Raw genomic sequence first — 57,076 nt, 5'->3', positions numbered from 1 at the left:
GCACCTACGACGAGGTCGCCGATGTGCTGCGCGCCTTCGCGAAGAACCACCGCACCGATGAGCTCATGCTCGTCAGTTACATCAACGACGTCGAGGACAAGATCGTCCAGTACCGGGAGCTCGCCGCCCGCCTGACCGGGTGAGCGGGGCGCACGAGATCGACTTTTTCGGCCGAGATCGACAGCGCCACCGTCGACCTCGGCCGAAAAAGTCGATCTCGGAGAAGGAGAATCAGTGCGTTCCCGGTAGCGTCGCGGTCATGACCGCTTCCGCCTCGCCCGCTTCGGCCGCATCCTCCTCACCGCCCGCCGCCTGCGCGCGAACGCCGGCCCCCGCCGCCGCGCCCGATCAGATCGAGTCTCTGCGCGCGGACCTCGAGGCCTCCGGCTGGGGTGTGAACTCCACCCGCCACCTCCTGGGGCCCGTCGCCGACGACGCCCTGCACCACGAGCTTCGCCTGCCGGCCCTCCGGGCGGTGCGCGCAGTGCTCGCCGAGGACCGCGCCGCCGGCGCCTCCCCGAGCCCCACCGCCGTCCTGACCGCTCTGTTCATGCTCGGCGAGCCCGTCTCGGCCGCCGACCTCGACGCCGTGCTGCGACGCACCCGCACCGCGGGCGCCCTCGCCATGGGCCTCGTCGTGGCCGTCGACTGCGACGCCGTGGTGAACCCGCAGACTCAGGGGACCGCCGGTGCGACGGGCGCGGAGACCGCCGGCCCCGGCATCGGCGGCGCCGCGAGCCCACCCGCGACCGGTTCGAGCGCGCCGGCGGCCGTCTCCTCCGACGTCGCCCTCTCCGATCCCGCCGTCGTGCGCGCCGCAGTCGACCTGCGCCCCCACGAGGTCCGCGACGACGCCGGCGACGTGCGCTGGTGGATCGCCTCCGATCTCGGCGAGCTCATCACCGGCCGCGAGCTCACCCCCGACCACGTGCTGGGCATCGGCGGGGCGGGGCTGACCCTGGCCGGACTCACTCCGCGCGACCCGGTCGCCGCAGCCCTGGATCTCGGCTGCGGCTGCGGCATCCAGACCCTCCACCTCCTGCGTCATGCCGCACGCGTCACCGCCACCGACATCTCGGCTCGCGCCCTGGCCTTCACTGCCTTCAACGCCGCACTGGCCGGAACCGACCCCGACCGCCTCGAGCTCCTCCACGGCTCCCTCCTCGAGCCGCTAGCCGACCGCACCTTCGATCTGGTCGTCACCAATCCGCCCTTCGTCATCACGCCCCCGGCCGTTCGCGAAGCCGGCCTGCCCCTCATGGAGTACCGCGACGCCGGAGCCCCCGTGCTGCCCGCTCTCGTGGCCGCTCTCGGCGATCATCTGCGCCCCGGCGGCACCGCCGTCATGCTCGGCAACTGGGAGCATCGCACCGGCCGTGACTGGCGCGACGAGGTGCGCGCCTGGCTGCCGGACGGCCTTGACGCCTGGGTGATCCAGCGCGAAAGGCAGGATCCGGTCGAGTACGCCACCATGTGGCTGCGCGACGGCGGCACCATCCCCGAGCGCGATGAGGCCGTCTTCAACACCCGACTGGGTCCTTGGATCGACGATTTCGCCGCACGCGGCGTCGAAGCCGTCGGCCTCGGATATCTGATCCTGCACCGTCCGGTCACCGGGGAGACCGGGCCCGACGGCGACCCGCGCGTGCCCTGGCGGGTTCTGGAGGAGGTGAGCACCGCCCCCTGCGAACCGCTGGGGGAGCATGTCGCCCGGATCGTCTCGACGCGCAGCCTCCTGGCGTCCCTGAGCGACGATGAGGTCGCCGCACTCCACCCCGTCGTCGCCGACGACGTCACCCGCCAGGACCATCGGCGGCCGGGCGACGGCGACCCGGCGCTCATCCTCATCCATCAGGGCGGGGGCTTCGGCCGGAGCAGGAGGGCCGACACGGCTCTCGCAGCGCTGGTCGACGTCTCCGACGGCGAGCTGAGCGTGGCCCAGATCGCGGCCGCGGTCGCCGCGCTGACGGACGCCGACTCCGGGGCGGTGCGGGACGAGCTCGTAGCGGCCACGCGCGAGCTCGCGGGCGAGGGGTTCCTGACACTCTGACTACGGCCGCTCCTCTGCTCCGGCCCGCTGATTCCAGCCCGCCCGTTGATGGCCGCGGCGCCGCCCGCCTCGGCGGAGCGTCGGCCGTGGCGTTCGTTCCGTGTGGCGCACCTCGTAGCCGGCCGTGCGGTGCGCTGCACCGACGGCGGGGATCGGCCCCTACGATCGTTTCGTGGTATCCGCTCGGTTAAAGCCCCGCCTGCGTGCGGCTGCACTTGCTGCAGCCTGCTTCCTGGGCATACTCGTCGTGTGGGCCGTGCTGGTCGTCTCCCACACGGGACAGCTCATGGAGCAGACCGCCCTCACCGGGTCCCGCATCGGCGCTCGGTTCGCCTCCGGGTACGCTCGCACCCTCCTCCACGTCGTATCGATACCGGCCGTCATCGCGATGGCCGTCATCGTGTTCCTGCTGGCGCTGTGGCGCGGCAGTCGCCGTCGCGCCCTGTGGGCGGCCGGAACGATCGCGGCCACCAACGCCTCCGCCCAGCTTCTCAAGCACACCCTCCTATGGCGTCCCGACTTCGGGCTCTCCCAGCGATGGGACGCCGCTAACACCCTGCCCAGCGGGCACACCGCGGTCGCCGCCTCCACGGCCGTCGCGCTCGTCCTGGTCGTCGGTGCGCGCTGGCGGTCGCTGACGGCGTGGGTCGGGGCGCTGCTAGCCGCCGCCATGGGGTACTCGACCCTGGTGTGCCAGTGGCACCGCCCTGGGGACGTCATGGCAGCGCTGCTGCTCGCCGTCGGCTGGGGCGCCGTCGCGGTCGCCTGCGGCGCCTGGGCCAACGATGAGCCCGCTCCCGGCGGACGGACCGGCCCCGATGACGGCGGCGGGCGCGGCGCTCGCCGCGCGGACGGGGCGCCCGCCGCCGGCCCGGGCGTCGCCGTCATGATCCTGGGAGTTCTCGGCGTGCTCGCCGGCGTGATCTCCGCCGCCCTCGAGGTGATCACCTGGCGCGGATTGCAGGTCGACCCGAGCCGCGTCGACGCCTTCGTCGCCTACGCCGCCGGGTCCGGCGGTACGGTCGCCGTGGCCTTCACCGGCCTCGCCCTTCTGGCCGCCCTGTCCCGGGCGTCGGAGGTGGCGCCGCCGCGTCGTCGGGGACGCCATGTGCGTTCGTAGCGGGGCCCGCGCGTGCGGGACCTGCGTATCTCCGTACAGGCGCCGCGCACAGCGGGAACCGTGGGGTGCGCGGCCCCGCCGCGGTGATGCGGTGACGTTCGGCGCTAATCCGCCGCTGGCGCTGCGGGCAGGGCGACCGTGAAGATTGTTCCGTGCGCCTGCGGATGGACCGGGTCCTCCCCGGCGCAGATGCTGTCCACGGTGAGCGTGCCGCCGTGGGAGACGACGATCGCCAGTGCGATGCTCATCCCCAGACCCGTTGACCCCGTGCGCCGCTCCCGGGAGGCGTCCCCGCGGGCGAAGCGCTCGAACAGTCGCCCGCGCACGGCCGCCTCGATGCCCGGGCCGTCGTCGGAGATCGTGATGACGAGCTCCTCTCCCGGCGGGGCCGCCGCTGCGGCGGCCCCGCCAGAAGAGACATCCCGACCGCCCCGTTCCCGTTCGCCCGAGCCGTTCGGAGCGTCCGAGGCGACCGGGGCCGTGCGACGCGACAGGGTCGTGATCACATGCGAGCCCGCAGGCGTGTGGACGCGGGCGTTGGCCAGGAGGTTGACCAGGACCTGGCGCAGCCGCGCCTCGTCTCCCAGGACCAACGGCGGCTCGGGCTCGAAGTCGTCGCGCTCGTCCTCTCCCAGATCCGCCGGCGCGTCCAGGGCGGCCAGGTCGAGCTCCCACTCGTGGTCGGGGCCCGCGGCGCGCGCATCGGAGACCGTGTCCAGCAGGATACCGACGAGATCGACCTCATCGCGGTTCAGATCGCGTCCGGCGTCCAGGCGCGCCAGGAGCAGCAGATCCTCCACGAGTCGGCTCATCCGCAGCGATTCGGAGTGGACCCGCTCCAGGGCGTGCACGGCCTCATCGGGCAGGGCTGCGTCGGCCCCCTCCCGGGCGATGAGTTCGGTGTACCCGCGGATCGAGGCCAGCGGGGTGCGCAGCTCGTGGGAGGCGTCGGCCACGAACTGGCGCACCTGCGTCTCGCTGTGCTGACGCGCCGTCAGAGCGTCGTCGACGTGCCCCAGCAGAGTGTTGAGCGCCGAACCGACCTGCCCGACCTCTCGGGAGGAGGTCAGATCCTCGCCGGGGACGCGCTCGTCGATGCTGACCTCTCCGCGCGCCAGCGGCTGGGAGGCGACGCGCTCGGCCGTGGAGGCGACCCGCTCCAGGGGGGTGAGCGAGGATCGCACCATGGTCCGTCCGGCCAGGGCCGCGATAAGGGTGCCGATCACGACGATGGCCCCCTCCACGAGAAGCTGGGTGCGCACGAGCGTGTTGTCGGCCTTCATGGACAGGCCCGTGATGACGATGTCGCCCGTGGTCGCGTCCTTAGAGGCCAGCACCCTGTAGTCGCCCAGGGAGTCGATGCCGACGGTGACCGGTTCCCCGGTCGTCTCCAGGGACAGCAGCACCTGGCACTCGGCTGGAGCCAGGCTCTGGTAGCGGCCGTCGTCGTCGATGTAACCGGCCGTCACCGTCGCGGAGGCGGGCGCCGTGCCGCTCGAGTGGTCCGCATCTCCGCCGTCTGCGCCATCTCCGTCGCCGGAATCGTCGGCGCTGCCGGTGTCGGATGCGCCGGAGGCGATGAGGGTCAGTGTGCCGGTCGCCTGCCCGGCGGCGTCGAGCCCGGCGGGGACCGGTTTGGCGCCCGGCACGGCGGCGGGGTCCTGGTCTCCGCAGGTGTGGGTCGCCGGCGCGGAGGGAGCGGGCGACGACGTCGCCGACGGCTCCGCGGGGCTCGCGCTCGGGACGGCCGAGTCGGGGGCCTGCTGGTCGAGGGTGGACCCGTCGTGCTCCTCCCCGTGACGGCGGGCCTCGGCACGGTGGGACGCCGCTGTCAGCTGGTCATCGAGCCGGTTCATGAGCGTGTGATGCAGCGTGATCGTGGAGAAGGCCCCCATGGTGGCGGCCATGACGAGCACGAGGCCGAGCACGCCGACGACGAGGCGGGTGCGCAGGCTGCGCGGGCGGGGCGCGGAGGAGGTGCTCACGATGCGATGCGGACTCGGCTCGGCTCAGCTCTGCGGCTTGTCCTGGTCCGCGGGCTTGAGTACGTAGCCCACCCCGCGCATGGTGTGGATCATCGGCTCGCGCCCCTTGTCGATCTTGCGGCGCAGGTAGGAGATGTACAGCTCGACGATATTGGCCTGCCCGCCGAAGTCATAGTTCCACACCCGGTCCAGGATCTGGGGCTTGGACAGGACTCGACGTGGGTTGCGCATGAGGTAGCGCAGCAGCTCGAACTCGGTGGCCGTCAGACGGATCTCGTCCTCGCCGCGCCAGACTTCGTGGGAGTCCTCGTTCATGCGCAGATCCCCGACCTCCAGCAGATTGTCCGGCTTCTCGGCGTTCGCCCCCGACCGCCGCAGGAGGGCGCGCAGCCGCGCTACGACCTCCTCCAGGGAGAAGGGCTTGGTCACGTAGTCGTCGCCGCCGGCGGTCAGGCCGGCCACCCGGTCCTCCACGGCGTCCTTCGCCGTGAGGAACAGGATGGGCACGCCCGGCTGGTGCCCGTGGACGCGGCGCATGACCTCCAGACCATCGAAGTCGGGCAGCATGATGTCCAGGACGATGACGTCCGGCTCGATCTCCTGGGCCGCCCTCACCGCGGCGACGCCGGTGCCCGCCGTCGTCACCTCCCAGCCCTCGTAACGCAATGCCGAGGCGAGGAGGTCGGCCAGCATCTGCTCGTCGTCGACGACGAGAACGCGCACAGGGGCGCCGTCAGGGCGGGTGAGGGTCTCGGCGGAGGTGCTCATGCCGCCATCAAACAAGACCTTCCTGTGTCGAGGCTGTGTGACGGGCATCCCGCGTCCGCGGGTCGACGAACGACGGCCCCGTGTGAGATGAACCGCTTACTACCCGTGTTACGGCTTTGTGACCGCTGGGTGAGGTGCGCTGTCGGACTGGCTGGTGGCACTCTTGACGGTGCACAGATTTCACTTCTACCGGACCGGGATACTCCGTGGAAACCATCCAGGGCAATGAACGACTCTTCGACGTCGAGGACGTCTTCTTCTCAACGGCGGACCTCAAGGGCGTCATCCGCAACGCGAACCGGACCTTCCTCTTCCTGGCACGCCACTCGCGCGAGGAGATGGTCGGTGCTCCGCACAACATCATTCGCCATGACGACATGCCGGCGGGTGTCTTCAAGCTCATGTGGGACGACCTGGAGGCCGGGCGGCCGGTGTGCACCTACGTGCTCAACCGCGCTGGTGACGGGCTCGACTACTGGGTCTTCGCAACTGTGACCGCCGTCCAGGACGGTTACGTTTCGGTGCGCACCAAGCCTCTCGACGAGAATGCCTTCGCCACGGTCCGCGAGGTCTACGGTCGCGTGCGCGCGCTCGAGCACGAGGCGGCCGAGCAGGGCTCGGGCCGCCGTGAGGTCGCCGAGAAGGGGGCCGGGGCCCTTCTGAGTGAACTCAACGCCCTCGGCTACTCCTCGCTGGCGGCTTTCAGCATGGCGGCCCTGCCCACCGAGGCCGTGTACCTCATCAACAGGGGCGTGCACGTGCCGACCCGTGACGGGATGGAGGGCCCCGCCGCCGCTATTCTCGCTCGCGCGCGCGACATCGAGCGCGACAGCGATACTCTCGTGGGGCAGATGACCGGGTACCGCTCGCTGTTGGACGGGTTGGGCTCCTGGATGCAGGAGGCTCCTTCGATCATCGAGCGGGCGCGGCGCACCGGCGAGCTGGTCGCCACGCTCGACAGTCAGGACCCCGAGTCCTCCGTGCCCAGCGTCGCCTCGCGCGTGGCCGAGCGCACCGGTCATGCCGTCGAGCAGCTCACGGGCCTGACCGCGACGGTCGTCTCCCTGTACCGCGCCGTCCAGCAGCTAAGCTTCCACGCCTCCCTCATGCGGCTGCACACGCTGGTGCTCGGCTCCTACGCCGCCGCCGTGGTCGACGGTGCAGAGGAGGACGTTCCCGCCGCCATGACAGAACTCCACCACGCTCTCACGGTCGATCTGAAGAAGGTCGGTGCCGCCTGCACCGAGCTGGCCGCCCAGCGCGACGCGCTCGACGGCGCGATGCGCCTGGTCGTCTCCGACCTCGATCGCACCCGACGCCCTTTCGATCGGTGGCTGCGCGCGCTCCAGAGCGAGGGCGCCTCGCTGCACGAGGGCGCGCAGGGAGACGTCCGAGCCCTCCTGGAGGAGGCCGCCGGCCTGGCCGGGACCGGGTTCCCGGAGATGTCCTCATTGGCGACGCTCGCCGCTCGCTGCCGCGGCTTGGATCTCTCTTACGACACGGTTGCGATGGACGATGCTGGCACGTCGATAGCTAACGTTATTCTTGATTTGGTATGAACAGTTCGCCTCTGCCTGGCTCGGGGGCGCGTGACGACGTGCAACGAGCACTCAGGAGAGGACGGACGTGGAGTCTCAGGTCGGCTATGAGCGGTTCTTCGGACCGGACGACATCTTCTTCTCGACGACTGACCCCAAGGGCGTTATCCAGCGGTCCAACCGCACCTTCGACACCCTGTCGCGCTACACGCGCGACAGGGTGATCGGGGCCCCGCACAACATCATCCGCCACCTGGACATGCCGGCGGGCGTCTTCAAGCTTATGTGGGACGATCTCCTCGCCGGCCTGCCGGTGTGCGCCTACGTGCTCAACCGCGCGGCCGACGGGCTCGACTACCGCGTTTTCGCCACCATCGTGCCGATCTCGGGCGGGTACTTGTCGGTGCGCACCAAGCCGCTCGACACCGACACCCAGCAGGCCGTCGAGCAGGTCTACCGCGGTGTGCGGGCGCGGGAGCGCGAGATCGCGGCGCGCGGCGCCTCGCGGCACCGGATCGGCGAGTACGGGGGCGATGAACTGGCTCGCGAGCTGGGTGCGCTGGGGTACGAGTCTCTGCACGCGATGACCCTGGCGCAACTGCCCCGCGAGGTCTCCGCCCTGGTCTCCGCGGGCGTGCGCGTGCCCGCCGCGCCCCCTGTCAGCGGTCCCGTGACCCGTATCCTGACGGTGACGGGTCAGATAGAGAGGGACACCAATCTGCTCGTCTTCGAGCTCGAGGAATATCTGCGTCTGCTGACCTCCATGGCCGCCACCGAGGGCGTCCTCCTCGCCGTCGCCGACCGCGCCGAGTCCTACGCCCGGGTCGTGGGCGGGCGCTCCCTCAACGTCATGGACAGGACGGACGCCCTGGCCTCGCAGGTCATTGAGCTCTCCCGGGCGTCGACGCCGGCGCTGCGCGCCCTGCCCGACCGTCTGGACGCCCTGCACCGCCTGGTGCTCGAGCTGCGCTACTCGGTGGCGCTCATGCGTCTGCTCACCCTCATGGTCGGACGCTTCGCCCGGTCCGTCCTGGACGGCAGTGAGGAGGACCCGGCCGGCTCGATCCGCGACCTGTGCGGGGCTCTCGACGAGGGTTTCGCCCGACTCGGGCCGTTGTGCATCGAGGTGGAGCAGGGCGTGGCGGCCCTTGATGCCGAGCTGGGCCGGATCACCCCGAGTTTGGATCGCATGGTACGACGCCTGAGTCGCTGGGTGGACCGTCGCGGCGGCCGGGGGGCGTCCGACGCCGTCGCCGAGGCGGCGGCCCTCGCCGAGCGCGGTACCCCGGAGGTGCGCGGCATGGCGGCCCTGGCCGCCGAGTGCCGGGGCCTGCACCTGCCCTTCGACGAGGCCGTCATCCGCCGTCGCATGGAGGTTCTGCGCTCGTCGCTGGGCGAGATCGACTGACCGGCGGACGAGGGACGCCGGCTGACGGGCGGCTCGTTCGGCGGGTGAAACCGTGTCCTGGGGCGCCGGACGATGCGTTACAGTCGGCCACGGGGGCCGCCCGGCGGTCTCCGGCAGCTCCGGCGGGGCCCGCGGTGACGGGAGGCGCCGCCGGACGAACCGCGAGGAAGGCAGTCGTGTCCACCAAGCTCGTCATCGTCGAGTCCCCCAACAAGGTCCGATCCATTGCCGCCTACCTCGGCGAGGATTTCGACGTCGAGGCCTCCATCGGGCACATCCGCGACCTGGCGCAGCCCTCCGAGCTGCCCGCCGCCGAGAAGAAGGGCCCGTACGGCAAATTCGCCGTCGACGTCTCCGACGGCTTCAAGCCCTACTACGTCATCAACCCCGATAAGAAGAAGACGGTCACCGTCCTGCGCAGGGCTCTTAAGGATGCCGACGAGCTCTACCTCGCCACCGATGACGACCGCGAGGGCGAGGCCATCGCCTGGCACCTCCTCCAGGTTCTCAAGCCCAAGGTGCCTGTCAGACGCATGACGTTCACGGAGATCACTCGCGAGGCCGTCACCCGGGCCCTGGACAATACGCGCGATGTGGACGCGCATCGCGTCGATGCTCAGGAGACCCGCCGCATTCTCGACCGCCTCGTCGGCTACGAGATCAGCCCGGTCCTGTGGCGCAAGATCCGCGCGGGCTTGTCCGCCGGACGCGTCCAGTCGGTGGCCACCCGCCTCGTCGTCGAGCGCGAGCGCGAGCGCATGGCCTTCGTCTCCGCTGGCTACTGGGGCGTGGAGGCCGAGTTGTCGGCGCTGTCGGAGTCATCCGCCGCCGGCGCGACCACGCCCTCCGCCGTCTGCGATGATGCTCGTCGCGCGGCCGCCTTCACCGCGCGCCTGGCGACCCTGGACGGGCGTCGCGTCGCCGCCGGACGCGATTTCACCGACGCCGGGGCGTTGCGCCCGGCCGCCGTCGAGGCGGGCGCCGTCCACCTGCATGAGGACGGCGCCAGGGCCGTAGCCGATGCCGTCGTGCGCAGCACGCCGCGCGTGGCCCAGGTCGAGGAGAAGCCCTACAGGCGTCGTCCGGCCGCCCCCTTCACCACGTCCACCCTCCAGCAGGAGGCCTCCCGCAAGCTGCGCATGAACCCGCGCGAGGCCATGCGTCTGGCGCAGGGCCTGTACGAGAACGGCTTCATCACCTACATGCGGACCGACTCGACGGTCCTGTCCGCTCAGGCCGTGGACGCGGCGCGGGCCCAGGTGGCCGAGCTCTACGGGACCGAGTACGTGCCCGACCGGCCGCGCGTCTACGCCACGAGGGTCAAGGGCGCCCAGGAGGCCCATGAGGCCATCCGTCCCGCCGGAGACCATTTCCGCACCCCGGCCCAGGTCTCCGGTCAGCTCTCCGGCTCCCAGTTCCGCCTTTACGAGCTCATCTGGAAGCGCACCGTCGCCTCCCAGATGGCCGACGCCGTCGGCTCGACCGCCACCGTGAGAGTCGAGGTGCCATTGGAGCCGACGGGCGGGGCCCCGCAGGAGGCGGGCCCGGCCTTCTCCACGGCCGGTTTCACCGCCTCGGGCACCGTCATCACCTTTCGGGGCTTTCTCGCCGCCTACGAGGAGGGACGCGACGCCGAGCGCTACGAGGCGGAGTCGGAGTCCGGGGGCGGAAGGGCCGGTGCGAAGGGCGACAAGGACGTCCGGCTGCCGGCGATGACCGAGGGGCAGGACCTGGCGGCGCTGGGGGCGCAGGCCTCCGGTCACGAGACCACCCCGCCGCCGCGCTACACCGAGGCGTCCCTGGTCAAGGCCCTGGAGGAGCGGGAGATCGGTCGCCCCTCCACCTATGCGGCGATCATGTCGACGATCTCCGACCGGGGCTACGTCGATCACCGCGGGCAGGCCCTTGTCCCCACCTGGCTCGCCTTCGCCGTCACCCGGCTGCTGGAGGAGAACTTCGCCGACCTCGTCGACTACGACTTCACTGCCTCCATGGAGGCGGACCTCGATCGCATCGCCGCCGGGCAGGAGGACCGGGTCGATTGGCTCACCCGCTTCTACTTCGGGCGTGGGGATCCCGGTGCCGAGACGCCGGCCCCCACCGATGACGGAGGCGCCGAGCACGGCCTCAGGGCGCTGGTGGAGAATCTGGGGGATATCGACGCCCGCGCCGTCAACTCCATTGACATCGGCGAGGGCATCACTGTGCGGGTGGGCCGCTACGGCCCCTATCTTGAGGACTCGGAGGGAAAGCGGGCCAATGTGCCCGCTGACGTCGCCCCCGACGAGCTCACCGTCGCCAGGGCGCGCGAACTGTTCGAGAGGGCGGCCGACGACGGCCGCGAGCTCGGCATCGACCCGGCCACCGGGCGCATGATCATCGCCAGGGACGGCCGGTACGGGCCCTACGTCACCGAGGTTCTTCCCGAGCCCGAGGCGGCCCCGGAGGAGAACGCCGAAGACGGGAAGACCGACAAGCCGAAGAAGCGCACCACGAGGAGGGCCAGAACCTCCAGGGGCCCCAAGCCGCGCACCGCCTCCCTGCTGAAGACCATGGACCTGTCGACGGTCACTCTCGAGCAGGCTCTCGACCTGCTGAACCTGCCGCGCGTCGTCGGTCAGGATGCCGAGGGCGTCGACATCACCGTGCACAACGGACGGTACGGGCCCTACTTGAAGAAGGGCGCGGATTCGCGCTCTCTGGAGAGCGAGGATCAGATCTTCACGGTCACCCTGGACCAGGCTCTGGAGCTGTTCGCCCAGCCCAAGCGACGCCGCGGCCGGGCGGCCGCGCGCGCTCCACTGCGCGAGCTCGGCACGGATCCGGACACGGGTCGGCCCGTCGTCATCAAGGACGGCCGGTTCGGCCCCTACGTCACCGACGGGCAGACCAACGTGACTCTGCGCCGCGGGGACGACCCGGCCACGGTCACCCCCGAACGCGCCTACGAGCTGCTCACCGACAAGCGCGCCAAGGGGCCGGCCAAGAAGCGCACGCCCCGCAAGACGACGAGGAAGACGACGAAGAGGACAACCGGCAGGACGGCGTCGTCGTCGACTTCGTCGACCTCTGAGAAGTCCTGAGACCGCCGGAGTCCTGAGGGTCGGCGGATCGGACCGGCCTCCTCACGATCGGCTCCCGCACCGCCGGGCCATCACCCGGCGAGCGCCTTGGCGATGTCCTCCGGCAGCGGGTCGATCGAGCAGGTCGTCTCCTCCTGCGGCACAGTGCCGTTGACCAGGTAGTCGCTGACGCGCGAGAGGGCGCATGAGTTGGTGCCCCAGGAGGCGCCGTGCTGGTAGCCCTCAACGGTCAGCAGGTGACCGGAGTCGAGTTGGGAGGCCAGGGACTGCGACCACGGATAGGGCGTCTGGGAGTCCCCCGTGACGCCCACGACAAGGATGGGTGCCGCGCCGGAGGCGTGGATCTGCGACGGTTCGGTATCCGACGTGACGCCCCAGCCGTGGCAGTAGGCGTCGATTCGCGAGGAGCTGGTTCCGAACCTGCTCAGGAACGGGTACGCCGCGTTGTCCGCCGCCGCCGTCGCCCGCCACTGAGCCGGATCGGGAACGTCCGGTGAGTCGGCGCACGTCACCGCCGCATGGGCGACGACGAAACGCAGGGAATCCTCGGAGCCGTCCGTCTGGATCCGCCCCGTCCCCGGTGCCAGAGCGCCCACGCGTGCGAGCTCCGTGCCGTCATGCCGGGACATCGCTTGGGACAGCGCCCTGGTGAGAGCCGGCCAGTACTCGGGCCGCGCCAGCCACAGATTCTCCATGGTGATCTGGGCCGTGGAGGCGTCCATCCGAGTGCTCTGCCCGTCCTGGGTGACGGTGAGCGGCTCGGCATCCAATCCGGTGACGAAGGAGGAGAGCTGGTCTCGGGCCCCATCGACGTCTCCCGTCAGCGGGCAGTCCTCCTGGCCGAGGCAGTACTCGATGTACTCGCGCATCCGATTCTCCCGACGCTCGGCCTGTCCGGCGACCACCTCCGAGCGGGTCAGGTCCGGATCTTCGGCGCTGTCCAGGGCGGTGCGTCCGACGTTGGCCGGGAAGAGCTCGGCATAGGTCGCCCCGATCAGGGTCCCGTAGGAGTAGCCGATGTAAGACAGTTTCCCGTCTCCGACGGCGGCGCGCAGGACGTCGAGGTCGCGGGCCGTGTCCCGGGTGCTCATGTGGTCGATGAGATCAGGGATCTGCGAGTACTGGCGGCACTTGGCCGCGACGGCCTCCCCCGAGGCCACGATCGAGTCCCAGTCATCGGCGCCGTCGCCGTCGGCTTGGGCCGCCTGCGCGCCGGTCGGCGCATCGTCTTGGTCGATCCCCGGAGTCCCGTCCTCTCCGGCCGGCCGCCCGTTCGGGGAGGCGGCCTGCTCGTCGTCGCGCGCCTGCTCGAGCTCCTCGGGACTCCAGCAGGTCAGACCCGCCGACTCGCCCGTGCCGCGCGGATCGAAACCGATGATGTCGTAGGCGGCGAGCATCTCGGGGGTGTAGACGCTCGCCGCGTCCGCGGCCATGGAGGTGCCGGGCTCGCCGGGGCCGCCCGGATTGAGGAACAGGCTTCCGAGCTCGGCCTCGCCGTCGGAGGCGGGCAGGCGCTTGAGGGCGATCGGGACGGTCCGCCCGGACGGGTCGTTGTAGTCCACGGGTACGGCGGCGGTGGCGCACTGGAGGCCGGCCGGGCCGTCCGGGCAATCGGACCAGCTCAGGTGCTGACCGTAGAAGTCCTCCAGGCCCTCGGGCGCGGCCGCTCCGCCGTCGGCGGCGGGCGCCGCCCCGCTCGTTATCGACGTGCTCGCGTCGGTCGGAGGGCCGCTCGGCGAGGCGTGGCTCTGCGGCTGGTAGATGGTTGAGGCGGCCGACAGCACGACGATGCTCAAGGCGGCGGCCGCGGCTCGCGGTCGTGTTCTCAGGGCGTATCTCATGGTCGGAGCGTATCGAACCGTCCATGCCGAACATATACGGAAGGGAGGAGAGCCGATGCGCTGCGTCTCCTCCCCGAGGAGGAGACGTGCCCGTCTTCGGGGAGGGTGCACGATCCCTTGACCCCGGACAACGCCAACAATCCCTGAGATATCAGCTTTAGCTGCGCGAACGAGTGCACTGCCGGAGACGCCGGAGCGGGTCTTCGGAGTGGCTGCGCACGGCCGCAACCGCTGTTGAACGGGTCGGACCAACTGTCTATAGTGTCTATGCGATGTCCGGCGTACCGTCGAGTGGAAGGGGGAGTGATGCCGTTGTCGGTCGTTTTGTCCAACACGGCGGGCATCCCGATCTACGAGCAGATCAAGCGGCAGATCAAGGAGGCGATCCTCACCGATCGGGTCGCTGTCGACGAGCGGCTCCCCTCGATCCGCGTTCTCGCCCGGGACCTGCGCGTCAGCGTCATCACGACGACGCGTGCCTACTCCGACCTCACCGCCGAGGGGTTCGTCGCCAACGTCCCGGGCAAGGGTTACTTCGTCCTGCCTCGTGACGCGGGGCTCGTCCATGAGCAGGTGCTGCGCGAGGTCGAGGGGCATCTCGGCCGCGCCGTCGAGCGCGCGCACGTCGCCGGACTCACCGCCGAGGAGCTCCACGCCGTGCTCGATTCCGTTATCGCCACCCAGGAGGACCAGTGAATCCCATTGAGGTCTCCCATCTGACCAAGCACTTCTCCAGTATCGTCACCAAGCGGGGCTGCACCCCCGAGTTCGTCCTCGACGACGTCAGTTTCACTGTTGAGCGCGGGTACGTCACCGGCTTCATCGGCGCCAACGGTTCGGGCAAGACCACGACGATCAAAGCCGTCCTGGGCATGATCCACCCGGATTCCGGTACTGCCGCCACTCTGCCGCATGAGCGCATCGGCGTCGTCTTCGACGCCCCTCCCTATAACGGGATGTGGCGGGTGCGAGACGTCGGCCGGGGACTATCCCGTTTCTTCCCCACCTGGTCCGATGAGGCCTTCGACCGCCAGATCGCCGGTGCCGATCTCGACCCGGCCAAGAGGGTCAAGGACCTCAGCCGGGGAATGGGGATGCGTCTGCAGATGGCGGCCGCCCTTGCCCACGCGCCCGAATTGCTTATTCTCGACGAACCGACTGGCGGCCTGGACCCGCTGGCCCGCTCCGAGATGGTTGACGCCCTAGCGGATTACATGACCGACGAGGGGCACACCGTCCTGTTCTCCACCCACATCACCACCGACCTCGATCGCCTCGCCGATCGCCTCGTCATCCTCGACCACGGACGCGTCGTCGGCGCCGGCACCACCGACGAGCTCATCTCCTCCATGCGCATCGTGCGCGGCGGACCCGAAACCCTTACCGTCGATGTGGCGGAGCGGGTCTTCGGCCTGCGGCGCACATCCGTTGGCTGGGAGGGCATGCTTGCCACCGAGCGCGCTGAGGCCCTGAGCGGGGTCGTCCTGGAGGAGCCCACGATCGAGGACCTCGCCATTCATATCGCCAAGGGCGTCCAGCACAGCGAGGAGGAGAACGGGCATGCATGAGGGAACTGTCGGGGCCTCGGTCTCCGGTAGGACCGCCGGCCGGGAGGGCGGTGATCGGGCCGCGGCTGGATTCGGCCGCCGTCGGGCTGTGCTGGCGGTTATCCGTGTGGAGCTGATGCAGCTCAGGATCATTGCGCCGTACCTGCTGATCATGCCCGCCGGGATGATCATCCCGGACCTCGTCATGGGTGAGTCGAAGAATACCGGAGTGTCGATACTGTTCGCGCTATGGTGGCCGCTCCTCATGGGGGCGACGTTCTCGATGGCCGCTAGTTTATCCGGAAGCCGTCTCTACGTCTCCTTACCGGTGCGGCGCGCTGATGTCATCAATGCCTACTGGCTCATGATCGGTGGGCTCCTGATTATATACCTGGCGCCGTGTGCAGCGATATTCCGCAGCTGGCCACGATCAGCGAATATGGCGACGGCATTCCTTATCGCCCCGCCGACCGTCACAATACTAGTAACGTTGATGGCCTCGATCATCATGAGCTGGGTGCGGCGACGTGCTACAGCCGGGGCTGTCGCCAACGGAGCCACTGCGCTCGCGATGCTGGTAATGCTTGTGGCCATGGTCGGTTTTCCGTTCGCTGCTGGATTCTTGGCTGACACGGTTGCCCGGAGGGTCGGACTGATCATTCTCCTGGTTGCGGGGGCATTCACGGGCTGGGTGTCGAACCAGCGGACCTACGCCGGGCTCGAGCTGTGAACGTCGCCCCCTGCTCCGTCGTACGGGATGAGATGGACATGGGTGCGGCTAACGGTCGTATCGAATGTGTCCGTCTCCTCCTCGAGATCGCTCGCCTGGAAGTGCTGCGCCTGCGACGCGCCTGGGAGCTGACGCGGTGCTCCGTACTTCGACGCGCACATTATTCATGGTTTTGTGGAGAGGGAAAATTGCTGCGGATTCTGCTCGATCAGCGCGACGACCGGAGTGGTCCTCCCCGTGATTCCGGGCGTCGCGGCTCAGATATCCGTCGCATCATCTCCCTCGATCTTATTGTTCTGAGACGTCCGATCGTTGCCCTCGTCCTATTGCCCGTGGCCCCCGCGTTCGTTGCGGATCTTGGTTTTGAGAGGATACGAATAACGGCGATGGCGTGTGGTGCGATTACTGTCGTCGTTCAGCTTGTGCAGAGCTCTTTCGATGACGGTTACAAATTGCGTCGTTTTTACGGATCCGTGGGGGCGCCCCGCCGGGACGTGGCGGATGCTCGATGGCTGGAGGCCCTGGTTCTATTCGGTGCCGGTGCGCTTCTCATCGAGCTTCTCGGTTTGTTCGTGAATGACCCGGTGGGGGCGAGCAGGGCTGTTGTCATGCTGTGCTGGTCGGCCGCTGTGGGCGTGCCTGTTTTCCTGTGCCTGGCGCCTGCGTACGCGATGTGGGTGTGGGAGGCGTGCACGGGCGCGGGGATCGGGGCTCTGTACGGGGCCGCGTATCTGGTGCGGCCGTTCTCGACAGCGCCGTCGGCCTCGGTCGGACTTGCCGCGGCTGCGTGTGCTGGGTTCATGATCGCCTCCCGTACGGCGGCTCGCCACTGGTATGGGCGTCAGGATTATTGATCGCCGTACGAAATCGTTGGGCTTCCCTGCTTCTGTGATGGTTGTGAGTGAGATGGAGATTTTTTCATGACTGTATCTGTGTTTTCTGCTCAGACTGGCTCGGATTGCGACGGGCGCCTCGACTCAGGTGCGTCATCACTGCACCGGCACCTCCGCATTATTCTTGCTCTTGTGCGCCTCGATCTCATTCTGACCATGAATCGGACCTACGTGCTGCGTGTTCTGCTTTTTATTGCGGTACTCATGGGGATGGTGATGGCGGGTAACGCGGTCTCAGGAATAATCGGTTCCTTCTGCGCGGATTCTGCTGGGAGCATGGCTGCGGGTGCGGTTGCGGGCGGCGGCTGGGTGATGATGCATATGGTCATTATTCTCCGCTTCACTCGGAAGGTATTCCCTGGAGAAGCGAAACTTCTCGCCTCTTTGCCGCTGCACCGTTCGGAGGTGGTCGCTGCTAGGTACGTCGAAGGGCTCGGCTGTATCGCTGCGGTCGCCGTCATCGGACTCGTGTTCATTCTGACCGATGTGGCGTTCGGCGGTTCCGCAGGTCTCATGGTCGGGATGCGAAAGGCGCTGGTGATGGTCATCTCGGGCCTGTTCCTCGACCTTGTGGTGGGACTACCCCTGTGTATTCGTTTCCAGACCCTTCGGGGGTGGTTGTGCGTAGGGGCGGCAAGTTACGCGGCGAGCGTCGGCGTGACGATTCTGATCGGGATCATAGTGAAGGCAGGGGCGCATATGCGCGGACCGGGGCCGCACGATGAGTCGAGCCTGTTTCTGGCGGCCGTCGGGGTCGCGGCGCTCCTCGGCGTTCTCGCCCTGGTGCCCTCCTACCGCATGAGCGCGCGGTTCTACGCGCGCCAGGATCATTGATCGCCAGGGTAGTCGCCGCCTTCCTGTTTTATCAATGATTTTTAATGAACTCGAAGATTTTATTATGTTTGCGTTTCCGACATCGTTCAATTCCAATTTTGAGTCCGACCGAGAGGATTCCGTTCCTGCCGCGCCGTCGGGGAGGCGTCTGCGTGTCGTTCTAGCTCTTGTGCGCCTCGACCTGGACTGGTATGCGTTGAATCTGCTCATCCTCATGACGGGCTCTTTGATGAGGGTGCTGTTTGACGGTGACATAGTTTTGTTCGGAGTCTTCTGGGTGGTAGCCCTGAATATGGTCCTCCTGCGCTTCGTCCAGGGCTCCAATTCCGAGGATGCGCGGCTTCTGGCGTCCTTGCCGCTGCGCCGCTCGGAGGTGGTTGTCGCCAGGTATGTCGAGGGGGTCGGCTGGATTGCCGCGACTGCCCTTCTCGGAGTGGTGCTCATCTGGGGTAATGCGGTGTTCGGCGATCACTCCGCGGGGATGTGGAGATCGCTGGTCGGGCTGATCGTCGCCCTGGTCGTCGATCTGGTGGTGGGGCTGCCGCTCGTCATCCGTTTCCGTACGCGTCGAGCCTGGCTGTGCGCGGGGCTGGTGAGCCTGGCGGTGGGCATTGCTGTGTCCGTACTGATCGGGTTCATGGCGAGGACGGGAGCCCGCATACATGAACCGGGCCTGCTTCCGGCTGCGGGCGGGACCGCCGTGGGTCTCGGCGTTCTCGCTCTGGTGGCCTCCTACCGCATGAGCGCGCGGTTCTACGCGCGCCAGGACCATTAGCCGGGGCGTCGGCTCCCGCCGCCTTCGGCCGATGATGCTCAGTGAGATTTTCTCACCGACTTTCTTCATGGGAGCGAGGATGACCGGGGCGGCGGCCGCGGCGGGGTCCAAGAGAGGGGATGCGCCTCCCCGCCCGTGCGCTGTGCGGGGCGGCCTCCACCTCGCAGATTCCGCGCCGGGCGGGCACGCGCCATTCCGGCCCACCCGGAACAGCGAAAGCAGGTCCATGCCCGCCAGCGCCAGCCCTGTACCGTGCACCTCGGCTACGCTGTGGCCCGTGATTGCCTCCGCCGACGTGACCGGGCCGGCTGAGCCTGTCGATCCCGCTGTCATCGCGAGCCCTGACGCCACCGCCGGTCCGTTCACGACGTCCGGCCCCGCTGACGGGTCAGCGCGCGGTCAGCGCTGCGAGCATCACCCCGGTTTGCTCATCTCCTTCGAAGGCGGCGACGGCGTCGGCAAGACCACTCAGATCGACCGTTTGAGCACGCTGCTGCTGAAGTCTCGTATCGTCTACCGGCGCACCCGCGAGCCCGGCGGCACCGAACTCGGCGGTCGGATCCGCGACCTGCTGCTGCACGGCGGCGAGGTGAGCCCGCGCGCCGAGGCTCTGCTGTACGCGGCCGACCGCGCCCACCATGTCGCCACCGTGGTGGGCCCCGCGCTCGCGCGCGGCGAGGTGGTGCTGACCGACCGCTACCTGGATTCCTCCGTCGCCTACCAGGGCTCTGCCCGCGCGCTCGGCCCGCAGGAGGTGCGTGACCTGTCCCTGTGGGCCGCCGACGGCCTGCTGCCCGACCTGACGATCCTGCTCGACGCCGACCCGGCCGTCGGCTCCGCACGCACCGGCGCGCGCGGTCGGCGCGACCGACTGGAACGGGAGCCCGACGCCTTTCACACGGCCCTGCGCAAGGAGTTCCGCATCCTGGCCCGGCGCGAGCCCGAACGCGTCAAACTCGTCGACGCCGACCGGCCAGTCGGACAGGTGGCCGCGGAGGTGACCGGGCAGGTTGAGCATCTGATCGCCGCCCGCGGCACGGGCCTGCGCCTAGAGTCGGACGGCTCGGGCCGGGGAGCGGACCCCGCCGCCGGGGCCGGCGCTGGCCGCACCCCGTTGGAGGCCTTCCGCGCCGCCGCGGCGGCGCAGTGATCGGCTCGTGCCGGGGTCCGGCGACCCCGGTGGTGATTCAGTCCGAGCTGCGTCGGCGCCCGCCGCTACCCTGACCACGTGAGTCGCACCCCCGCCGATCAGCCCGATGCCCCGCAGCCGCCTTCGAGCGTGTGGGACGACGTCGTCGGGCAGGAGTCCGTCGTCGCCGCCTTCGACGCCGCCGCGCGCGCGGCCCGCTCCGCCGTCGAGAGCACGACGGGCCCTGAGGGCGCCGATCGCGCCGACGAGGGGGACGACTCAGCGATGACCCATGCCTGGCTCGTGACCGGCCCGCCCGGCTCGGGGCGCTCCGTAGCCGCCCGCGCCTTCGCCGCGGCCCTTCAGTGCACCGGGCGGACGCCCGGCTGCGGGCGGTGCAAACCCTGCCGGGACGTCATGAGCGGGACCCATCCCGACGTCGTGCGTCTGGCCACCGAGAAACTTCTCATCACCATGGAGGAGGTCAAGGGACTCATCGGCGAGGCGCAGCGCCGGCCCTGGACCGGGCGATGGCGCGTCATCCTCGTCGAGGACGCCGACCGCATGGCCGAGCGCACCACCAACGTGCTGCTGAAATCCATCGAGGAGCCGCCGCCGCGGACCGTGTGGATCCTGTGCACCCCCAGTGCCGACGACGTCCTGCCCACCATCCGCTCGCGCTGCCGCCTGATCACCCTGCGCATCCCGCCTGCGGACGCCGTCGCCGAGCTGCTCGTGCGGCGCGACGGCGCGGACCCGAGCCTTGCCGCCCGGGCCGCCCGGGCCAGCCAGTCCCACATCGGGCTGGCCCGGCACCTGGCCACCGATCCCGGCGCCTGGGAGCGGCGGCGCCGGCTTCTGCTCGCCCCCGTGTCCCTGCGCAGCGTCGGCGACGCCGTTCTGGCCGCCGCCGAGCTCGTCGACGCCGCTGAAGCCGAGGCCGAAGAAGCCACTGCCGAGCGCGACGCGAAGGAGAGGACCTCCCTGCTGCGGGCACTCGGTCTGGAGGGGGACGCCAGGATCCCGCCCGCGCTGCGCGCCCAGGTTCGTCAATTGGAGGAGGACCAGAAGCGTCGTGCCAGGCGCGCCCGCACCGACGTCCTGGACCGGGCCATGATCGACCTGCTCTCCTTCTACCGCGACGTGCTCACCACCCAGATGTGCGGCGACGTCGAGCGGGTCAATATCGACCTCGTTGAGGCCGTCGACCACGCAGCCGCCTCCACCGGACCCGAGCAGTCGCTGGCGCGCATCGCCGCCATCGAGGAATGCCGGACGCGACTGCGATCCAACGCCGCCCCGCTACTGGCCGTCGAAGCGCTCATGGTCCGGCTGCGTCCGCAGGCGTAGGACCGGGCCGCAGGCCCAAGCACCCGGCCCAACGCCGTCCAGCGGCCGGGACGCGTCCGAAATCCGCGGCCGAGCGCGCCGATCGGTCGTTCATGGGAAGAAGTTCCCTGCGCGCTCCCCCTCCGGTCTTCTAGTCTGGCCCCATGGATCCCTGTCACACGCCCGGTCCCGGCGATGAGCCTCCCGCCGCCGACGTCGTCGGCCTGCAGCGGGCCCGGCGCACCCGAACGACGGGCGGACGCAACGGCCCGCGACCCGACTCGGACGATGATATCCGCGGGACGCCGAGGGCCTACGAGCGGCGCTGCGCGCCCGAGCTGCGCACGACCAGCGCCATCGTGGGCGGCCTGCTGGCCCTGACCATGCTCGTCCTGAGCACCGTGGTCCTCGTGCGAGGACTGATGATGGGCGGGCCGGCGGGACTGATGCTCATCTGCGGGTTCGTACCCACCTCCATCGCGGTGGTCCTGCCGATACTCCTTCTCGTCGCCGCGCCCCTGCGGTGGCGGCTGCGCGCCGACGCCGCCGGCATCCACTCCCGCGGCGCCCTGCGCACCGCCCACATCCCGTGGCCGGTCAGTCGGGCGGAAATCGCGGTGATCCCCTCCTGGAGCGTGCGCGGTCAGGCGGTCGCCCAGTACCGCCCCGCGGCCGGGGGCCCCGCCGTCACCCTGTTCGCCCTCACCCGACCGGCGACCACCCTGGTCGGCAGCCCCACGGTGGTCGACGAGATCGAGGCCCTGTGGAGATGGGCGGCGGCGCGCGGGTACGTTCCCGTCGTGCCCAGAGCCGTCATCGTCGAGCGATCGGAGACCATCGGGCGCACGAGCCATCGCCTGGGGAGGGTTCCGCCAGCTCCGTCGCAGCCCAGGACTTCAGCAGCGCCAGCGCGTCCTGGCTCGACGATCCAGGTTCGACGGCGTAGGCCGTCATGCGCAGGCCGGGGGCCGTGGTCAACGTCATCGGCTCGTAGAACAGACGCAGCCGGCCGACCACCGGGTGGTGGATGATCTTCTCTCCGCGGCACACGTAGCGCACGTCGTGGCGCGCCCACAGCTCGGAGAACTCGCGGCTGCGCGTGGACAGATCCCCGACGAGGTCCGTCAGGCCCGGAGCCGTCGGGTCCGCGCCCGCCGTCAGGCGCAGCATCGCCACCAGATCCTCTGCCGCGGTGGGCCAGTCGGGGAAGAACTCGCGACTTCGAGGGTCGAGGAAGATGAAACGGGCCATATTGGGCCTCACGACGGAGTCCGCGGCCGGACTCACCGCGGGGCCCCGGTCCGTCGTGAGCGGTGCGGGATCGACGAACATGGGGGAGTACAGGGCTCGCGCCATGAGGTTGGAGGCGACGTAGGTGCTCACCGGGTCCTGCACGAGCGCCGGCACCGATATGGCGTCGAGGAGCCACTGCACGCCCGGACGCGGCGAGCTGCTGCGCGCACGGGGACGCCGGTGTCGGGTTCGTCCCCTGGGTGAGGCGGAGCGGACGAGATCGAACAGGTGCTCGCGTTCGGCATCGTCGAGTGCGAGCGCGGAGGCGAGCGCGTCGAGAACCTCCTCGGAGGCCCCCGAGGCATTGCCCCGCTCCAGGCGCGTGTAGTAGTCGACGCTCACCCCCGCGAGCATGGCGACCTCCTCCCGGCGCAAACCGGGGACCCGCCGATTGTCCCCGGCCACGGGCAGCCCGGCCATCTGCGGAGTGATCTTGGCGCGCCGGGTGGTCAGGAAGTTCTTGATCTCCGCGCGGGCATCCACCCGCGCGCCGCCGTCGGGCTCGGGGGAGACCGGGGCATTCTCGCTCATGATCGCGACACTACGGCAGAGTCCGACCCGGCCGAGAGATCTTCACAGGGCCCGTCGATCGCCCCCCGCCACGATAGCGACCAGGCGGCCCGACGGGGTCGCCGCGGGGACGTCCCGCCTCTTGGGAGGTCGGGGCCGAGGGCCGTCAGGCCCGCTGACCGCTCCTCCTGCATTTCCTCCCGCATTCTCGCCTCCCGGGAGGAGCCCGCCGGGGCGGTCCCGTAGGCTGCTCCGGTGAGCACCTCCAGTATCTCGGCTCGGGCCCGCTGCGCGTTCGCAGCCGCCGTTCTCCTGACGTCCGCGACGCTGGCGTCCTGCGGCGTTCCCGCATCCGCGCCCAGCCCGGTGGCCGTTAGCGGCGGATCCGCATCGGTGCCGGCCGGGCTGGAGTCGTTCTACGATCAGGAGATCTCCTGGTACCCCTGCGAACAGGACGGAGGCATGGGGGCGTCGGACTCGACCGACTCGAGCCCGGGCTCCTACTCCTGCGCGCGCGTGAGCGTGCCGCTGGACTACGACGATCCTGGCGGCACCGTCATCGAGCTCGCCCTCAAACGCCGCTCGGCCAGTGGCACGAGCATCGGATCCCTGTTCATCAACCCCGGCGGACCTGGGGGGTCGGGCGTCCAACTCGTCGAGAGCGTTGACAACCGCCTGTCCAAGAGTCTCCTGAGCTCCTACGACGTCGTGGGGTTCGACCCGCGCGGCGTGGGCCGCTCCACCGCCGTCGATTGCCTGACCGACGCCGAGGTCGACGCCGATCGCGCGGGGAAGAACAACACGCCGATCAGCGAGGCGTCCACGGCCGCCGAGGCGCAGGCCGACGTCGTCGATGACGCCACCGAGCTGAAGGGCGAGTGCGAGGCCTCCACCGGGACGCCGGGGCTGCTCGACCACATCGACACCGTTTCAGCCGCCCGCGACCTCGATGTCCTGCGGGCCGTCGTGGGGGATGGCCCGCTGAGCTACCTCGGCTACTCCTACGGCACCTACCTGGGGGCCACCTACGCCGACCTGTTCCCCGGCAACGTCGGGCGCATGGTGCTTGACGGCGCCGTCGACCCGGCTCTGACCGCCGACCAGCTCGCCCTGGGGCAGGCGCAGGGCTTCGAGAACGCTCTGCGCACCTACGTCGAGGAGTGCCAGGCCGGGCGCGGCTGCCCGCTGACGGGCGACGCCGACACCGGGATTCAACAGGTCCGGGACTTCCTGGACGCCACCCGCAGCAGGCCCGTGAGGACCAACGACCCGAACCGCCCGCTGACCTACCCCCTGGCGCGCGATGCGATCCTGGGGACCCTGTACCAGTCCGAGTCCTGGTCCACGCTCTCCCAGGCTCTGAATCGGGCCATGAACCACGACGACGGATCGTCCCTGCTGCGCCTGGCCGACGTCTACGCCTCGCGCAACTCCGACGGCAGCTACAAGAGCAACAGCACCGAGGTCATCAGCGCCATCAACTGCCTGGACTACCCCGTCACCGGCGACGTCGCGGCCTGGCAGACGCAGGCCGCGGAGCTTGCGGAGGTCTCCCCGACCTTCGGGGCGGACCTGGGCTACTCCGACCTGTTCTGCCGGACCTGGGGGCATGAGTCGACTCGTGTGCGCGAACCCATTCGCGCCTCGGGCGCCGCCCCGATCCTCGTCGTCGGCACCACCGGCGATCCGGCCACTCCCTACGCGTGGAGTCAGGCCCTGGCCTCGGAGCTCGACGACGGCCACCTGCTCACCTGGAACGGCAACGGCCATACCGCCTACGGGCGTGCGGGCGACTGCGTCACCAACGCCGTCGACTCCTACCTGCTCGCCGGGCGGTTGCCGGAGGACGGCCTGACCTGCGATGAGTGAGACGGCGGGAGCCCGTCCCGGCCCCGCACGCCGCCCCGCTCCGGTCCGCCTTCGGCGCTCGACTCAGCGGCCGCGGGAGGTGGTGAGCTCGCCCGCGATCGACCGCCCCATCCACTGGCTCAGCTCGTCGCCCCGCAGCCCCTGGGACAGGAGGAACTGTACCTTGGCGTAAGTCGCCTCCAATGTCATGTCGCGGCTGCCCACGGCTCCGGCCCGCGCGATCGCGTCGCCCGCCTCGTAGTGGCCCAGGAGTACCTCGGCTTCATAGCACTGGGAGGCGACGATGACGGCCACACCCGCCCCGATGACCTCGGCGATGACGTCAGCCAGCCCCGGCTCGGCGCTGGGGACGTTGCCCACCCCGAAGGCTCGCAGGACGACCGCTTCGGGCAGCGGGGTCAGCAGGGCTCGGAGACGGGCTGCGGTGATGCCCGGGGCGAGGTCGATGACGACGACATCGTGACGTTCGTACGGCTTCGGATGCGGCCACCCGGTCCCTGCCTCCGAGGGCCGTGTCCATTGCCAGGGCGCGCCGGTGACGGCCAGTGGCACCGCGTTGGGGGAGGTGAAGCCCTGGAAGGCCCATGAGCTGGTCTTGGTGGCGCGATTGCCGGCGAGCAGGTGATGGCCGAAGAAGAGACTGACGCCGACCGCCCGCCGACTCGTGGCGGCGCGCAGCGCCCCGGTGACATTGGGGGCCGCGTCCGACCCGACGACGCCCAACGGCAGCTGAGAGCCGGTGACGACTACCGGGCGGTCGAAGTCGGCCAGGGCGTAGGACAGCGCGGCCGAGGTGTAGGCCATCGTGTCGGTGCCGTGGAGGACGACGTAGCCCTGGGCCGGTCGGTCGGCGTGGTGGGTGCGCAGATCCTTGATGATCTGCTGCCACGAGCCGGGGGCGGCGTTGGAGGAGTCGATGAGCGGATCGAGGCCGGTCAGCGTCACCTGACCGCCGAGATCGGTGCCGTCGAGGAGGTCGGCGAGCCAGCTCTCGAGGTCCGCTCCGGGCACGAGCCCGCGAGGGGAGTCGACCATCCCGATGGTGCCTCCGGTGTAGGTGATGTGGACGCTCATCGTGGTTCGCCTCGGTTCAGCGGGTGGTTCGACGGGTTCGGTCGGCGGCTCACCGGTCGGGCCCGTCGCGGGGCGCGGACGGTTCGACGGCCGGCGCGGGGTCCGCGACGGGCCCGACCGGGCGGGAGTCGTCCTCGGGCGCTCCGGCGAGGGCGTCGTCGAGCAGGTCGCCGCGGATGCGGCCGCGTACCGCGTACCATCCGCCCACCATCATCATGACGACGATGACGAACAGGAGGAGGGTCCAGCGGCCCGAGGCGTTGTTGAGGTTGGATAGGACGACGATGCCGAAGAACACGAGCGCCGCGAAGTTCGACCACGGGGCCAGGGGCATCCGGTAGGCGGGGCGCGTTTCAGCACCGATACGCACGCGTCTGAGGAAGGCCAGGTGGGCCACGAGAATAGCGGACCAGGTGCCGGCGATGCCGATGCCCGCCAGGTTCATGACGATCTTGAAGGCGTCCTCGGCGAGGAAGGCGTTGAGCACCACGCCGAGCAGACCCAGGGCGGAAGTGATGATGATGCCTCCGGAGGGGACCTGGTGCTTGTTGAGTACGGCGGCCGCGCGCGGGGCTTCGCCGGCCACGGCCATGGAGCGCAGCGTGCGACCGGTGGCGTAGAGCCCGGCGTTGAGGGAGGACAGGGCCGCGGTGAGGATGACGACCTGGATGATGTCGCCGGCGTGGGGGATGCCGACCCCGGAGAAGAAGGTGACGAACGGCGACTCGTTGTCCGAGTACGCCGTGTAGGGCAGGCTCAGGGCCATGAGAATGACACTGCCGACGTAGAAGATGAAGATGCGCAGGATCATGGAGTTGATGGCCCGGGGCAGGACCCTGGCCGCGTTCTCGGCCTCGCCGGCGGCGACGCCGACCATTTCGGTGCCGCCGAATGCGAAGATGACGCCCAGCGTCAGGGTGAGGGCGGTGGTCAGGCCCGTGGGGAAGAATCCGCCATTGTCCGCGATGATGTGCGGGCCGGCGGTGGTGCCGCCCACGGGCGCCTCGGTGATGATGGCCCACACGGCCACCAGCATGAAGGCCACAATGGCGGCGACTTTGATGAGGGCGAACCAGAACTCGGCCTCGCCGAACATCTTGACGTTGAGCATGTTGAGGACGAACACGAGGGCCAGCGCCACGAGTGCGAGGAGCCACTGGGGCACGACCTGCAGAGCCGTCCAGTAGTGCAGGTAGAGGGCGACGGCGGTGATATCGGCCATGACGGTGACGGCCCAGTCCAGGAAGAAGAACCAGCCCGTGATGTAGGCGCCCTTCTCTCCCAGGAACTCGCGCGCGTAGGACACGAAAGCGCCCGAGGAGGGGCGTCGGATCGCCAGCTCGCCCAGCGCCCGTACCATGAGAAAGGCGAAGACTCCGCACACGGCGTAGGCCAGGGCGAGTCCTGGGCCTCCCTGCGCGAGGCGTCCGCCGGCGCCCAGGAAGAGTCCTGTGCCGATAGAGCCGCCGATGGCGATCATCTGGAGGTGGCGGTTCTTGAGGGCCTTGTCATAACCGGCGTCGCCCTTGTCGGCGAGGGGTCGATCCGACGCGGGGAAGAGAGAGAAGTGGTCTGCCATGGAGCCGTCCTGAGGTGCGGTTGAAGCAGGAGGGCGCGTCGCAGGAGTGCTGCCGCGCATCAGTCACGGTAGCAAGTCCGGCACTCCGGCGCCCGTACGTTCCGGCGCCTGCTGTCTTCCCGTCCGTCTTCGATGGTGGGCGCCGGCGCGGGAGAGCACGATGGGGCGCGGGGCCGGGGCCGATGTCGGCGACCCCGACGCGGCTGTGTTCAGCACCACGCTCCGGCGTTCGACGTCCGGATTGCGGTGCGAGTGTCGGGGCCGGTAAGGTGCGATCCGCTGCTCTGGCAGCGCGCCACCTTAGCTCAGACGGCAGAGCGATTCACTCGTAATGAATAGGTCGTGGGTTCGATTCCCACAGGTGGCTCCGCGTCGGTGCGGACGGCGTGTCAGCCCGGGTCCTGAGGGTCCCGGGTTTTTCCGTTGCCTCTTCCCACGGGGGATGAGTGCGGCTCTCCGCACCCTCTCCTCCGCCTTCCTTCCTCTTCCGCTCGCCGAAGCCGAGTGCAGTCCTTCGACGAGTGAGTCTCCCGTGATGACTTCCTCTTCCGCTCGCCGGGGTCCGGGGAGTCGATCTTCGGCGGCGGACTGACCTCGACCCGTCCGTGAAGCCTCTTGCGAGCCCTCTCCTGCCATCGGAGCCGGGGCCTTATCCGTCGAGATCGGTGGAAATCTCGCGAGATCTGTGGATAAGCAGGCCGTCCGGCAGCGCTCGTCGTCGACGACGCTCGGCCCCACCGAATGCGAATCGACCCGTAGCCCGCCGGTCGAATTGCTCGGGCCGGTCGGACGACGGGCGCTGTACGGACTTGCATCCAATTCTCTTTGCGCTTAGCGTTGTCACCAACGATTTGCTCCTCGGAATCGAGGGCCACCACCCCCACCACCCGGAAAGGCATGCACCATGGCGCAGAAGACCCAGATCATTCTCGTGGACGACATCGACGGCTCCGAAGCTACTCAGAGCGTCACATTCGCCCTCGACGGCGTCACCTACGAGATCGACCTCAATGACGACCACGCGGCGGCGCTGCGTGAGACCATTGAGGAGTGGACCGTCAAGGCGCGCCGTTCAGGCGGCCGTCGTATCCGTCGTCGTGCCGGCGTCGCCGCACGGACTCACTCGAACACCCAGAAGGTGCGTGAGTGGGCCCGCGCCAACGGTTACGAGGTCTCCGACCGCGGTCGTATCCCCGCCTCCATCCGCGAGGCCTACGACGCCGCCAACTGAGCCTGTCGCCGCGCGCTGACGCGCGTCCCGGCTCGGCCGGCGCGCATGCGATCCGAGCTCCTGCGTCCATTGGGACTCAGGGGCCTGGTCGCGTTCGCCACGGCCTGGCAAGATAGGGGTATGGCTTACACCCTCGTACTGCTCCGCCACGGCGAGAGCGAATGGAATGCGAAGAACCTCTTCACCGGTTGGGTTGACGTCCCGCTGTCCGAGAAGGGGCGTGCCGAGGCCGTCCGCGGCGGCGAGTTCCTCAAGGAGGCCGGCGTCCTGCCTGAGAAGCTCTTCACCTCGATGCTGCGGCGCGCCATCATGACCGCCAACCTGGCCCTGGACACTGCCGACCGTCACTGGATCCCCGTCGAGCGCAGCTGGCGTCTCAACGAGCGCCACTACGGGGCGCTTCAGGGCAAGAACAAGAAGCAGACCCGCGACGAGTACGGCGAGGAGCAGTTCATGCTCTGGCGTCGCTCCTATGATGTGCCGCCGCCGTCCATCGAGATCGGCAGCGAGTTCTCTCAGGACGCCGATCCCCGCTACGCCGGCGAGCCGATTCCCACCACTGAGTGCCTCAAGGATGTCCTGGGCCGTCTGCTCCCCTACTGGGAGAGCACCGTCGTCCCGGAGATCAGGACCGGCAAGACCGTTATGATCGCCGCGCACGGCAACTCGCTGCGGGCCATTGTCAAGCATCTCGATGAGATCTCTGACGATGACATCGCGGCCCTCAACATCCCCACCGGTGTTCCGCTGGTCTACGAGCTCGATGAGGAGACCCTCAAACCGTTGAAGAAGGGCGGCCGCTACCTCGACCCCGAGGCCGAGGCGAAGATCGCCGCAGTGGCGAATCAGGGCAAATGACTTCGTCCTCGTGGTCCTTGTGGTGACGTCGTCACTGTCGACGAGTCGCTGCGGCGACCCGGCGATGACGACCGTGTCGGCGTAGCGAGGTTGGCACGCCCCGCGCGGGGCGTGCCAACCTCGCATCGAGGGCCGGTTCGCCCCGACGGCCGGGACGGCCGATCGTGCGCCGGAGAGTGCTCGGCAGCGGCGCTCCGGGCGCTCTCAGGCCTGGGCGCTCTCAGGTCCGGAAGCGGCGCCGGCATCATCGGAAGCGGGGGCGGGATTCGCACCGGCGCCGAGGCCCGCATCGAGGTCCATGGCTCCGGAGACCAGGTAGGCCATGCGGCGGGCCACTGACGTCGAGTGATCGCCGAAGCGTTCGAGGAAGCGGCCCATGAGAACCGCGTCGACGACCTGTTGGCGGCTCAGCTCGTTGGCGGGGTCCAGGATCATCTGGAAGGACTGGCGGTGCAGGGAGTCGAGCGCGGAATCCCCGCGCTGGATCCGAGCCGCCAGGTCGAGGTCGTGGGTCTCGACGAGGCGGGCCACGTCCGCTCCGGCGCGCACGGCGGCGTCCGCCATCTGCAGGATGAGTCCCAGAACCGGCTCGGGCACCGGCGGCTCGGGATAGCGTCCGCGCGCGATCGCCGCGACGTGGCGGGCCAGATCGCCCTGCCGCTCGAGGGTCTGGGCCATGCGCAGCGCGGAGATGACGTTGCGCAGGTCCCCGGCCACCGGCTGCTGGCGCGCTAGCAGCATGATGCACATGTCGTCGATGTCCTGCTGGAGGTCGTTGATGCGTTCGTCGGCGTCGATGACCTGCTCAGCCACGATGATGTCTCCGTTGCTCAGCGACTCGGCGGCCCGTTCGATCGCCGTCGCCACCTGCGAGGCCATGGTTCGCAGGTCGGAGCCGAGCTGCTTGAGCTCCTGGTTGAAGATGTCGCGCACGAGACCGCTCCTGACTGCCTGGTTATTCCGTGATCATTTCCGGATTCTGCATGCCGTGCGCCGGGCCGCCGCGCGCCGGCCGACGGGTTGGGGTGCGGTCGGACGCCGGGGAGCCGGACACGCCCCGAGGCCATTGTGGGCCTGCGGGGCCGATGAGTGGGAACGGCGGGCTCGTGCGTCCGGGTGATGGTCGCCTCTGTCGGCCCGGCGCCGTGGCGAACGGGGTCCCCGCCCCTACCCTTGAGGGCGTGGGAAGCATCATGCTGCTGATCGGGGCGGCCCTCGCGTGCGCCGGTATCGGCACGGCCGTGGGTCTCGCCCTGGGCGTTTCGGCCCGCGATCCGCGGTCGAACGGCATCACCGCGGGGTCTACTCTCGAGCGCGACGGCGTCGTGCCCGTCCTGGCCGCGTTGCGCTCTACCGTGGTTGTGCTGGACGATGACGACGAGGTGCTGCGCGCCTCGGCCACCGCCTACACCTATAACATCGTGCGCGACGACGAGGTCTGCGAGCCGCGCGTGGGCGAGATGGTCGCCCGCGTGCGCGCCGGCGGCGGGCCGCAGGACGCCGAGCTGACGGTCGCCCGCGGGCGCGTGGCGGGGGCGGGCCAGTTCCACCTGCACGTGCGCGTGGCGGGGATCGGCCGCGGCCGCGTCCTGGTCCTCGTCGAGGACCGCACCGCCGCCAAGCGTTTGGAGGACATGCGCCGCGACTTCGTCGCCAATGTCTCCCACGAGCTCAAGACGCCCGTCGGAGCGATCTGCCTGCTGGCGGAGACGGTCGAGGGCGCCGTCGACGACCCCCGGATCGTGCGCGACTACATCGGACGCATACGCAAGGAGTCCACTCGCCTGGAGACGCTCGTCCAGGAGATCATCGAGCTCTCCCGCCTTCAGGAGGGCGATGCCCTGGTCGAGCCCGACGACGTCGATCTCGACGCCGTCGTCGCCGAGGCCCTCGATCGGGTGCGCACCGAGGCGGAGGCCGAGGAGGTCGTCCTCGTGGCCGGCGGCACCCGCGGCCTGCACGTGCGCGGCGACGCCGCTCTCATCACCACCGCCGTCCGCAATCTGCTGGACAACGCCATCCGCTACTCCGACCCGCGCACGCGCGTGAGCGTGGGTCTGAGCGTGGACGCCGACGACGCCGAGCTGGTGCGCATCGCCGTCGTCGATCAGGGCATCGGGATCGCCAAGGAGGCGCAGGGGCGCGTCTTCGAGCGCTTCTACCGGGTTGACAAGGCCCGCTCGCGCGCGACCGGCGGCACGGGCCTGGGACTGTCCATCGTCAAGCACGTCGCCGCCGACCACGGCGGCACGGTCGAGCTGTGGTCCACCCCGGGCCGCGGCTCCACCTTCACCCTCGTCCTGCCGCGCCTGATACCGGAGGAGCCGGACCGGCCGGACGAGCCCGAGAACCCCGAGACGGCCGCCGCCGTTGCGTCCGGCGCCGCCGGTGCGGCTTTCGCGGCCATCGCGGCAATATCCGAGGGGGATGCGACCTGGGAGGAGACCCAGCAATGACCAGAATCCTTCTCGTCGAGGACGAGGAGAACTACCGTGAGCCGCTCGCCCTCAACTTGCGCCGTGACGGCTTCGAGGTCGTCGAGGCGGCCGACGGGACTCAGGCCGTCGAGCGCTTCGAGGCCGCCGGCGGGCCGGGCGGGCAGGCCCCACTCGACCTCGTGCTGCTCGACCTCATGCTGCCGTCCCTGTCGGGCACCGAGGTGTGCCGCCGCATCCGGCGCACTTCCAGGATTCCCGTCATCATGCTCACCGCCAGGGATGACGAGATCGACAAGATCGTCGGCCTGGAGATCGGGGCCGACGACTACGTCACCAAGCCCTATTCCTACCGTGAGCTGGTCGCGCGCGTGCATGCCGTTCTGCGCCGCAGCCAGGAGGGTGAGCCCGACGCGCCGCTGCTGGGCGCGGGGCGGGTCGCTATGGACGTCGAGCGCCATGAGGTGCGTGTGGACGGGGAGGTCGTCGCCATGCCGCTGCGGGAGTTCGAGCTGCTCGAGCTGTTCCTGCGCAATCCCGATCGCGTGCTCACGCGCAGCCAGATCATCACCCGGATCTGGGGGGCGAACTACGTGGGGGACACCAAGACTCTCGACGTCCACGTCAAACGCATCCGGGCCAAGATCGAGGTCGAGCCGAGCGCGCCCCGGATGCTGGTCACGGTGCGCGGGCTCGGCTACAAGATGGTCGACGCCGGCTGACGGCGCATCGGGGCGGGCGGAGCGGAATGTGACCTGTGAGGTACCTCCCCGGAGTTTTCCCGGCATTCCCTGATAAACTGGGGCTCCTGCAGCCAGTTACGGAGTACGTCACCCATGACCTTTGAAGTCGGCGAAACCGTCGTCTACCCCCACCACGGCGCGGCTCGGATCACTGACATCCGGCAGCGCAAAGTGCGCGGGGAGGAGAAGACCTACTTACAGCTCGAGGTTGCCCAGGGGGACCTGACGATTCTCGTTCCCGCGGAGAGCGTCGAGCTCATCGGCGTACGCGACGTGGTGGACGCCAATGGCCTGGAGAGGGTCTTCGAGGTCCTGCGGGCTCCCTTGACCGAGGAGCCCACCAATTGGTCGCGCCGTTTCAAAGCCAATCAGGAGAAGATCGCCTCCGGCGACGTCATCAAGGTCGCCGAGGTCGTCCGCGACCTCTCGCGCCGGGACACCGACCGCGGCCTATCGGCGGGGGAGAAGCGCATGCTGTCCAAGGCGCGCCAGATCCTCGTCTCCGAGCTCGCCCTGGCGCAGAAGACGGCTGAGGAGGAGGCCGAGACGACCCTCGACGAGGTCCTCTCCTCCGGCACCGCCGCCTGATCCCCGGCTGCTCGTGCCCGCGTCCGCGCCGGACCGCGCCGAGGGCGTGGTCGCCGTTCTGACAGCCGCCGGCTCGGGGACCCGCCTGGGCGCCGCCGGTCCCAAGGCGCTCGTCGAAATCGCCGGGCGGACGCTGCTGCGCCGTGCCGCTCTCGGCCTGCTCGACTCGGGCGTCGTCGACCACGTCGTCGTCACCGCTCCCGACGACCACCTTGCCCGTTTCCGCGCCGAGGTCGCGGGTCTCGGCGGCGCCGGCAGATCCGGGACCGTCGAGGTCGTCGCCGGATCGTCCGCCTCCCGCCAGGCCAGCGTCGCACTCGGCCTGGCCGCCGCCCTGGACGCCCGTCCCGACGCCGCCGTCGTACTCGTCCACGACGCCGCCCGCGCCCTGACCCCGCCCGACGTCGCGCGGCGCGTCGTCGCCGCGGTGCGGGCGGGCCGCGACGCCGTCGTCCCCGCCCTGCCCGTGATCGACACGGTCAAGGAGGTCGGGGAGGTCCGGAAGGTCGCGGTCCGCGACGGGCGGCGGCCGGAGGAGGGCTTGCCGGACGGCGTCATACCGGTCGAGATCGTCGTCGCGACCCCCGACCGCGCCCGGTTGCGAGCGGTGCAGACCCCGCAGGGCTTCGCCGCTGCGACGCTCCTCGCCGCGCACCGCCTCGGCGCGGACCGCGCCTTCGACGAGGCCCGCGCCGCCTCCGACGACGCCGGACTCGTCGAGGCCGCGGGCGGCGCCGTCGCCGTCGTCGCGGGCGATCCCCTGGCCCTGAAGATCACCACACCCCTCGACGCCGCCCTCGCCGAGGTGCTCGCCGCGGGGGGCCCGTCCGCCCGGACCCGTCATGGTCCCAAGGACCCCGCATGATCGTCCGCGGCGCCGTAGGCTCGCCGTTATGGCCCAGACCTCCCCGTCGCCGGGCGGCCCCCGAACCGCCCGCAGTCCCTCGCCTGAGAACGACCCTGCCTCGGCCGTCCGGTCCCCGCTGCTGACGTGGCCCGTTCTCGCCTGGGGGCTGTGGGATTGGGGGAGCGCGGCGTTCAACGCGGTCGTCACGACGTTCGTCTTCACCGTCTACCTCACCAGCTCCGCCTTCGGCGAGAAGGCGACCACCGAGTCCTCCCTGTCGGTCGGCCTGGCCATCGCCGGAGCCTGCATCGCCCTGCTGGCTCCGGTCACCGGGCAGAGGGCCGACCGGGCCGGACGGACCATCTTCTGGCTCGGCGCCTACACGGCCGCGGTGGTGGTCATCAGTGCGGCTCTCTTCTTCGTCCTGCCGCATCCGGGCTACCTCTGGCTCGGCATCACGCTGCTCGGGGCGGGCAACGTCTTCTTCGAGCTGGCGAGCGTCAACTACAACGGCATCCTGTCCCGGATCACCACCAAGGACCGGGTCGGCGCCGTCTCGGGACTCGGCTGGGGCATGGGGTACATCGGCGGCATCGTTCTGCTGCTCATCCTCCTCGTCGGCTTCATCAGTCCCGATGTCGGCTGGTTCGGGGTTACCAAGACCGACGGGCTCAATATCCGCGTGTCCATGATCGTCGCCGCCGGCTGGTTCGGCCTGAGCGCGATCCCCGTGCTCGTCAGCCAGTCGGGACGACGGGGCAGGCTTCTGCGCCAGGCGGTCCTCGACGAGGCCCGGCGCGGTGAGGAGCGGGAGATGGCCGGGCTCGAATCCGAGCCCACCGAGCCGCTTCCGCGCGAGGGCTCGGCGGTCCGCCGCCTCGACCTCCTGCGCAGTCCGCACAGACGACCGCTGCGCCGGCTCCTCGGGGCGACCCGCCGGGAGGCGCTGTCGGTTCTGGACTCCTACACACGACTGTGGGGCACTCTCGTGGCATTGCGCCGGGCCTGCCCCCAGGTGCTGTGGTTCTTGCTGGCCGCCGCCGTCTTCCGCGACGGGCTCGCGGGCGTGTTCACCTACGGGGGCGTGATCGCCCAGAACACCTTCGGGTTCACCGAGGTGGAGGTCCTGATCTTCGCCGTCGCCGCCAACGTCATCGCCGGCGTCGCGACCATCGCCTCGGGCTGGGTCGACGACCTCATCGGACCCCGCAAGGTGATCCTCGGTTCGCTCACGCTTCTCGTGATCGTGGGCATCGGCATCTTCATGCTGCACGGCGGCGGGGCCGGGGTGTTCTGGGTGCTCGGTCTGCTTCTGGCCGGGTGCGTCGGTCCGGCCCAGTCCGCGGCGAGGTCCTTCCTGGCGCGTGTCATCCCCGCAGGGCGCGAGGGCGAGATCTTCGGCCTGTACGCGACGACGGGCCGCGCCGTGTCCTTCATGGCCCCGATGATGTACGGGGCGTTCATTCGGATCGGCGTTCGCGTGATCGGTCAGGAGGCCTCCTACTGGGGCATCCTGGGGATCGTGGCGGTCCTGGGAGTCGGCCTGCTGCTCATGACGCGGGTCGAGGATCCCGACGGGCGCATCACCGGCCTCGGCTGAGGAGACGCCGGCCGCAGAGCCGCCCCGCGCGGGCCTCGCGCTCGGCGCGCATGCGGGTCATGTCCTCCTCGGACGCCGAGCCCTGGGCGGAGCAGGTCTCGCCGCCGTCGCGGGTCCGGGCGTCGACGACGCGGGTGATGCAGGTGATCGAAGACGGAGGAGGCCGCGGCTGAGGCTACCCTCATTCACCATCCGCTGGGCCTGACCCGTCTGCCGGTGCTGCGGCGTCAGATCGGCTCCGTTCACGCAATGGTCGCTGGGGCGACCCGGCTCCCATGCGGGCGGGCACGGCCACGCTACCCGTCGGGAGACGGCCGCGGTCGACGGTTGACTCGCGGGTGCGACGATCCTCAACTTCCCTTGCAATTGAAAGCAATTTATTTCTTCCGTATGAAGTCTTGCGTGAGCACCCGAGCAGGCCCGCCTCTCCTATCCTCCCGACCGTTGGCTGCTGCGACAGAGCACATGTTCATCCGCATGGGCCGTACCGTCTCCCGCCGCCCCGTGAGCGTCGTCGTCATGTGGCGCTGCTCGCCGCCGTCGTAGCCTCGCTGGTTTTCCGGGGCTGAGGCGTCGAAGGCCTGTTCGATCGCCTGGCCAGCGGCGAGGCCACCGCGCCGGACACTGTCCGACCTGGAGGGCGTCGCCTCGGTGACGGACCCCTTCGTGCTGCCCGACCCCACCTCCCAGCAGGCCCGGGCGTTGGAGTCGACCGCCGGCGACGGGTACGTCGCGGTCGTCATGCTTGAGGCGGCGCTCAAGGACGAGGAGGTCGACGCCGCCGGCCAGCGCGTGGCCCGAGGCGGCCGAGGGCCCCTACCTCGACACTCTGCGCGAGTACGAGCCCGGCGCGGGGACGGCGCCGATGCCCGTGCCCGAGGCGACGCCCCGCCCGCCAGCGCGGACATGAGGGGGCTCGTGCGTGACGCCGTCGTACGCACGGTGGCGACGGCGGGGTGCACAGTCTCCTTCTCGGCGCTGACCATCGCCTGCTCCATCGCCGGTCTGCTCGTCATGCGCTCTCCAATGTTCGAGACGATCGTGGCCGGGGCGACGAGCGTGGCGCTGATCGCCGTGGCGTGCACGATCACGCTCGTACCGGCCGTCATCACGCTGCCGAGCGGGCGCCCTGGGCCGCGCTCATCGTCGTCGTGGCCGTCTTCGTGCTGCTGTTCTGCATGACTGGCTCGCTGGTGGTGCCGCTCAAGGCCCTGATCATCAACGCCTTGTCGCTCATCGCCTCCCTTGGCCTGACGTCCTGGCTGTTCGAGAACGGGCATCTCGGTCTGCCGCAGACACCCGGCCTGCAGACCTTCATCGTGGCCTGCCTCGCGGCCTTCGGCTTCGGGCTGGCCATGGACTACGAAGTGTTCCTGCTGGCTCGCATGACCGAGTACTGGGAGGCGGGCCACGACAATGACGACGCGGTCGCCCGAGGCCTGCAGCGCTCGGGGCGCATCATCACCTCGGCGGCGGCGATCATCATCGCGGTTTTCCTGGGTTTCGTGACGGGCGAGATGATATCCATCAAGGAGATCGGCGTGGGCCTGGCGATCATGGTCGCGGCCGACGCCACGCTCGTGCGACTGCTGCTCGTGCCCGCGACCATGACGGTCCTGGGCCGGTGGAACTGGTGGGCGCCGAGTCCGCTGAAGCGCTTGTACGGGCGAGTCCGACAGCGGAACTGACTCTCCCCGCGCTGCGATCGACGCGCCCGGTGACACGGACGCCGAGAGCGTCGATCACGGTGCGGGGCGACGAGGTCGCGGCTCGAACGGCGGGACTCACCTCTTGCATCTACTGTACATCTACTATATAAATAGTTAGGTGCACATCATCCTGTCCCGGACGTCCGGGACGCCCATGTATGAGCAGATCGTCGCCCAGATCCGTCAGGCCGTCTGGTCCGGCGAGCTGCCCGCGGGGGCTCCACTGCCCTCGCTGCGGCGACTCGCACGGGATCTCGAGGTCTCCCTCATCACCACCACCCGCGCCTACAACGAGCTTGCCGCGGCCGGCCTCATCGCCAACCAGGCGGGTCGCGGCAGCTTCGTCCTCCCGCAGGACGAGGCCGAGACCCGCATGCGGCTCCTCGCCCGGCTGGAGACCCAGCTCGACGACGCCGTCGCCACCGCGCGGCTGGCCGGAATAGATCTGCCCGACCTTCAGGAAAGGACCGCACAGCGATGGACCGCCACGAAGGAATGAGTCGTCCGGCGCCCCCGCCCGCCATCCGGCTCGACGACGTCGTACGACGCCAGGGCGCCTTCACCCTGGGGCCCTTCGACATGATCGTGCCCGCCGGCATGGTCACCGGTTTCGTCGGCCCCAACGGGGCGGGCAAGACCACCGTCATCAAGGTGATCCTCGGCATGATCGGCGTCGACGCCGGTTCGATCAGCGTGCTCGACGGCGCCCCCGGGGCCCGCCACGAGCGCATCGGCGTCGTCCTGGATTCCGTGGCCCTGCCCCGAGACTGGACGGCCGTCTCCGCCGCTCGCAGCCTGGAGCGCTTCTACCCCGACTGGGACCGGAGCTTCCTCGACGAGCTTGTGGACCGGCTGGACGTGCCGGCCCGGGTCAAGGTCAAGGACCTGTCGCGAGGGCAGGGCGTCAAGCTTCAGCTCGCCCTCGCCCTCGCCCACCGCCCCGAGCTCCTCATCCTCGATGAGCCGACCTCGGGGCTGGATCCCGTCGCGCGCCTGGAGGTCCTCGACATCTTCCGCGACTTCCTCGTCGAGCAGGGGCGGACGATCCTCTTCTCGACTCACATCACCTCCGACCTGGAACGGATCGCCGATCACCTTCACATGATTGACGCCGGTCGCACTCGCTTCGCCGGACCCCTGCCCGACCTCTTCGAGCAGTGGGCCGCGGCCCGCGGCCCCGTCTCCGCTCTGACGCCCGAGGCCGAGTCCGTCCTCGTCGGAGCCCGGCGCAATGGGGAAGGCGTCTTCTCGGGGCTCATCCGGATCTCCGACACCGCAGTCTTCGGCCCCGATGTCCTCATCGAGACCCCGTCCGTCGATGAGGCCGTCGCGGCGATGACCCGCGGCCCGGAGCCCGACCGCGGTTGCACTCATCCCACCGCCGCGCCCGCGGCACTCGCCGAGAACCACCGGCAGCACTGAAGAGAATGAGGAGCATCGACATGCGCACCATCTGGAGCCTGCTGCGCACGGAGCTGTCCGCCCATGCCGCTGCGCTGCGCACTTTCGCGGTCGTCGCCGTCATCATCTCCACGGCGAATCTCGCCATGGGCGGGGCGACGCCGGCCATCACCGTATGCGTCTTGACGGTGGCGTTCCTGCCCAGCATCCTCTTCGCCCAGGACGAGCGCATGCACCTGGACGCCATGTACTCGATCCTGCCGGTGACGCGCTCTCAGTTCGTCGTCAGCCGCTATCTGCTCGTCGCCCTGGTCACTGCCGTCATGGCCCTCGCGAGCCTCGTCGTCGCACGGGTGGAGGCCGCCGTGCACGGGCCCGGGGAGGTCCGCGTCCCCGTGTCCGTGCCGGCGGTCACGGGCATGGCCGTGGCGGCGGTCGGCGCCGCCGTCGCGGTCCAGCTTCTCCTCTTCTTCGCCCTGGGCCATGCGCGCACGGGAACGTACGCCTACGGCGCGACCATGGTTCTCATGGTCGGCGGCGGCTTCCTGGTCGAGCGGTTGCCCGGTTTCGCCGCCGCCGTCATCCGCTGGGCGGCCTCGTCGTGGACCGGACCGGCCGGGCTGGGGATCGCGGTGGTGCTGCTCGCCGTCTCCGCCGTCGCGTCCGTCGCCGCCTATCGACGTCGGAGTCTGTGAGAGCACCGGGCGAGCGCGCTGTCCCCACCGGACTCACAGCGCCCTCATGGCTGACGGATGCCCCGCTGCTAGGCGGCTCGCCGAGTGTAGGCCCCGTCCATGGAGCCCGGGAGCCCAGGGCGGCGGCCGTCCGGCGCCGCCCGCGTGCCTCCCTCCACCGAACCGAGAAGAGACGCCATGACCTCGTTGAAACCGTCCCCGCCGACCCGGCCGATTCCGCCCGTCCCGACCCGCTCCGACGCCCTGCCGGGGTGCGGGCCCGTGTCCGCCCCGCCCGACTGCGGGGCCCCCTTCGCTCTGCGGCGCCGCAGCCTCCTGGTAGCGGGCCTCGGTCTGGCGACCGCCGGCGCACTCGTCTCCTGCGGCTCCTCCGGGGCCTCGGGGACGACCGCCTCCTCCGGGCGGGACTCCTCGACCGGCTCGCCCGCCGCAGCCTCCGCCGACGCGAGCGCCGCCGGTCCGCAGTACCACGAGGCGAGCGCCTCCAACACGCCCCTGTCACCCGGGTCGTGGACCGGCACGATCGGGGACAAGGAGGTCACCCTCTCAGGCGCCTTCCTCGTCGACGGCGTCACCGCCACCATCGACGGGGGCACTTTCGAGTCCACCGCCGCCGATCAGACCGTCTTCCTCGTCGTGGGCGGGGGCAGTCTGTCGATCACCAACGCCAGGATCTCCAAGTCCGGCGACGCCTCCACCGACGGGGAGCACGGCGTCGACGACTCCTACAGCTTCTACGGCCTCAACTCCGCCGTCGTCGTCGTGGGTGAGGGATCGACCGCCGCCGTGGACGAGACCGCTGTGACCACTGGCGCTTCGGGGGCCAATGCCGTCCTGGCCACCGGCGGCGCCGCCGCGACCGTCACCGGTTGCACGATCACCACCACCGGCGAGTCCTCCCGCGGCCTGCACGCCACCTATGCGGGCGTCATCAACGGCTCCGACCTGACCATTGAGACCCGAGGCGCCCATTGCGCCGCCGTCGCCACCGATCGCGGCTCGGGCACCGTCACCGTCGACGGGACCAACACCTTCACCACCGAGGGCGACGGCTCCCCCTGCCTGTACTCCACCGGCCGGATCACCGTCTCCGGCCTGACCGGCGCGGCGGGCGCCGCGCAGGCGATCGTCGTCGAGGGCAAGAACCACGCCACCGTGACCGATTCAACCCTGACGAGCGCCTCCGACAGGGGCGGCGTCATGCTCTACCAGTCGATGTCGGGCGACGCCGCCGACTCCGACGCCGCCGCCGAGGTCTCCACTCTTGCCCTGACGGACGTGAGTCTGACCTGCACGCGGCAGGCTCCCGCCGTCTACGTCACCAACACGTCCTCGCAGGTGACCCTGACCCGCTGCGAGCTGACCGCCCCCGGAGGCCTGGCCACCGCCGACGAGGACCGCTGGGGCACGTCCGGTTCCAATGGCGGGACTCTCGCCCTGACAATGGATGCCACCAGTTCCGAGGGCGCCATCACCGCCGGCTCGTCGTCGTCCATCACCGTGACGAGCGCCGACGGCGGGGCGGCCACCGGCACGACCTCCGGCAGCGTCACCGTCTCCTGACGGCTCCGGCCCGGCTCCCTCCGAACGCTGCGCGGTGCAGCGTGCTCACAAGCGCGGCTCGACGGGCGCGATGCCCGCGTAGGAGGCGGCGGCGCCGGCGGACAGGACCGCCGTCGAGCCCGCGCGCATGCCCTCGGCCACCGCCTGCGGGAAGTCGCAGCCGGCGGCGAGCGCCGCTGCGAGCACCCCGACGCAGGCGTCCCCGGCCCCCGTCGTGTCGACGACAGGGCCCAGGTCGATCGCGGCCACGTGCGTCACCTCGTCGGCCGAGGCCCGCACGGCGCCGTCCGGGCCGAGCGTCACGAGCACGCGGGCGGGGCCCCGGTTGCGCAGCTTTGCCGCGGCGGCCGCGGCCGCCGCGGCCGTTCCGGGCGGCGGGGCGTCCAGGACGAGCCCGCACTCGGTCTCGTTGACGACCAGGACGTCTACGTCGGCCAGGGCCCGCGGTGAGACCGGGCGGACGGGAGCCAGGTTGAGGACCACCCTCGCTCCGGCCCCGTGTGCCCAGGAGATGACTTCCTCGTTGGCGCTTGAGGGGATCTCACCCTGGAGGACGACGACGTCGTGCTCGGTGAGGGCGACCGCATCGACGGCCTGCCGGCCGGTGAGGCGGCCGTTGGCCCCGGCGTCGAGGATGATCGTGTTCTCCCCGGTGGTGCTCACGGTGATGAAGGCGATCCCGCTGGTGACTTCCTCGTCCGTACGCAGGGCGGAGACGTCCACGCCGTGCGCGCCCAGCTCCTCGCGCAGCGTGATTCCTGAGGGATCCCCGCCGACTCGCCCGACGAACACTGCGGCCGCTCCGCCGTGGGCGGCGGCTGCGGCCTGGTTCGCCCCTTTGCCGCCCAGACGGTAGGTGGTCGAGGTGCCCGAGAGGGTCTCACCCGGCTGGGGGAGGCGGTCGACCGTGACCGTGATGTCCTGGTTGATGGAACCGACGACGATGACGCGTCCCATGATGAGCTCCTTTGCTTCGGTGGGGTGGGTCGTCACAGGGTGGATCGTAACGGGGGATCGGCTTCGGACGGTCAGGATGCGGGCTCGGGGTCGAAGGTCGGCAACGCCCTTGGTCAGGAGGTCGCACCCGTAGGGGCGCGCCTCCTGGGTGTGGACGGCGACCGTGGCGCCGTGCCCCATGCGGGCCAGGGCGGTGAGGAGCTCTGGCGTCATGAGCGGATTGATTCCCTTGAGCATGCGTGCGTCCTTGTCTGCGGCCTGTGTCTGTTGCCTGTCGTCCCTGGCCCGGTTGCGCTGACCGGCCGGGGCGTCGGGGTCCTGCGGCTGAGACCCGGCCGCCGCTGCGTGTCCCGTCTTTCGTCGTTGAGGCGGGTCTGCGCGGGTGAAACTGCCAGCGGCCTTGTGCGGCAGGCGCGCGGGATGCGTCGGGTCTCGATACCGATGATCCTCATGCCGCTGTCGGTCGTGGTGACTTGATTTCCGAGGTGCTTCAGCCCGGGTAGTTGAATTCTCTCAGGAATAGGCGGTCCCGTGCGATGCGCGCGATTTACTGCCGAAGCGCTCTGAGCCACTCTATGAAAATAAGCCTCCTGGGCTCCTCGCGGAGACGGCCGGATCCTATGGGTTCTCCCCGTGGAGGGATGGGTAGTGCACGGGGAGCGTCCCTTGATGGCACCATCACGTTGTGATTACACTCCGTTTCTGAACACGTTCTCACCAAGGAGTTCCTATGGCCTCGGCATTCTTCCGTTCGTTCCGCGTTTCCTCGACGGCGCCATCTCGTCGGTCTTTTGTGGGCCTGTCGTTTTTGGTGGGTGTCGGGGTGCCGGTGCTGGCCGGGTGCGACGTGCTTTCCGGGATGTCGAAGGGCGGGGACGTCTCGGCGCCGTCGGATTCGGCGTCGGCGGGCTCCTCGTCCGCGGCGAGCGGGTCCGCATCCGCCAGCGGGGGAGTCGGGGTCGGCAGCACCGACTGGCAGGAGCTCGATGCTCACATCATGGGCCACAACGTGGCGGTGCGGGTCTCTCCTGTCATCCGCAAGGACGAGACCACCTCGATCATGGCCCTGGAGCTGACCCGAGCCGAGGACGACGCCTCCATCGACGATGTCAAAGCCAACTCCTACAGCGACAACGGCAACAAGCTCGGCATCTCGCACTACCTCGGGGCCCCATCCATCTTTCGTCCCGGCGCCGGCGCCGACCTGGTTAAGCTTCTCGACCTGGAGGGCGGGCGCGTGTGGAGCGCCACCGATGGCGGCGGCGGATTCCTCGACACGACCCCCGGTGAGAAAGTCACCTCCTACCTGTCCTTCGGCAAGGTCGATACCGACCAGGTGACTGTCCTCGTCCCGATGGCCGGCTTGACCACCGTCTCGGTGCTGGAGGCCGACGCCGCCAAGAAAGCCGACATCGACCTGAGCGCCGCCAGCAGCGGAGTCGATAAGTTCCCGGGCGCCGCCACCGAGCTCGCCGAACCCGTCGCCATCGAGCGCTACACCAGGGCCCTGGACGACTCCACCAGCACCCAGGTCGGTGGCGATGACGTCACCGTCACCCTGGCCAGCGATGTCACCTTCGCCTCCGACTCCGCCGACCTGGCCTCGGGTGCTGAGGCCCAGCTCCAGACCGTGTCCGGCCAACTCGTCCAGTACCCCGACGGCGGGACGCTGACCATCGTCGGCCACACCGACGACATCCAGGACGACGCCTACAACCAGACCCTGTCCGAGAAACGCGCCGACGCCGTCAAAACCCGACTCGAACAGCTCACCAGCCTTGACAAGTGGCAGACCTCCGTGACCGGCAAGGGCGAGTCCGAGCCCAAAGTCGAGGACACCACCGACGAGGCCCGAGCCGCCAACCGGCGCGTCGAGATCACCCTCACCCCCACCGGCGGTACCACCGACAAGGGCGGCAGCCCGACCGCGGCCCCTACTGCCACCCCCGGCAACGGCAGCGGTGGTTCGCTGCCGGCGCCGCAGGGTCCCGTCGCCAAGGGCTCCGAGGGCATCACCCTGACCTCCAAGGGCTCCGATACCAGCGGCGAGGTCACCATCACTCTCGACCACGTCACCCGCAGCGGCGGCTACCTCCTGGGCGCCGTCACCTGCACCGTCAAACCCGGCTCTACCGGAGCTCCGCTTCACCCACTGCTCGAGGACCCCCAGACGATCCTCTCCAACCAGCGCGGCGAGGACGGTGCCCTGTCGACCTTCTACGCCAGCGACGGCCTGACCCTCATCGCCGGCGGCGAGCGCATCTTCCCCGCCGACTATCTCGATGCCTACGCCGAGCAGCACCTCCCCCTGACCGAGCTCAACGTCTCCGATCGCCTTAAGACTGGTACCACCACCGTCTGCGTCATCTGGCCCGACCCCGGCGGCGACACCATCACCCTCGACCACCCCGACGGCAAGTACGCACTCAAAGGCACCGCCTACCGCCTCACCGACATCCCCGTCACGAACAACTGAAAGGACCCGTAACGATGCGTCGTCGCATGTTCCTCTCCGGTTATCCTGACCGGCGTGGGGCTGCTGGCCCTGGCCGGTTGTGAGCCGCCCTGGAGGTCGCGGGGCGAGGGCCCCGACGCCTCGACGTCGGCGGCGTCGGGCGGCGCGGGCTCGGGCTCGGCCAGCGCATCGGCGTCGGGCTCGGCTGGTGCCTCGGGTGGTTCGGGTCAGAGCGTGACCCGGACGGTGACGACTGTGGGGGCGAGTCTGGAGGTCACAGTGGGGCCGGCCGTGGTCTCCGACGACGTCATGGTGGTTCCCCTGGTCGTGCGCCTGGACACGACCGGCTCGAGCAGCCGGTCCGATAATGGCAAGAGAATCGATATCAACGTGGTCTGGAACGGCACGGGAAACTTCAGTGGTGCTGATGGTGCGCGCGTGGTGGACTTCGACGCCGGTACGGTGCAGGAGACCTTCAAGGCCACTTCTGACCTCGTGGGCCTGACGGACAAGGAGCCCGACGCCACGCTGCACGCCCTGTTCAAGCCGGTCGACGCCGACACCATCGATGTCCTGGCGCCCGAGTCGGGTCTGTTCGAGGGCGTGCCGGTGGGGCGCGACGGCAAGCTGTCCGCCGAGGCCAAGGAGGCGGTGGGCCGAGCCAAGGACACCGAGGACAGCCCCGACCCAGTGGCGTTGGAGACCTTCACCGCCTCGGTGGGGGGCCTCGGACATGCGGGTGGCGGACAAGTCGGTGGTCATCAACCTGGCCTCCGACGTCCTGTTCGCCTCGGACTCGGCCGACCTGAGCGCCCAGGCGGACGCCACGTTGAAGAAGGCCGCGGACCAGCTGGCCACCTACCCCGGCGGCGAGGTCTCCATCGTGGGGCACACCGACGGCGTCGCCGATGACGCTCACGACCTGGACCTGTCGAAGCGTCGGGCGACGTCCGTCTCCGACAGGCTGGGGCAGCTGACCAGCATGTCGGCCTTCTCGGTGTCCACTGACGGTAAGGGTGAGAGCGCCCCTCGGGTTCCCAACGACTCCGACGGCAACCGCCAGCTCAACCGCCGCGTGGAGATCACCCTGGTGCCCACCCAGTCCACCTCCACCAAGTCCGACGCCGGTGTGGGGCAGGGCGGCGGTGACCCTTTCGCGCGAGCGTGCCGAGGTCGAGGGGTGCCCGGTGAGGACGCGGGAGGCCGTTCCCAGGGAGACGCCGGCCAGCGCGGCGACGTCCTTGAGGTGGGAGCCCCCACGGCGGTCTCTTCGTCTGCGGTCGGTTCTGCATGGCAACGGTGCGGGTTCGCGGAGGGAAACGTTTCCAGCGCGGGACTCGCCGCGATGTTCACACGCCTCGACGCCTCCGCCAAGGCGGACGGCGTCACGTTGGCGCGGGTCGGGAGTGGTGGACGTTCCCGTGCCGACGGCGACGATGGGTGGACCGCGCCCGCGCGGACCGGGTCGCCCGTCCAGAGCCCCGGGAATCCTCATATCTTTTGTTGGAACGTTTCCAAGTGTCGGAGAAGTCCTGTGCGATGCCTCAGTGCCATCAGGGCGCCGCCCTCTCGTTCGCCGGCCATCGGTGCGCGGAGGGCCCCTCGGCCCTCGGCGCGGTGACGACGTCGCGCCGAGGAGCCCACCGCAGGGAAGCACATCCACCGTCACGGTTACAAAGGAGTCGCGTGTGACAACCAAGATGATCCTCGATTGCGATCCGGGCCATGATGACGCGATCGCGATCCTCCTCGCGTTCGGGAGTCCGGAGATCGACCTTCTGGGATCACGACCATCGGCGGCAACCACAGCCTCGGGAAGGTCACCTTCAACGCCCGGGCGGTGTGCGAGCTCGCCGGCCGCCCCGAGGTCCCCGTCCACGCCGGCCGCATGAAGCCGCTCGCCCGCGAGGCCATCGGCGCCGCCTACATCCACGGCGAGACCGGCCTGGATGGCGTCGAGCTGCCCGAGCCGAGCCGCCCGCTGGCCGAGCAGCACGCCGTCGCCTACGTCATCGACCCCGCCCCCGTCCCGACGCGGCGCTGCCCGGACGGCGTCGAGCTGTGCGGCGCTCTCGCCTGCGGGATGACCATAGCCGACATGCGCGCCACCGCCGATGACTCCTGCACCATGCGGGTCGGCACCGACCCGAGGACAAACTGTTTCCCGGATCTCGTCACGAGTACCCTGGCCCCGGGCCGGCCCCGTCCGATCCGCTGCCCACCTCCGTCCGCCCCCGACCCGCACCCCGCGTCGCTCGACCTCCGGCAGGGCGATCTCGCCCCGCTTCCGTTCGTCCAACCGCACACCTCCCGTCGCACACGAAGGACCGTCCCATGTTCCTGGCCGTCAATATCCTGGGAGTTCTCGCCTTCCTCGCCGTAGGGTGGCTGTTCTCCCGCAACCGTACGAGGATCCCCTGGCGGTCAGTCGGGATCCTCACCGCGCTCAACGTCGTCATCGCCTGGCTGCTCACGGGCTTCCCCTGGGGACGCGCGGCCGTCGAGGGCGCCGCCGCCGGTTTCAACGAGCTCGTCTCCGTGGCCTGGAGGGGGATCAACTTCGCGTTCGGCGACTGGGTCGGACCCGAGGGGATCGATCCCACGCCGGCGAACTTCGTCGTCAGCGCCCTGCTGCCCATCCTCCTCATCGTCCCTCTTTTCGACATCCTCACCTACATCGGCTTCCTCCCCTGGCTCATCACATGGATCGGGCGCGGCCTGAGCGTCATCACGCGCCAGCCCAAGTTCGAGGCTTTCTACGCCATCGAGATGATGTTCCTGGGCAACACCGAGGCCGTGGCCGTCTCCAAGAATCAGCTTCAGAGGATGAGGCCCGAGCGCGACGTCGTCATTGCCATGATGTCGATGAGCTGCGTGACGGCATCCATCCTCGCGTCCTACATGCAGATGGTTCCCGGCGAGTTCGTCCTGACCGCCGTGCCGCTGAACTGCCTCAACGCTCTTATCGTCGCGAGCATGCTCTACCCCTTGGAGATCGCCCCCGAGGAGGACGTCATCGTGACCTACGCCGATGTGCAGGAGATTCCGGGGGACCAGGACGTGCTCGCCCCCGCCGGCGAGACGGCTGGGTCCGGGGCGACTGCGGCGGCCGGGTCCGTTGATGCCGCCGGCTCGTCCGCGTCCACCGGGGCCGTTGGTACAGCCGGCTCCGACGCGCAGAAGCCGGCCGGCGCCCATTCGGGCGGCCTGAGCGCGCTGATCGGCAGACTCACCAGGAAGAACCCCGACGCACCGGCCAAGGAGCCCTTCTTCTCCTTCCTCGGCGACTCCATCATCGGCGGTGGGAAGATGATCCTCATCATCACCGCCAATGTCATCACCTTCGTCGCCCTGGCCGCTCTCATCGACAAGGTCCTCGGCGCCCTATGGGGCCCGCTCTCCCTGGAGTCGATCCTCGGCGTCGTCATGTTCATCCCCGCGATGCTTCTGGGCCTGGACCCGTCCAACGCCTGGGACATGTCCCAGATCATGGGGCTCAAGCTCGTTACCAACGAGTTCGTCGCCATGGGCCAGGTCGTCGGGCGGGTCACCGATCTGCCCCGCCACTACCAGGCCGTACTCACGGTCTTCCTGACGTCTTTCGCCAACTTCGGCACGCTGGGCATGATCATCGGCTCCTTCAAGGGGATCGTCGACAAGGAGCGCAATGACCTCATCTCCAAGAATGTCGGACGCATGCTCCTGTCCGGTATTCTCGTCTCCCTCATGTCCGCCGGTATCGTCGGCATCTTCGTCTGGTAAGTGACGAAGGAGGAGCACTCATGACCAGGAAACTCATCCTCGATCTGGACACCGGCATCGACGATTCCCTCGCCATCGCCTACACGCTCGCCAGCCCCGAGGCGGAGCTCATCGGCGTCACCGCCACCTACGGGAACGTCCTCATGAGGGACTCGGTGCGCAACTCCCTGGCGGTCCTCGATCTCCTCGGCGCCCCCGGGATCCCCGTCCACCCGGGGCTGCCCTGCGCCTCGAGCGCCGGGGATTTCTCAGTCCAGGAGATCTCCGCCTTCATCCACGGCCGCAACGGGATCGGGGAGGTCGACATCGCCGACTCGCGGCGAAGCGCCGAAACCACCGGCGCCGTCGACGTCATCATCGAGGCTTCACGCCGCTACGGCGACGAACTCGTCTACGTCCCCACCGGACCTCTGACCAATCTCGCCGCCGCCCTGAAGAAGGATCCCAGCCTGGCCGAACGTCTCACGGTCGTCCTCATGGGTGGCGCCCTGACCGTCTCGGGGAACACCAGCCCCTGGGCCGAGGCTAATATCAGCCAGGATCCCGACGCCGCCGACGCCGTTTTCCGCTCCGGCGTCGACGCCACCATGGTCGGCCTCGACGTCACCCTCCAGACTTTGCTCACCTACGAGCACACGCACCGCTGGCGCGAGGCGGGCACACCCGCCGGCGCGTTCCTGGCCGACATGACCGACTACTACATCAGGGCCTACGAGACGACCGCCCCCGGACTGGGCGGGTGCGGTCTGCACGATCCGCTCGCCGCCGCCGTCGCCGTCGACCCGAGCCTCGTGTCCACCTTCCCCGTCAACCTCCGAGTCGACGTCGAGGGGCCGACGCGGGGGCGGACCATCGGCGACGTCGAGCGTCTCAACGAGCCGAGGAAGACCAGCCGCGTCGCCCTTGGCGTCGACGTCGACCGCTTCCTGGAGACCTTCATGGACCGGGTGACCCGGCTGGTTCGGGCGGACTGACCGCGACCGCGGGCGGGATGTCGAGGGGCGCGGCCCCGGACGAGATGCCGGGGCCGTGCTCAGCGCTGCTCGTCCTGAGCCTGCTTGTCGGCAATGTCGCGCTGGATTTCGCGCTCGTGGGCCACAGCCGCACGGATGACCCGATCAACGTCGGAGAACATGGTGCTTCCTTTCATGGACGGTTCTCGTTCCGGGCCGGAACGAGACGACGCACGAGCGGCGGACTCCCGTCGTCGTGCGTCCCGAACAGAGTAATCGCGGCACCGTCCGGTTTTCATTCACCTGACGCTGTGAGGTCTGCGACGGGTGGGAACGGGGGCGGGCGGCCAGGAGAGGCGGGGCCGCGGCCTCCCCGCCCGCGCCCCGCGGCAGCCGCGGGACGGCCGTCAGAACAGATCGGTGTCGACCTCGAAGGCCTCGACGACGGCGTGCAGTTCGTCATCGGTGAGCCCCTCGCCGAGCCCGCCGGCCATCATGCTGCGCACCTCGTACATGGCCCCGGTCTCCGCGTACTCGACCTTGTCGACGGCGGCCAGCGGGGAGATGTCGGAGCGCACCATGATGCCGTGCTTGGACCACACGACGATGATGTGGTCGCGCAGGGCCCGCACGCTGTTCTCCATGAGGGTCTGCGACCCGGGCACCATGAAGTCCAGCACCTCGACGCCGGCGGGGAGCTGGACGATCGTCTCGGGCTCCCAGCGCAGGATACGGCGGTTGAAGTCCCGCGTGCTGCGGACGCCCCTGATGTGGGACAGCTGGACCAGGTAGGGGGGCTGGGCGTGTATCACCGCCTGGAAGTCGACGCCGCGCCGCTCGACCTGGTCGTTGTGAACGGCCAGATGTGAGTTGAATTCGCTCGTCGGCCCCACGTAGGTCCTCTCCGGATGGGTGTACCAGGTGCCGGTGGCTCCGCCCTTGTCCACGACGAAGGCCGACACGGTCATCTCGGGGGCGGCGGCGACGTCGCGCAGCCGGCAGCCCGAGCCGGTGACCAGGACCGTGCGGCCCGCGAGCGCCGGAGCGGGCAGCGGCAGCTCGACGCCGGGGGTCGCCTCGGGGAGGCGGTCGACCAGGCCGAGTTCGTCGGCGTCGGCGGCCACGGTGATGGAGATGTTGCCGGCGCCGGCCTCGACGGCGCCCATGTGGTCCAGCCGGCGTCCGGCGGCGCCCATGTGGGTGAGGATGTCGGTGAGAGTCGGGTGCGTGCTCATGCTGGGGTGTCCTTCGAATATCTGTGACTGTCTGCGTGTAGTTGTCCGCATGCGGGCCGGGCCGTCATCGGACGGCGGTCCGCACGCGTCGGCGATCCGGTCGGCCATGCGGCGGCGCGGCGGCCCGGACGATTCAGCCGAGCAGCCGGCGCTCGGCGGCGTCCCAGGACGCCGCGGCAGCTGGGTCGGGGGCGTAGGAGGTGATGTCGGTGGAGTCTCGGATGAGGCGGCGCAGGTCGCTCAGCTCGCCGTTGAGCAGGCCGGCGCCGCGGGCCGCGACCACGGCGTTTCCCAGGGCCGTGCCCTCGGCGGGGCCGGCCAGGACCGGCAGACCGATCGCGTCGGCGGCCAGCTGGCACAGGAGCCGGTTGCGAATGCCACCGCCGACCATGTGGACGACCCTCACTTCGCGTCCGGACAGCTCGGCGGCCTGGCGCACGGCACGGCGGTAGGCCAGGGCCAGGGAGTCGTCGATGCAGCGCACGTACTCGCCGACGCTACGAGGCCGGGGCTGCCCGGTGGCGCGGGCGGCGTCGTCGATGCGGGCGGCCATGTCCCCGGGGGCGTAGAAGACGGGGTCGTCGATGTCGACGACGGTGCGCAGCGGCTCGGCAGTCGCGGCTGCGGCGTCGAGCTCGGGTAGGAAGGTCTCCAGGCCTTGACGCCGCCAGGCGCGCACAGCTTCGTTGAGCACCCACAGGCCCATGACGTTCTTGAGATAGCGGACCGTGTGGTCGACGCCGAGCTCGTTGGTGAAGTTGGCGGTCCGCGAGGCCAGAGTGAGCACCGGCTCCTCCAGCTCCAGCCCCACCAGCGACCAGGTCCCGCATGAGATATAGGCGAAGTCGGGGTCGGTGGCGGGGACGGCGACGACGGCGGAGGCCGTGTCGTGGCTGCCGACGGCGACCACCGGGGTGGGGGCGCCGTCGGGGCCGAAGATTTCCAGCGCCTCGGGGAGCACCGGTCCGATGACGGTACCCGGCTCGATGATGTCGGGCAGGACGCCGTCCAGGTCGAGGCCGAGCTCGGTGCGCAGGCGCTCCAGCAGAGGACGCGACCAGGTGCGCAGACGGGCGTCGACCAGGCCGGTGGTCGAGGCGTTGGTGACTTCGGCGACCCGCTGGCCGGTGAGGAAGCAGGCCAGGAGATCGGGCAGGAGCAGCATGGTGCGTGCGTAGGCGCCGTTCGAGGACCGGGGGATGCCGTTGTCGCGGGCCTGGGCCACGAGTTGGAACATCGTGTTGAAATCCTGCACCTGCAGCCCGTTGATCGCGTAGATCTCCCGTGCCGGGATCGTGGCGAAGACCCGCTCGGGGATGCCGCGGGTGCGCGCGGAGCGGTAGGCGTGGACCTGGGCGGACAGGGTGCCCGAGCCGTTGACCAGGCCGTAGTCCACCCCCCAGGTGTCGATGCCGATGGCCGATAGGGGACCGATGTCGCGCACGGCCGCGAGCAGCCCCTCGCGCACCTCCCCCCATAGGCGCAGCACGTCCCAGAACAGGCGTTCGCCCTCGCGGGTGGGCAGCGGGATGGCGCCGTTGGCGAAGCGGCGCGTCTGAGTCAGGGTGATGCGCCCGTCGGCGATGGTGCCGACCATGACGCGCCCGGAGGAGGCGCCCAGGTCGACGGCTCCGATGCGGACGGGGCGGGTGGCGGTCATGAGGGATCCTTTCGGGCGACATCGGGCGGGGTGGTTGGATACTAGAGCGCGCCGTAGCGGGGCCGCGGAACCCGTGGAGCCGCGGCCCCGCCGGCGGAGGGGGGCTCAGGCGCCCCAGCCCGCGGCGTCGCCGCCCACGCGCTCGGAGCGGATGCGCTCGAGGTAGCCGGAGTCCAGGAACGCCCTCATGGGGTCAGGCGCCAGACCCTGGGACTCGCGCAGCTCGGCCAGCAGAGGACGAACATCGGTATTGAAAGCATCGACGAGGATGTCGTTGGCCCCCAGCACGTCGCCGGCGGTCTGGGCGTCCGCCAGGGCCTCGCGGTCCACGAGGAGCGCCTTGGCGGTGGCCTCCTGGACGTTGGTGGCTGAGCGGATCTCGCCGGGGATCTTCTCCTCCAGGTTGTGGCACTGGTCGAGCATGAAGTTGACACCCGAGTCGGGGGCCAGCGCCCCGGCGGCCACGATCTCGTTCATGATGCGGAAGAGCTGGTAGGGGTCGGCCGCTCCCACGATGAGGTCGTCGTCGGCGTAGAAGCGGGAGTTGAAGTCGAAGGCCCCCAGGCGCCCCAGCCGCAGCAGCTGGGCGACGATGAACTCGATGTTCGTGCCCGGCGCGTGGTGGCCGGTGTCCAGAACCACCTTGGCGCGCTCTCCCAGGGCCAGGCAGTGCACCAGGGAGGTGCCCCAGTCGGGGACGTCGGTGTGATAGAAGGCCGGTTCGAAGAACTTGTACTCCAGGACGAGCTGCTGGTCGGAGTCGAGGGCGGCGTAGATCTGGGCCAGGGAGTCGGCCAGACGGTCCTGGCGCTCGCGGATGGAGTCCTGGCCCGGGTAGTTCGTGCCGTCGGCCAGCCAGATCTTCAGCGGGGACGACCCGGTGGTCCGCATGATGTCGATGCACTCCAGGTGGTGGGCAATCGCCTTGGCTCGGATCCGCTCGTCCGGGTTGGTCAGGGAGCCGAGCTTGTAATCCTCGTCCTGGAAGACGTTGGAGTTAATGGTGCCGATGCTCACGCCCTGCTCCTCGGCGTGGTCGCGCAGGGCGGCGTAGTCATCCGTCCTGTCCCACGGGATGTGGAGGGAGACCCGCGGCGTGACGCCGGTGAGCCGGTTGACCTCGGCGACGTCGTCGATCTTCTCGAAGGGGGTGCGGGGCACGCCGGCGGTGGTGAAGACGCGGAAGCGGGTGCCGGAATTGCCGAAGGCCCAACTGGGCAGTTCGATGCTCTGGGTCTGAAGCAGGTCGCGGGCCTCACGGCTCAGGTCGGACAGGGCGGGGGCGCTCATGATGGTTCTCCGTTTCGGTGGGTTCAGTGGGTTCGGTGGGTTCGGTGGGTTGAGCGAGGGTGTCGCCGGCGGCGGGCTGCCGCTCGGCTCGTCTGAACCGGACGAGCCGAGCGGGCCGGGCGGTCAGGCGTTGGTGTTGGTGACGTGCTCGCCGTAGCGCTCCAGCTCGATCTCCTCCAGGCTCCTGCCCTGCGTCCTCGGCGCACCGAGGGTGCCGACGGCGGTGGCGGCCACGAGGAATCCTATGAGGATGATGCCGTCGATCATCAAGCCGCTCGGCCGCGCCAGGATGATCGGGAAGATCAGCGAGATGAGACCGGAGGCCAGACGCACGACGAAGAAAACGATCCCCTGGGCGGCCGAGCGGTACGGGGTGGCGAACAGTTCGGGTGACCACACCGAGTAGAAGGCCTGAGCCGACGGACCCGCGGACAGACCCCAGATGATGGTGTAGCCGAAGGCGGTCCAGGCGGCGTCGGAGGGGCCGAAGACCAGGATGATCCACGACGCGACGGCGAGCAGCCCGCCGACCAGGTAGTGCCAGCGGTAGGGCGTCCGGTCCACCAGCCGCATGAAGACGAAGGTGGAGGCGATGACGAATCCCCACGAGAGCATGGAGAACAGGTCGGTCTGGAGGGTCTCGTAGCCCATGGAGCCGAGGATCGTGGGAAGGAAGATGCCGTTCTGGGAGGCTGCCTGGTTCCAGCAGGTGTAGATGACGGCGAGGAAGATGAGGGCCGTGATGTTGACGCGTCGGTTGAACAGCTTGCGGAAGGAGGCCCACATCGACGGCGGCTTGGCGGCGGCACCGCCCTTGGCCTCCTGCCAGGTTCCGGACTCCTCCAGGCCCTGGCGGATGTACCAGGTGGTCAGGGCGATCACAACGAGGTGGGCGAAGACGATGCGGCTGCCGAGCAGACCCAGCGGGGTCAGAGCGGCCGCGAGGCCGAAACCGATGAAGGGGCCGCACGACCAGGCGAGCTGGGTGGCGCCGATGTGCTTGCCGCGCTGATCGGTGGGGGCGAACTCGGCGATGTAAGTCCATCCGGCGGGCACCGAGGCGCCCACGGCCAGGCCGATGATGACGAACCCGGTGAACAGCATCGGCAGATTCATGGTGAAGACGACGATCAGGCCGCCCAGGGCGTAGAGGAGCAGATCGTAGGTGTAGATGAATTTGCGGCCGTACTTGTCGCATAGCGGCCCGCCGATGAGGGCGCCGATGGCCGCCCCAAAGGCGTTGGCGCTGAAAGCGGCCAGGAGACCGGCGATGGTGCCGTCGTCGTCGGGGAAGTAGGCGGCGCCCCAGAAACCGAGGGACGTGGCGATGGCAATGATGGATCCCGAGTCGATGTAGTTCGACATGGCGACCGCGGCGGTCGCCTTCCATCCGGTGAGGGGCTTACGAGCCATGCTCTCCTCCTTGAGAGATGTGCGTGATGGGAAGGACGGGGAAGTATGGGGATGGGCGGGCAGGGGCGACGGAGCGGCGAGGACGTCGGCGAGGCGGTCAGTCCAGGTAGAAGTACTGGGGGAGGACGGCGGCCCTCCCGCCGTCGGGCTGGACGAAGTACTGGGCCATCTGCGCCTGCCAACGGGTGTTGATCTCCTCGTTGTTCATGGCGGCCATGGCCGCGACGGCGTCATCGGACTCGAAGTAGCCGACGACCAGCCCGTCCTGCGGGTGCAGGAACAAGGAGTAGTGCCGCCAACCGGTGCGGGTGAGCGCCTCGCGCATCTCCTCCCACACGTGCTGGTGGACCTCGACGTACTCGACGAGCCGCTCGGGGCGGACCCGGAGCAGGAAGCAGCAGCGCTGCGGGGAGCGGGCGGTCGTGGTTCTCAGCAGCTCGGTGAGCGCGGCGAAGTCGTCTGCCGGCACGGGGGCCGGAGCGGGGCTCGTGGTCATCGGACATCCTTGTTCGGTGAGTGGTCGGTGAGTGGTCGGTGAGTGACCGGGGCAAGACCGGGAGGGTGCCGGCAGCGACCGGCTGGCCCGGTTGTGAATCGTTTCAACTCGGGTACGGTAGCAATATTGAATCGTTTCAACAAGTGGCGTCGCATCGGGCGTCCGAGCCCGGGACGGCTGAGGACGAAGCCCGTATGCTGCGCTGGGAAGCAAGGGACAGGCAGCCAATGAGGGAGGGACGCGCCCGTGGCTCACCCGGCTCGTCCGGCGCATCCGGACCATCCGTCGGTCCGCGACGTCGCCGAGAGGGCCGGCGTCTCCGTGGGCACGGTCTCGCATGCCCTCAACCACCCCGAGCGCGTCGCCGGCTCAACTCTGGATCGGGTCCATGCGGCGATCGGCGAACTCGGCTTCGTCCGCTCGGAAACGGCTCGGCACCTGCGCCGCGGCGGCTCCCCGCTGGTCGGGGTGCTGGTCCACGACATCTCCAACCCGTTCTTCACCGAGGCCGCTCGCGGCATCGAGGACCGTCTGCGCGAGGACGGTCGGGTCCCCATGCTGGGGTCGACTGACTCCGACCCCGACCGTGAGCGCGAGCTCATGAGCATGCTGGCGGGTCTGGACGTGCGCGGCGTCATCGTGACCCCCACGATGTCGACCCTCGACAACCTCGCGGTTCTGGCCGGCCGCGGCATCAGGGTCGTCCTCATGGATCACCCGCCGATCTCGGCGGAGCTGTCCACGGTCTCGGGGGACGACGTCGCGGGCGCCCGGGCCGCCATCACCCATCTCGTAGAGATCGGCCACCGCCGCATCGGCTTCATCAACGGCCCGCTGTCGGTGCGCCAGTCCGTCGACCGTCGCGACGGCGTGCTGACGGCCCTGGCCGACGCCGGACTCGAGCCGGCGGCCGTCCTTATGGAGGTCGAGGCGGTCAGCGACGGGCGGAGCTATACGGCCGACGCCGGCGCCGCGGGGGCCGCTGCGCTGCTGGACGGCGCCGGCGCGCTCACCGCGCTGTTCTGCGCCAATGACCAGCTCGCCATCGGCGCCATACGTGAGGTGCGCCGACGCGGGCTGGAGATCCCGGGCGACGTGGCCATTGTCGGTTACGACGATGTGGCCGTCGCCTCCGAGCTCATTACTCCGCTGACCAGCGTGCACGTGCCCATGCGCGACATCGGTCGCGCCGCCGCCGACCTCCTGCTCGATGAGGGTTCCGAAGTGCGGCATGTGACCTTCGCTCCCGGGCTCGTCGTGCGCGCCTCGACGACGGGGTGGGGTGATCGAGCCGGTGGTCCGGCCGGTCCGCGCGTGTGAGACCGACCGGTTCGCTCTTCGTTTCGGCGGGGGTTTGGCGGGGACGGGGCCGAGCCCTGGTGAAAACAGATGCTTATGACGTGTTCGATGAAGGTGACTTCGGCGGTGGCCGGTTTCCACGGGTAGTGACGGGGTGCGGTGGGTAGTGCACGGGTAGTGGTGTGGTTGTCCCCATCGGGGTTGCGGGGGTGGGGGATTTTGCGGGTTCTGGGGGTGTGTCGGGGTTGTCTTCGGCTTCTGTTCCGGTGGCGGGCGGTGGTGTTTCGGTGGGGTTTCAGGAGTTGGACGGTCATATGCTGGGGCATCATGTGACGGTGGGTGTTTCCCCGCTGGTGCGTGTTGATGAGGCGACGACGGCCCTGGCCGTGGAGTTCACGCGGGCCGGTGATGATGCGACATTGGCGGACGTGGAGCAGGTCTGGAGCGCGCCCGAGGGCGATGAGCTGACCGTCAGTTCTTACGTGGATCTGCCCTGGTCGACGACTAGCGCCGTGGTGCTGCTTGATCCGG

48 protein-coding genes, 1 tRNA gene and 3 pseudogenes (1 of these 52 running past the window's edge) are annotated in these 57,076 nt (G+C 69.6%); 37 read left to right on the top strand and 15 right to left on the bottom strand.

What is annotated here, in order from left to right; translation table 11 throughout:
* The 3 genes from HMPREF9062_RS00490 to HMPREF9062_RS11995 form a co-directional block, all read left to right on the top strand.
* Positions 1-143: the 3' end of an MsnO8 family LLM class oxidoreductase gene (locus HMPREF9062_RS00490; RefSeq protein WP_172634851.1), read on the top strand. The gene continues 850 nt to the left of window position 1, outside the view; only the last 143 of its 993 coding nucleotides appear in the window; the start codon falls outside the window, past its left edge; it ends in the stop codon at positions 141-143.
* Positions 144-259: 116 nt separating this feature from the next.
* Entirely contained in the window at positions 260-2,050 is a 1,791-nt protein-coding gene (locus HMPREF9062_RS00485) for a DUF7059 domain-containing protein (protein WP_009409634.1), read from the top strand.
* 172 nt (positions 2,051-2,222) lie between these two features.
* A complete protein-coding gene (locus HMPREF9062_RS11995; RefSeq protein WP_253270620.1) occupies positions 2,223-3,170 on the top strand; it encodes a phosphatase PAP2 family protein in 948 nt (315 codons plus the stop codon).
* Between the two features lie 104 nt (positions 3,171-3,274).
* Here HMPREF9062_RS11995 and HMPREF9062_RS00475 read toward each other — a convergent pair whose 3' ends face one another.
* Both HMPREF9062_RS00475 and HMPREF9062_RS00470 read right to left on the bottom strand, forming a co-directional pair.
* Positions 3,275-5,155 (bottom strand): sensor histidine kinase, encoded by a 1,881-nt coding sequence (locus HMPREF9062_RS00475; RefSeq protein WP_009409632.1) that lies wholly within the window; start codon positions 5,153-5,155, stop codon positions 3,275-3,277.
* 24 nt (positions 5,156-5,179) lie between these two features.
* Positions 5,180-5,923, bottom strand: coding sequence for a response regulator transcription factor (locus HMPREF9062_RS00470; RefSeq protein WP_034253399.1), 744 nt, complete (start codon positions 5,921-5,923; stop codon positions 5,180-5,182).
* A 206-nt stretch (positions 5,924-6,129) separates the two neighbouring features.
* Between HMPREF9062_RS00470 and HMPREF9062_RS00465 the strand changes: the two genes are divergently transcribed.
* From HMPREF9062_RS00465 to topA, 3 genes are all read left to right on the top strand, one after another.
* Complete coding sequence (locus HMPREF9062_RS00465; protein WP_009409630.1) at positions 6,130-7,482, top strand: diguanylate cyclase; 1,353 nt, start codon at positions 6,130-6,132, stop codon at positions 7,480-7,482.
* Between the two features lie 67 nt (positions 7,483-7,549).
* Positions 7,550-8,869, top strand: a complete 1,320-nt coding sequence (locus tag HMPREF9062_RS00460; protein ID WP_009409629.1) for a diguanylate cyclase — start codon at positions 7,550-7,552, stop codon at positions 8,867-8,869.
* 176 nt (positions 8,870-9,045) lie between these two features.
* The gene (topA, locus tag HMPREF9062_RS00455) at positions 9,046-11,952 is read left to right on the top strand and encodes a type I DNA topoisomerase (protein ID WP_009409628.1); all 2,907 of its coding nucleotides are present in this window, start codon (positions 9,046-9,048) and stop codon (positions 11,950-11,952) included.
* A 71-nt stretch (positions 11,953-12,023) separates the two neighbouring features.
* On the opposite strand, the gene HMPREF9062_RS00450 is transcribed toward topA, so the two are convergent.
* Positions 12,024-13,793, bottom strand: coding sequence for an alpha/beta hydrolase (locus tag HMPREF9062_RS00450; protein ID WP_009409627.1), 1,770 nt, complete (start codon positions 13,791-13,793; stop codon positions 12,024-12,026).
* Positions 13,794-14,099: 306 nt separating this feature from the next.
* On the opposite strand from HMPREF9062_RS00450, the gene HMPREF9062_RS00445 reads away from it, so the two are divergent.
* The 8 genes from HMPREF9062_RS00445 (at position 14,100) to HMPREF9062_RS00410 (ending at position 21,051) form a co-directional block, all read left to right on the top strand.
* Entirely contained in the window at positions 14,100-14,489 is a 390-nt protein-coding gene (locus HMPREF9062_RS00445; protein ID WP_009409626.1) for a GntR family transcriptional regulator, read from the top strand.
* Positions 14,486-15,361 carry an ABC transporter ATP-binding protein gene (locus HMPREF9062_RS00440; RefSeq protein WP_009409625.1) on the top strand — a complete coding sequence of 292 codons (876 nt, stop codon included), beginning with the start codon at positions 14,486-14,488 and terminating at the stop codon, positions 15,359-15,361. The genes HMPREF9062_RS00445 and HMPREF9062_RS00440 overlap by 4 nt, the downstream gene beginning before the upstream one ends.
* The gene (locus HMPREF9062_RS00435) at positions 15,354-16,070 is read left to right on the top strand and encodes a hypothetical protein (RefSeq protein WP_034253396.1); all 717 of its coding nucleotides are present in this window, start codon (positions 15,354-15,356) and stop codon (positions 16,068-16,070) included. The genes HMPREF9062_RS00440 and HMPREF9062_RS00435 overlap by 8 nt, the downstream gene beginning before the upstream one ends.
* A 386-nt stretch (positions 16,071-16,456) precedes the next feature.
* Positions 16,457-16,924, top strand: coding sequence for a hypothetical protein (locus tag HMPREF9062_RS00430; RefSeq protein WP_009409622.1), 468 nt, complete (start codon positions 16,457-16,459; stop codon positions 16,922-16,924).
* Between the two features lie 66 nt (positions 16,925-16,990).
* Positions 16,991-17,797, top strand: coding sequence for an ABC-2 transporter permease (locus tag HMPREF9062_RS00425; RefSeq protein ID WP_156789919.1), 807 nt, complete (start codon positions 16,991-16,993; stop codon positions 17,795-17,797).
* 64 nt (positions 17,798-17,861) lie between these two features.
* Complete coding sequence (locus HMPREF9062_RS00420) at positions 17,862-18,572, top strand: ABC-2 transporter permease (protein WP_172634812.1); 711 nt, start codon at positions 17,862-17,864, stop codon at positions 18,570-18,572.
* A gap of 277 nt (positions 18,573-18,849) precedes the next feature.
* The gene (gene tmk, locus HMPREF9062_RS00415; RefSeq protein ID WP_399501461.1) at positions 18,850-19,722 is read left to right on the top strand and encodes a dTMP kinase; all 873 of its coding nucleotides are present in this window, start codon (positions 18,850-18,852) and stop codon (positions 19,720-19,722) included.
* Between the two features lie 78 nt (positions 19,723-19,800).
* Positions 19,801-21,051: a DNA polymerase III subunit delta' gene (locus tag HMPREF9062_RS00410; protein ID WP_009409618.1), complete on the top strand. Its 1,251-nt coding sequence runs from the start codon at positions 19,801-19,803 to the stop codon at positions 21,049-21,051.
* Between the two features lie 292 nt (positions 21,052-21,343).
* Here the strand turns inward: HMPREF9062_RS00410 and HMPREF9062_RS12715 are convergent, their stop codons facing one another.
* Together HMPREF9062_RS12715 and HMPREF9062_RS00400 are read right to left on the bottom strand one after the other, a co-directional pair.
* Complete coding sequence (locus HMPREF9062_RS12715; protein ID WP_156789917.1) at positions 21,344-21,484, bottom strand: hypothetical protein; 141 nt, start codon at positions 21,482-21,484, stop codon at positions 21,344-21,346.
* Between the two features lie 359 nt (positions 21,485-21,843).
* On the bottom strand, positions 21,844-22,854 hold the full coding sequence (locus tag HMPREF9062_RS00400; RefSeq protein WP_009409615.1) for a helix-turn-helix domain-containing protein: 1,011 nt from the start codon (positions 22,852-22,854) through the stop codon (positions 21,844-21,846).
* Between the two features lie 234 nt (positions 22,855-23,088).
* Between HMPREF9062_RS00400 and HMPREF9062_RS00395 the strand changes: the two genes are divergently transcribed.
* Positions 23,089-24,702 carry an alpha/beta hydrolase gene (locus tag HMPREF9062_RS00395; protein ID WP_253270619.1) on the top strand — a complete coding sequence of 538 codons (1,614 nt, stop codon included), beginning with the start codon at positions 23,089-23,091 and terminating at the stop codon, positions 24,700-24,702.
* A gap of 63 nt (positions 24,703-24,765) precedes the next feature.
* Here the strand turns inward: HMPREF9062_RS00395 and HMPREF9062_RS00390 are convergent, their stop codons facing one another.
* Both HMPREF9062_RS00390 and HMPREF9062_RS00385 read right to left on the bottom strand, forming a co-directional pair.
* Positions 24,766-25,776: an asparaginase gene (locus HMPREF9062_RS00390; protein ID WP_009409613.1), complete on the bottom strand. Its 1,011-nt coding sequence runs from the start codon at positions 25,774-25,776 to the stop codon at positions 24,766-24,768.
* Positions 25,777-25,825: 49 nt separating this feature from the next.
* The gene (locus HMPREF9062_RS00385) at positions 25,826-27,355 is read right to left on the bottom strand and encodes an amino acid permease (protein WP_009409612.1); all 1,530 of its coding nucleotides are present in this window, start codon (positions 27,353-27,355) and stop codon (positions 25,826-25,828) included.
* A 294-nt stretch (positions 27,356-27,649) separates the two neighbouring features.
* On the opposite strand from HMPREF9062_RS00385, the gene HMPREF9062_RS00380 reads away from it, so the two are divergent.
* From HMPREF9062_RS00380 to HMPREF9062_RS00370, 3 genes are all read left to right on the top strand, one after another.
* Positions 27,650-27,722: transfer RNA gene (locus HMPREF9062_RS00380), tRNA-Thr, on the top strand.
* 537 nt (positions 27,723-28,259) lie between these two features.
* Positions 28,260-28,586 carry a histone-like nucleoid-structuring protein Lsr2 gene (locus tag HMPREF9062_RS00375; protein ID WP_009409611.1) on the top strand — a complete coding sequence of 109 codons (327 nt, stop codon included), beginning with the start codon at positions 28,260-28,262 and terminating at the stop codon, positions 28,584-28,586.
* 120 nt (positions 28,587-28,706) lie between these two features.
* Positions 28,707-29,444 (top strand): phosphoglyceromutase, encoded by a 738-nt coding sequence (locus HMPREF9062_RS00370; RefSeq protein ID WP_034253389.1) that lies wholly within the window; start codon positions 28,707-28,709, stop codon positions 29,442-29,444.
* 204 nt (positions 29,445-29,648) lie between these two features.
* On the opposite strand, the gene phoU is transcribed toward HMPREF9062_RS00370, so the two are convergent.
* Entirely contained in the window at positions 29,649-30,377 is a 729-nt protein-coding gene (gene phoU, locus HMPREF9062_RS00365) for a phosphate signaling complex protein PhoU (protein ID WP_009409609.1), read from the bottom strand.
* A gap of 248 nt (positions 30,378-30,625) precedes the next feature.
* On the opposite strand from phoU, the gene HMPREF9062_RS00360 reads away from it, so the two are divergent.
* From HMPREF9062_RS00360 to HMPREF9062_RS00310, 11 genes are all read left to right on the top strand, one after another.
* On the top strand, positions 30,626-31,900 hold the full coding sequence (locus HMPREF9062_RS00360) for a sensor histidine kinase (protein WP_009409608.1): 1,275 nt from the start codon (positions 30,626-30,628) through the stop codon (positions 31,898-31,900).
* Positions 31,897-32,601, top strand: a complete 705-nt coding sequence (locus HMPREF9062_RS00355) for a response regulator transcription factor (RefSeq protein ID WP_009409607.1) — start codon at positions 31,897-31,899, stop codon at positions 32,599-32,601. The genes HMPREF9062_RS00360 and HMPREF9062_RS00355 overlap by 4 nt, the downstream gene beginning before the upstream one ends.
* 114 nt (positions 32,602-32,715) lie before the next feature.
* Positions 32,716-33,210, top strand: coding sequence for a CarD family transcriptional regulator (locus HMPREF9062_RS00350; RefSeq protein WP_009409606.1), 495 nt, complete (start codon positions 32,716-32,718; stop codon positions 33,208-33,210).
* A gap of 13 nt (positions 33,211-33,223) precedes the next feature.
* Positions 33,224-34,075, top strand: a complete 852-nt coding sequence (locus HMPREF9062_RS00345; RefSeq protein WP_009409605.1) for an IspD/TarI family cytidylyltransferase — start codon at positions 33,224-33,226, stop codon at positions 34,073-34,075.
* Between the two features lie 28 nt (positions 34,076-34,103).
* A complete protein-coding gene (locus tag HMPREF9062_RS00340) occupies positions 34,104-35,657 on the top strand; it encodes an MFS transporter (protein WP_009409604.1) in 1,554 nt (517 codons plus the stop codon).
* A 651-nt stretch (positions 35,658-36,308) separates the two neighbouring features.
* Positions 36,309-36,839 carry an MMPL family transporter gene (locus HMPREF9062_RS13325; protein ID WP_156789915.1) on the top strand — a complete coding sequence of 177 codons (531 nt, stop codon included), beginning with the start codon at positions 36,309-36,311 and terminating at the stop codon, positions 36,837-36,839.
* On the top strand, positions 36,809-37,345 hold the full coding sequence (locus HMPREF9062_RS00330) for an MMPL family transporter (RefSeq protein WP_253270618.1): 537 nt from the start codon (positions 36,809-36,811) through the stop codon (positions 37,343-37,345). Before HMPREF9062_RS13325 ends, HMPREF9062_RS00330 begins: the two co-directional genes overlap by 31 nt.
* A 139-nt stretch (positions 37,346-37,484) precedes the next feature.
* Positions 37,485-37,865, top strand: coding sequence for a GntR family transcriptional regulator (locus HMPREF9062_RS00325; protein WP_009409600.1), 381 nt, complete (start codon positions 37,485-37,487; stop codon positions 37,863-37,865).
* Positions 37,844-38,788, top strand: a complete 945-nt coding sequence (locus HMPREF9062_RS00320) for an ABC transporter ATP-binding protein (protein WP_034253382.1) — start codon at positions 37,844-37,846, stop codon at positions 38,786-38,788. The genes HMPREF9062_RS00325 and HMPREF9062_RS00320 overlap by 22 nt, the downstream gene beginning before the upstream one ends.
* A 20-nt stretch (positions 38,789-38,808) precedes the next feature.
* Positions 38,809-39,462, top strand: a complete 654-nt coding sequence (locus HMPREF9062_RS00315) for an ABC-2 transporter permease (protein WP_253270617.1) — start codon at positions 38,809-38,811, stop codon at positions 39,460-39,462.
* 177 nt (positions 39,463-39,639) lie between these two features.
* On the top strand, positions 39,640-41,025 hold the full coding sequence (locus HMPREF9062_RS00310) for a hypothetical protein (protein WP_009409597.1): 1,386 nt from the start codon (positions 39,640-39,642) through the stop codon (positions 41,023-41,025).
* A 45-nt stretch (positions 41,026-41,070) separates the two neighbouring features.
* Here HMPREF9062_RS00310 and HMPREF9062_RS00305 read toward each other — a convergent pair whose 3' ends face one another.
* The gene (locus HMPREF9062_RS00305) at positions 41,071-42,219 is read right to left on the bottom strand and encodes a PfkB family carbohydrate kinase (protein WP_009409596.1); all 1,149 of its coding nucleotides are present in this window, start codon (positions 42,217-42,219) and stop codon (positions 41,071-41,073) included.
* A gap of 493 nt (positions 42,220-42,712) precedes the next feature.
* On the opposite strand from HMPREF9062_RS00305, the gene HMPREF9062_RS00300 reads away from it, so the two are divergent.
* The 3 genes and pseudogenes from HMPREF9062_RS00300 to HMPREF9062_RS13800 all read left to right on the top strand — a co-directional run.
* Positions 42,713-44,458 carry an OmpA family protein gene (locus tag HMPREF9062_RS00300; RefSeq protein WP_083819976.1) on the top strand — a complete coding sequence of 582 codons (1,746 nt, stop codon included), beginning with the start codon at positions 42,713-42,715 and terminating at the stop codon, positions 44,456-44,458.
* Between the two features lie 54 nt (positions 44,459-44,512).
* Positions 44,513-45,349, top strand: a complete 837-nt coding sequence (locus HMPREF9062_RS13035; RefSeq protein ID WP_009409593.1) for a hypothetical protein — start codon at positions 44,513-44,515, stop codon at positions 45,347-45,349.
* Positions 45,267-45,449: pseudogene (locus tag HMPREF9062_RS13800) on the top strand (OmpA family protein); the annotation flags it as partial. The gene HMPREF9062_RS13035 and the pseudogene HMPREF9062_RS13800, both read left to right, overlap by 83 nt.
* A 174-nt stretch (positions 45,450-45,623) precedes the next feature.
* Here HMPREF9062_RS13800 and HMPREF9062_RS13795 read toward each other — a convergent pair.
* Positions 45,624-45,932: pseudogene (locus HMPREF9062_RS13795) on the bottom strand (hypothetical protein); the annotation flags it as partial.
* A gap of 345 nt (positions 45,933-46,277) precedes the next feature.
* Here HMPREF9062_RS13795 and HMPREF9062_RS13315 point away from each other — a divergent pair.
* Genes HMPREF9062_RS13315 through HMPREF9062_RS00275 form a run of 3 tightly spaced genes read left to right on the top strand, consistent with a single transcriptional unit; the run spans position 46,278 to position 49,173 of the window.
* Positions 46,278-46,820 carry a nucleoside hydrolase gene (locus tag HMPREF9062_RS13315; protein WP_009409591.1) on the top strand — a complete coding sequence of 181 codons (543 nt, stop codon included), beginning with the start codon at positions 46,278-46,280 and terminating at the stop codon, positions 46,818-46,820.
* Positions 46,772-48,199: a NupC/NupG family nucleoside CNT transporter gene (locus HMPREF9062_RS00280; RefSeq protein WP_009409590.1), complete on the top strand. Its 1,428-nt coding sequence runs from the start codon at positions 46,772-46,774 to the stop codon at positions 48,197-48,199. The genes HMPREF9062_RS13315 and HMPREF9062_RS00280 overlap by 49 nt, the downstream gene beginning before the upstream one ends.
* A 20-nt stretch (positions 48,200-48,219) precedes the next feature.
* The gene (locus HMPREF9062_RS00275; protein WP_009409589.1) at positions 48,220-49,173 is read left to right on the top strand and encodes a nucleoside hydrolase; all 954 of its coding nucleotides are present in this window, start codon (positions 48,220-48,222) and stop codon (positions 49,171-49,173) included.
* A gap of 386 nt (positions 49,174-49,559) precedes the next feature.
* On the opposite strand, the gene HMPREF9062_RS00270 is transcribed toward HMPREF9062_RS00275, so the two are convergent.
* The 5 genes from HMPREF9062_RS00270 to HMPREF9062_RS00250 all read right to left on the bottom strand — a co-directional run bounded on the left by HMPREF9062_RS00270 (position 49,560) and on the right by HMPREF9062_RS00250 (position 55,246).
* Entirely contained in the window at positions 49,560-50,387 is an 828-nt protein-coding gene (locus HMPREF9062_RS00270) for a class II aldolase/adducin family protein (RefSeq protein WP_009409588.1), read from the bottom strand.
* Between the two features lie 133 nt (positions 50,388-50,520).
* Positions 50,521-52,047, bottom strand: coding sequence for a rhamnulokinase (locus HMPREF9062_RS00265; protein ID WP_009409587.1), 1,527 nt, complete (start codon positions 52,045-52,047; stop codon positions 50,521-50,523).
* A gap of 105 nt (positions 52,048-52,152) precedes the next feature.
* Positions 52,153-53,337 carry an L-rhamnose isomerase gene (gene rhaI / locus HMPREF9062_RS00260; protein WP_009409586.1) on the bottom strand — a complete coding sequence of 395 codons (1,185 nt, stop codon included), beginning with the start codon at positions 53,335-53,337 and terminating at the stop codon, positions 52,153-52,155.
* A 123-nt stretch (positions 53,338-53,460) separates the two neighbouring features.
* Positions 53,461-54,750, bottom strand: coding sequence for an MFS transporter (locus HMPREF9062_RS00255; protein WP_009409585.1), 1,290 nt, complete (start codon positions 54,748-54,750; stop codon positions 53,461-53,463).
* Between the two features lie 97 nt (positions 54,751-54,847).
* Positions 54,848-55,246, bottom strand: a complete 399-nt coding sequence (locus HMPREF9062_RS00250; protein ID WP_009409584.1) for an L-rhamnose mutarotase — start codon at positions 55,244-55,246, stop codon at positions 54,848-54,850.
* Between the two features lie 246 nt (positions 55,247-55,492).
* Here HMPREF9062_RS00250 and HMPREF9062_RS00245 point away from each other — a divergent pair, with 246 nt between their 5' ends.
* Together HMPREF9062_RS00245 and HMPREF9062_RS13025 are read left to right on the top strand one after the other, a co-directional pair.
* Entirely contained in the window at positions 55,493-56,566 is a 1,074-nt protein-coding gene (locus HMPREF9062_RS00245) for a LacI family DNA-binding transcriptional regulator (protein WP_083819974.1), read from the top strand.
* A gap of 314 nt (positions 56,567-56,880) precedes the next feature.
* Positions 56,881-57,076 (top strand): annotated as a pseudogene (locus HMPREF9062_RS13025) (OmpA family protein); the annotation flags it as partial.

Source organism: Actinomyces sp. oral taxon 448 str. F0400 (assembly GCF_000220835.1).
In the GTDB taxonomy this organism is placed as follows: Bacteria; Actinomycetota; Actinomycetes; order Actinomycetales; family Actinomycetaceae; genus Actinomyces.
This window is presented reverse-complemented; position numbering and strand designations above follow the sequence as displayed.

Excerpts from the sequence above, each read along its gene's own strand:
- HMPREF9062_RS00370 (WP_034253389.1), top strand. The coding sequence starts at position 28,707 with ATGGCTTACACCCTCGTACTGCTCCGCCACGGCGAGAGCGAATGGAAT.
- HMPREF9062_RS00420 (WP_172634812.1), top strand. The coding sequence starts at position 17,862 with ATGTTTGCGTTTCCGACATCGTTCAATTCCAATTTTGAGTCCGACCGA.
- HMPREF9062_RS00470 (WP_034253399.1), bottom strand. The coding sequence starts at position 5,923 with ATGAGCACCTCCGCCGAGACCCTCACCCGCCCTGACGGCGCCCCTGTG.
- HMPREF9062_RS00265 (WP_009409587.1), bottom strand. The coding sequence starts at position 52,047 with ATGACCGCCACCCGCCCCGTCCGCATCGGAGCCGTCGACCTGGGCGCC.
- HMPREF9062_RS00435 (WP_034253396.1), top strand. The coding sequence starts at position 15,354 with ATGCATGAGGGAACTGTCGGGGCCTCGGTCTCCGGTAGGACCGCCGGC.
- rhaI (WP_009409586.1), bottom strand. The coding sequence starts at position 53,337 with ATGAGCGCCCCCGCCCTGTCCGACCTGAGCCGTGAGGCCCGCGACCTG.
- HMPREF9062_RS00430 (WP_009409622.1), top strand. The coding sequence starts at position 16,457 with ATGGCGTGTGGTGCGATTACTGTCGTCGTTCAGCTTGTGCAGAGCTCT.
- HMPREF9062_RS00270 (WP_009409588.1), bottom strand. The coding sequence starts at position 50,387 with ATGAGCACGCACCCGACTCTCACCGACATCCTCACCCACATGGGCGCC.
- HMPREF9062_RS00390 (WP_009409613.1), bottom strand. The coding sequence starts at position 25,776 with ATGAGCGTCCACATCACCTACACCGGAGGCACCATCGGGATGGTCGAC.
- HMPREF9062_RS00320 (WP_034253382.1), top strand. The coding sequence starts at position 37,844 with ATGGACCGCCACGAAGGAATGAGTCGTCCGGCGCCCCCGCCCGCCATC.
- HMPREF9062_RS00305 (WP_009409596.1), bottom strand. The coding sequence starts at position 42,219 with ATGCTCAAGGGAATCAATCCGCTCATGACGCCAGAGCTCCTCACCGCC.
- HMPREF9062_RS00355 (WP_009409607.1), top strand. The coding sequence starts at position 31,897 with ATGACCAGAATCCTTCTCGTCGAGGACGAGGAGAACTACCGTGAGCCG.
- HMPREF9062_RS00485 (WP_009409634.1), top strand. The coding sequence starts at position 260 with ATGACCGCTTCCGCCTCGCCCGCTTCGGCCGCATCCTCCTCACCGCCC.
- HMPREF9062_RS00255 (WP_009409585.1), bottom strand. The coding sequence starts at position 54,750 with ATGGCTCGTAAGCCCCTCACCGGATGGAAGGCGACCGCCGCGGTCGCC.
- HMPREF9062_RS00350 (WP_009409606.1), top strand. The coding sequence starts at position 32,716 with ATGACCTTTGAAGTCGGCGAAACCGTCGTCTACCCCCACCACGGCGCG.
- HMPREF9062_RS00300 (WP_083819976.1), top strand. The coding sequence starts at position 42,713 with ATGGCCTCGGCATTCTTCCGTTCGTTCCGCGTTTCCTCGACGGCGCCA.
- HMPREF9062_RS00250 (WP_009409584.1), bottom strand. The coding sequence starts at position 55,246 with ATGACCACGAGCCCCGCTCCGGCCCCCGTGCCGGCAGACGACTTCGCC.
- HMPREF9062_RS00385 (WP_009409612.1), bottom strand. The coding sequence starts at position 27,355 with ATGGCAGACCACTTCTCTCTCTTCCCCGCGTCGGATCGACCCCTCGCC.
- HMPREF9062_RS00425 (WP_156789919.1), top strand. The coding sequence starts at position 16,991 with ATGACTGTATCTGTGTTTTCTGCTCAGACTGGCTCGGATTGCGACGGG.
- HMPREF9062_RS00340 (WP_009409604.1), top strand. The coding sequence starts at position 34,104 with ATGGCCCAGACCTCCCCGTCGCCGGGCGGCCCCCGAACCGCCCGCAGT.
- HMPREF9062_RS00400 (WP_009409615.1), bottom strand. The coding sequence starts at position 22,854 with ATGAGCGAGAATGCCCCGGTCTCCCCCGAGCCCGACGGCGGCGCGCGG.
- HMPREF9062_RS12715 (WP_156789917.1), bottom strand. The coding sequence starts at position 21,484 with ATGAGCATCAGTCCCGCCGGCCCGCCCATCATCAGTCCTCGCACGAGG.
- HMPREF9062_RS00375 (WP_009409611.1), top strand. The coding sequence starts at position 28,260 with ATGGCGCAGAAGACCCAGATCATTCTCGTGGACGACATCGACGGCTCC.
- HMPREF9062_RS00445 (WP_009409626.1), top strand. The coding sequence starts at position 14,100 with ATGCCGTTGTCGGTCGTTTTGTCCAACACGGCGGGCATCCCGATCTAC.
- HMPREF9062_RS00315 (WP_253270617.1), top strand. The coding sequence starts at position 38,809 with ATGCGCACCATCTGGAGCCTGCTGCGCACGGAGCTGTCCGCCCATGCC.
- HMPREF9062_RS00450 (WP_009409627.1), bottom strand. The coding sequence starts at position 13,793 with ATGAGATACGCCCTGAGAACACGACCGCGAGCCGCGGCCGCCGCCTTG.
- HMPREF9062_RS00280 (WP_009409590.1), top strand. The coding sequence starts at position 46,772 with ATGTTCCTGGCCGTCAATATCCTGGGAGTTCTCGCCTTCCTCGCCGTA.
- HMPREF9062_RS00310 (WP_009409597.1), top strand. The coding sequence starts at position 39,640 with ATGACCTCGTTGAAACCGTCCCCGCCGACCCGGCCGATTCCGCCCGTC.
- HMPREF9062_RS00275 (WP_009409589.1), top strand. The coding sequence starts at position 48,220 with ATGACCAGGAAACTCATCCTCGATCTGGACACCGGCATCGACGATTCC.